This is a genomic window from Streptomyces sp. NPDC048565 (assembly GCF_040650935.1).
GTDB lineage: Bacteria > Actinomycetota > Actinomycetes > Streptomycetales > Streptomycetaceae > Streptomyces.
On the sequence record NZ_JBEZIH010000006.1, the window covers coordinates 229,305 to 286,356 of the forward strand.

Annotated in this window: 49 protein-coding genes and 1 pseudogene (2 of these 50 only partly in view); 33 read left to right on the plus strand and 17 right to left on the minus strand. The window is 70.9% G+C overall.

Features of this window, described 5'->3' with window-relative positions; all coding sequences use genetic code 11:
- The 4 genes from AB0C75_RS10405 to AB0C75_RS10420 all read left to right on the plus strand — a co-directional run.
- Positions 1–444, plus strand: the end of a protein-coding gene (locus AB0C75_RS10405) for a polynucleotide kinase-phosphatase (RefSeq protein ID WP_362889012.1). Its footprint begins 2,115 nt before the window's first position; 444 of the gene's 2,559 nt are visible here — the last part of the coding sequence; its start codon lies beyond the left edge, outside the window; it ends in the stop codon at positions 442–444.
- A gap of 65 nt (positions 445–509) precedes the next feature.
- Positions 510–1,742 carry an arginine deiminase gene (locus AB0C75_RS10410; RefSeq protein ID WP_362889014.1) on the plus strand — a complete coding sequence of 411 codons (1,233 nt, stop codon included), beginning with the start codon at positions 510–512 and terminating at the stop codon, positions 1,740–1,742.
- 96 nt (positions 1,743–1,838) lie between these two features.
- A complete protein-coding gene (gene argF, locus AB0C75_RS10415; RefSeq protein WP_362889016.1) occupies positions 1,839–2,855 on the plus strand; it encodes an ornithine carbamoyltransferase in 1,017 nt (338 codons plus the stop codon).
- 200 nt (positions 2,856–3,055) lie between these two features.
- Positions 3,056–4,519, plus strand: a complete 1,464-nt coding sequence (locus tag AB0C75_RS10420) for an amino acid permease (protein ID WP_362889018.1) — start codon at positions 3,056–3,058, stop codon at positions 4,517–4,519.
- On the opposite strand, the gene AB0C75_RS10425 is transcribed toward AB0C75_RS10420, so the two are convergent.
- Positions 4,482–4,931: an ATP-binding protein gene (locus AB0C75_RS10425; protein ID WP_362889020.1), complete on the minus strand. Its 450-nt coding sequence runs from the start codon at positions 4,929–4,931 to the stop codon at positions 4,482–4,484. The two genes, AB0C75_RS10420 and AB0C75_RS10425, sit on opposite strands and share 38 nt — an antisense overlap.
- A 285-nt stretch (positions 4,932–5,216) precedes the next feature.
- Between AB0C75_RS10425 and AB0C75_RS10430 the strand changes: the two genes are divergently transcribed.
- A complete protein-coding gene (locus AB0C75_RS10430; RefSeq protein ID WP_362889022.1) occupies positions 5,217–6,044 on the plus strand; it encodes an enoyl-CoA hydratase family protein in 828 nt (275 codons plus the stop codon).
- A 4-nt stretch (positions 6,045–6,048) separates the two neighbouring features.
- Entirely contained in the window at positions 6,049–8,427 is a 2,379-nt protein-coding gene (locus AB0C75_RS10435; protein WP_362889024.1) for a bifunctional salicylyl-CoA 5-hydroxylase/oxidoreductase, read from the plus strand.
- Here AB0C75_RS10435 and AB0C75_RS10440 read toward each other — a convergent pair.
- The 3 genes from AB0C75_RS10440 to AB0C75_RS10450 are packed head-to-tail and all read right to left on the minus strand — an operon-like array spanning position 8,408 to position 11,727.
- Positions 8,408–9,229 (minus strand): GNAT family N-acetyltransferase, encoded by an 822-nt coding sequence (locus tag AB0C75_RS10440; RefSeq protein WP_362889026.1) that lies wholly within the window; start codon positions 9,227–9,229, stop codon positions 8,408–8,410. The genes AB0C75_RS10435 and AB0C75_RS10440 overlap by 20 nt on opposite strands.
- 55 nt (positions 9,230–9,284) lie before the next feature.
- Positions 9,285–10,106: a PaaX family transcriptional regulator C-terminal domain-containing protein gene (locus AB0C75_RS10445; protein ID WP_362889028.1), complete on the minus strand. Its 822-nt coding sequence runs from the start codon at positions 10,104–10,106 to the stop codon at positions 9,285–9,287.
- A 4-nt stretch (positions 10,107–10,110) separates the two neighbouring features.
- Positions 10,111–11,727 (minus strand): AMP-binding protein, encoded by a 1,617-nt coding sequence (locus AB0C75_RS10450; protein WP_362889030.1) that lies wholly within the window; start codon positions 11,725–11,727, stop codon positions 10,111–10,113.
- A gap of 91 nt (positions 11,728–11,818) precedes the next feature.
- Between AB0C75_RS10450 and AB0C75_RS10455 the strand changes: the two genes are divergently transcribed.
- Together AB0C75_RS10455 and AB0C75_RS10460 are read left to right on the plus strand one after the other, a co-directional pair.
- The gene (locus AB0C75_RS10455) at positions 11,819–12,952 is read left to right on the plus strand and encodes an acyl-CoA dehydrogenase family protein (RefSeq protein ID WP_362889032.1); all 1,134 of its coding nucleotides are present in this window, start codon (positions 11,819–11,821) and stop codon (positions 12,950–12,952) included.
- Positions 12,949–13,350, plus strand: coding sequence for a RidA family protein (locus AB0C75_RS10460; protein WP_362889034.1), 402 nt, complete (start codon positions 12,949–12,951; stop codon positions 13,348–13,350). Before AB0C75_RS10455 ends, AB0C75_RS10460 begins: the two co-directional genes overlap by 4 nt.
- A gap of 15 nt (positions 13,351–13,365) precedes the next feature.
- Here AB0C75_RS10460 and AB0C75_RS10465 read toward each other — a convergent pair whose 3' ends face one another.
- Entirely contained in the window at positions 13,366–14,499 is a 1,134-nt protein-coding gene (locus tag AB0C75_RS10465; RefSeq protein ID WP_362889036.1) for an FAD-dependent monooxygenase, read from the minus strand.
- Positions 14,500–14,722: 223 nt separating this feature from the next.
- Between AB0C75_RS10465 and AB0C75_RS10470 the strand changes: the two genes are divergently transcribed.
- From AB0C75_RS10470 to AB0C75_RS10500, 7 genes are read left to right on the plus strand one after another with little or no spacing between them, the layout of a single operon-like run.
- Complete coding sequence (locus AB0C75_RS10470) at positions 14,723–17,626, plus strand: Na+/H+ antiporter subunit A (RefSeq protein WP_362889038.1); 2,904 nt, start codon at positions 14,723–14,725, stop codon at positions 17,624–17,626.
- Entirely contained in the window at positions 17,623–18,213 is a 591-nt protein-coding gene (locus AB0C75_RS10475) for a Na(+)/H(+) antiporter subunit C (RefSeq protein WP_362889040.1), read from the plus strand. Before AB0C75_RS10470 ends, AB0C75_RS10475 begins: the two co-directional genes overlap by 4 nt.
- Entirely contained in the window at positions 18,210–19,859 is a 1,650-nt protein-coding gene (locus AB0C75_RS10480; protein WP_362889042.1) for a Na+/H+ antiporter subunit D, read from the plus strand. The genes AB0C75_RS10475 and AB0C75_RS10480 overlap by 4 nt, the downstream gene beginning before the upstream one ends.
- Complete coding sequence (locus AB0C75_RS10485) at positions 19,856–20,485, plus strand: Na+/H+ antiporter subunit E (protein WP_362889044.1); 630 nt, start codon at positions 19,856–19,858, stop codon at positions 20,483–20,485. The genes AB0C75_RS10480 and AB0C75_RS10485 overlap by 4 nt, the downstream gene beginning before the upstream one ends.
- Positions 20,482–20,805 carry a monovalent cation/H+ antiporter complex subunit F gene (locus AB0C75_RS10490; protein ID WP_362889046.1) on the plus strand — a complete coding sequence of 108 codons (324 nt, stop codon included), beginning with the start codon at positions 20,482–20,484 and terminating at the stop codon, positions 20,803–20,805. The genes AB0C75_RS10485 and AB0C75_RS10490 overlap by 4 nt, the downstream gene beginning before the upstream one ends.
- Entirely contained in the window at positions 20,802–21,188 is a 387-nt protein-coding gene (gene mnhG, locus AB0C75_RS10495; RefSeq protein WP_362889048.1) for a monovalent cation/H(+) antiporter subunit G, read from the plus strand. The genes AB0C75_RS10490 and mnhG overlap by 4 nt, the downstream gene beginning before the upstream one ends.
- A gap of 9 nt (positions 21,189–21,197) precedes the next feature.
- Positions 21,198–21,575, plus strand: a complete 378-nt coding sequence (locus AB0C75_RS10500; RefSeq protein WP_362889050.1) for an ankyrin repeat domain-containing protein — start codon at positions 21,198–21,200, stop codon at positions 21,573–21,575.
- A gap of 69 nt (positions 21,576–21,644) precedes the next feature.
- Here the strand turns inward: AB0C75_RS10500 and AB0C75_RS10505 are convergent, their stop codons facing one another.
- On the minus strand, positions 21,645–23,111 hold the full coding sequence (locus AB0C75_RS10505) for a catalase (RefSeq protein WP_362889182.1): 1,467 nt from the start codon (positions 23,109–23,111) through the stop codon (positions 21,645–21,647).
- A 25-nt stretch (positions 23,112–23,136) separates the two neighbouring features.
- A complete protein-coding gene (locus AB0C75_RS10510; protein WP_362889052.1) occupies positions 23,137–23,583 on the minus strand; it encodes a Fur family transcriptional regulator in 447 nt (148 codons plus the stop codon).
- A 156-nt stretch (positions 23,584–23,739) separates the two neighbouring features.
- Here AB0C75_RS10510 and AB0C75_RS10515 point away from each other — a divergent pair, with 156 nt between their 5' ends.
- The 7 genes from AB0C75_RS10515 to AB0C75_RS10545 all read left to right on the plus strand — a co-directional run bounded on the left by AB0C75_RS10515 (position 23,740) and on the right by AB0C75_RS10545 (position 31,300).
- The gene (locus tag AB0C75_RS10515) at positions 23,740–25,206 is read left to right on the plus strand and encodes an AlkA N-terminal domain-containing protein (protein ID WP_362889054.1); all 1,467 of its coding nucleotides are present in this window, start codon (positions 23,740–23,742) and stop codon (positions 25,204–25,206) included.
- A gap of 21 nt (positions 25,207–25,227) precedes the next feature.
- The gene (locus AB0C75_RS10520) at positions 25,228–25,743 is read left to right on the plus strand and encodes a methylated-DNA--[protein]-cysteine S-methyltransferase (protein WP_362889056.1); all 516 of its coding nucleotides are present in this window, start codon (positions 25,228–25,230) and stop codon (positions 25,741–25,743) included.
- 156 nt (positions 25,744–25,899) lie between these two features.
- Positions 25,900–27,924 carry a CocE/NonD family hydrolase gene (locus AB0C75_RS10525; protein WP_362889058.1) on the plus strand — a complete coding sequence of 675 codons (2,025 nt, stop codon included), beginning with the start codon at positions 25,900–25,902 and terminating at the stop codon, positions 27,922–27,924.
- Positions 27,921–28,856 (plus strand): glycine betaine ABC transporter substrate-binding protein, encoded by a 936-nt coding sequence (locus AB0C75_RS10530; RefSeq protein ID WP_362889060.1) that lies wholly within the window; start codon positions 27,921–27,923, stop codon positions 28,854–28,856. The genes AB0C75_RS10525 and AB0C75_RS10530 overlap by 4 nt, the downstream gene beginning before the upstream one ends.
- 84 nt (positions 28,857–28,940) lie before the next feature.
- The gene (locus AB0C75_RS10535) at positions 28,941–29,939 is read left to right on the plus strand and encodes an ABC transporter ATP-binding protein (RefSeq protein ID WP_362889062.1); all 999 of its coding nucleotides are present in this window, start codon (positions 28,941–28,943) and stop codon (positions 29,937–29,939) included.
- Positions 29,936–30,646 carry an ABC transporter permease gene (locus AB0C75_RS10540; protein WP_362889064.1) on the plus strand — a complete coding sequence of 237 codons (711 nt, stop codon included), beginning with the start codon at positions 29,936–29,938 and terminating at the stop codon, positions 30,644–30,646. Before AB0C75_RS10535 ends, AB0C75_RS10540 begins: the two co-directional genes overlap by 4 nt.
- Entirely contained in the window at positions 30,647–31,300 is a 654-nt protein-coding gene (locus AB0C75_RS10545; protein WP_362889066.1) for an ABC transporter permease subunit, read from the plus strand.
- A gap of 98 nt (positions 31,301–31,398) precedes the next feature.
- Here AB0C75_RS10545 and AB0C75_RS10550 read toward each other — a convergent pair whose 3' ends face one another.
- Positions 31,399–32,325: a zinc-binding alcohol dehydrogenase family protein gene (locus tag AB0C75_RS10550; protein ID WP_362889068.1), complete on the minus strand. Its 927-nt coding sequence runs from the start codon at positions 32,323–32,325 to the stop codon at positions 31,399–31,401.
- 89 nt (positions 32,326–32,414) lie between these two features.
- On the opposite strand from AB0C75_RS10550, the gene AB0C75_RS10555 reads away from it, so the two are divergent.
- From AB0C75_RS10555 to AB0C75_RS10590, 8 genes are all read left to right on the plus strand, one after another.
- Entirely contained in the window at positions 32,415–32,870 is a 456-nt protein-coding gene (locus AB0C75_RS10555; RefSeq protein WP_362889070.1) for a MarR family transcriptional regulator, read from the plus strand.
- Positions 32,871–32,994: 124 nt separating this feature from the next.
- Positions 32,995–33,498 (plus strand): hypothetical protein, encoded by a 504-nt coding sequence (locus AB0C75_RS10560; protein WP_362889072.1) that lies wholly within the window; start codon positions 32,995–32,997, stop codon positions 33,496–33,498.
- Positions 33,498–34,892, plus strand: coding sequence for a hypothetical protein (locus AB0C75_RS10565; protein ID WP_362889184.1), 1,395 nt, complete (start codon positions 33,498–33,500; stop codon positions 34,890–34,892). The genes AB0C75_RS10560 and AB0C75_RS10565 overlap by 1 nt, the downstream gene beginning before the upstream one ends.
- Positions 34,889–36,310: a VWA domain-containing protein gene (locus tag AB0C75_RS10570; protein WP_362889074.1), complete on the plus strand. Its 1,422-nt coding sequence runs from the start codon at positions 34,889–34,891 to the stop codon at positions 36,308–36,310. The genes AB0C75_RS10565 and AB0C75_RS10570 overlap by 4 nt, the downstream gene beginning before the upstream one ends.
- Positions 36,311–36,381: 71 nt before the next feature.
- A complete protein-coding gene (locus tag AB0C75_RS10575) occupies positions 36,382–37,494 on the plus strand; it encodes an AAA family ATPase (RefSeq protein ID WP_362889076.1) in 1,113 nt (370 codons plus the stop codon).
- The gene (locus AB0C75_RS10580; protein WP_362889078.1) at positions 37,491–40,286 is read left to right on the plus strand and encodes a hypothetical protein; all 2,796 of its coding nucleotides are present in this window, start codon (positions 37,491–37,493) and stop codon (positions 40,284–40,286) included. Before AB0C75_RS10575 ends, AB0C75_RS10580 begins: the two co-directional genes overlap by 4 nt.
- 263 nt (positions 40,287–40,549) lie before the next feature.
- A complete protein-coding gene (gene proP / locus AB0C75_RS10585) occupies positions 40,550–42,055 on the plus strand; it encodes a glycine betaine/L-proline transporter ProP (RefSeq protein ID WP_362889080.1) in 1,506 nt (501 codons plus the stop codon).
- A gap of 173 nt (positions 42,056–42,228) precedes the next feature.
- On the plus strand, positions 42,229–43,446 hold the full coding sequence (locus AB0C75_RS10590) for an FAD-dependent monooxygenase (protein WP_362889083.1): 1,218 nt from the start codon (positions 42,229–42,231) through the stop codon (positions 43,444–43,446).
- Between the two features lie 69 nt (positions 43,447–43,515).
- On the opposite strand, the gene AB0C75_RS10595 is transcribed toward AB0C75_RS10590, so the two are convergent.
- The 6 genes from AB0C75_RS10595 to AB0C75_RS10620 all read right to left on the minus strand — a co-directional run bounded on the left by AB0C75_RS10595 (position 43,516) and on the right by AB0C75_RS10620 (position 51,135).
- Entirely contained in the window at positions 43,516–44,244 is a 729-nt protein-coding gene (locus tag AB0C75_RS10595; RefSeq protein WP_362889085.1) for an ABC transporter ATP-binding protein, read from the minus strand.
- Between the two features lie 10 nt (positions 44,245–44,254).
- Complete coding sequence (locus AB0C75_RS10600) at positions 44,255–45,052, minus strand: ATP-binding cassette domain-containing protein (RefSeq protein WP_362889087.1); 798 nt, start codon at positions 45,050–45,052, stop codon at positions 44,255–44,257.
- Positions 45,049–47,091 carry an ABC transporter permease gene (locus AB0C75_RS10605; RefSeq protein WP_362889089.1) on the minus strand — a complete coding sequence of 681 codons (2,043 nt, stop codon included), beginning with the start codon at positions 47,089–47,091 and terminating at the stop codon, positions 45,049–45,051. The genes AB0C75_RS10600 and AB0C75_RS10605 overlap by 4 nt, the downstream gene beginning before the upstream one ends.
- Position 47,092: 1 nt before the next feature.
- Positions 47,093–48,295, minus strand: a complete 1,203-nt coding sequence (locus AB0C75_RS10610) for an ABC transporter substrate-binding protein (RefSeq protein ID WP_362889091.1) — start codon at positions 48,293–48,295, stop codon at positions 47,093–47,095.
- A gap of 84 nt (positions 48,296–48,379) precedes the next feature.
- Positions 48,380–48,784 (minus strand): roadblock/LC7 domain-containing protein, encoded by a 405-nt coding sequence (locus AB0C75_RS10615; protein ID WP_362889093.1) that lies wholly within the window; start codon positions 48,782–48,784, stop codon positions 48,380–48,382.
- A complete protein-coding gene (locus tag AB0C75_RS10620) occupies positions 48,781–51,135 on the minus strand; it encodes a nitrate- and nitrite sensing domain-containing protein (RefSeq protein WP_362889095.1) in 2,355 nt (784 codons plus the stop codon). Before AB0C75_RS10620 ends, AB0C75_RS10615 begins: the two co-directional genes overlap by 4 nt.
- Before the next feature lie 596 nt (positions 51,136–51,731).
- On the opposite strand from AB0C75_RS10620, the gene AB0C75_RS10625 reads away from it, so the two are divergent.
- Entirely contained in the window at positions 51,732–52,790 is a 1,059-nt protein-coding gene (locus AB0C75_RS10625; RefSeq protein WP_362889097.1) for a VWA domain-containing protein, read from the plus strand.
- Positions 52,791–52,887: 97 nt separating this feature from the next.
- Here the strand turns inward: AB0C75_RS10625 and AB0C75_RS10630 are convergent, their stop codons facing one another.
- Complete coding sequence (locus tag AB0C75_RS10630; RefSeq protein WP_362889099.1) at positions 52,888–53,244, minus strand: beta/gamma crystallin domain-containing protein; 357 nt, start codon at positions 53,242–53,244, stop codon at positions 52,888–52,890.
- Positions 53,245–53,482: 238 nt separating this feature from the next.
- On the opposite strand from AB0C75_RS10630, the pseudogene AB0C75_RS10635 reads away from it, so the two are divergent.
- Positions 53,483–54,112 (plus strand): annotated as a pseudogene (locus AB0C75_RS10635) (DUF4157 domain-containing protein); the annotation flags it as partial.
- A 306-nt stretch (positions 54,113–54,418) separates the two neighbouring features.
- Positions 54,419–55,498, plus strand: coding sequence for a M23 family metallopeptidase (locus AB0C75_RS10640; RefSeq protein WP_362889186.1), 1,080 nt, complete (start codon positions 54,419–54,421; stop codon positions 55,496–55,498).
- A gap of 159 nt (positions 55,499–55,657) precedes the next feature.
- Here AB0C75_RS10640 and AB0C75_RS10645 read toward each other — a convergent pair whose 3' ends face one another.
- Positions 55,658–56,698: a hypothetical protein gene (locus AB0C75_RS10645; protein ID WP_362889101.1), complete on the minus strand. Its 1,041-nt coding sequence runs from the start codon at positions 56,696–56,698 to the stop codon at positions 55,658–55,660.
- 61 nt (positions 56,699–56,759) lie between these two features.
- Positions 56,760–57,052 carry the final stretch of a TRAP transporter large permease subunit gene (locus AB0C75_RS10650; RefSeq protein ID WP_362889103.1) on the minus strand. It continues 988 nt past the right edge of the window, so only the last 293 of its 1,281 coding nucleotides appear in the window; its start codon lies beyond the right edge, outside the window — the gene reads right to left on this strand; its stop codon occupies positions 56,760–56,762.

Consider the following 57,052-nt stretch of genomic DNA (forward strand, 5'->3'; position numbering starts at 1 on the left):
CTGGACCGGCTCGTCGAGCACGACCCGACGGGACTGCTCCAGGTCACCCGGCGCCTGGTCGTCGACACAGGTGACGAGGCCTCCGTGCGCTCCGGCATCGACTGGTGGCTGGAGATGACCGGCCGCGGGGGCGAGGGCATGGTCGTCAAGCCGCTCGGCGCGCTCGTCCGGGACGCGAAGGGCAGGCTGCTCCAGCCGGGCATCAAGGTGCGCGGCCGGGAGTATCTGCGGATCATCTACGGCCCCGAGTACACCCGGCCGGAGAATCTGGATCGGCTGCGCTCGCGGTTCCTCGGTCACAAGCGGTCGCTGGCCCTGCGGGAGTACGCCCTCGGTCTCGAGGCGCTCGACCGGCTGGCGGAGGGCGAGCCGCTGTGGCGGATCCATGAGGCCGTCTTCGCGGTGCTGGCCCTGGAGTCGGAGCCGGTCGACCCGCGGCTCTGAGGGCCCTCCCGAATCCGGTGGCGGTTCGCAGGGTGAACGGCGCCCCGCGCGGTGAGGATGAGGGCATGGGATTCCATGTCGATTCCGAGGCCGGGCGGCTGCGCCGCGTCATCCTGCACCGCCCCGATCTGGAGCTGAAGCGGCTCACCCCCAGCAACAAGGACGCGCTCCTGTTCGACGACGTGCTGTGGGTGCGCCGCGCCAGGGAGGAGCACGACGGTTTCGCCGATGTGCTGCGTGACCGGGGCGTGGAGGTGCATCTCTTCGGCGAGCTGCTCCGGGAGTCCCTGGACATCCCGGTGGCGAGGCGGCTCGTCCTGGACCGGGTCTTCGCGGAGAAGGAGTACGGCCCGCTCGCCACCGAGCATCTGCGCGCCGCCTTCGACGAGCTGCCCGCCGCCGAGCTGGCCGAGGCCCTGGTCGGGGGGATGACGAAACGGGAGTTCCTGGAGCGGCACAGCGAACCGACCTCGGTCCGCTTCCACGTCATGGATCTGGACGACTTCCTGCTCAGCCCCCTGCCCAACCACATCTTCACCCGCGACACCTCCGCCTGGATCTACGACGGGGTGTCCATCAACGCCATGCGCTGGCCGGCCAGACAGCGCGAGACCGTGCACTTCGAGGCGATCTACCGGCACCACCCCCTGTTCACCGGACCCGAGGCCGGCGTCTTCCACCACTGGTCGCAGGGCCAGGACGACTACCCGTCCACCATCGAGGGCGGCGACGTCCTCGTCATCGGCCGGGGCGCCGTCCTGATCGGGATGAGCGAACGCACCACCCCCCAGGCCGTGGAGATGCTGGCCAGAGGGCTCTTCGACGCCGGGTCCGCCCGGACGATCGTGGCGCTCGACATGCCCAAGCGCCGCGCGTTCATGCACCTGGACACCGTGATGACGATGGTCGACGGGGACACGTTCACCCAGTACGCCGGGCTCGGCATGCTGCGCTCCTACACGATCGAGCCGGGCACCGGCCCACGTGAGCTGAAGGTCACCGATCATCCGCCCGAGCACATGCACCGGGCCATCGCCGCCGCGCTCGGCCTGGACACGATCCGGGTGCTCACCGCCACCCAGGACGTGCACGCCGCCGAGCGTGAGCAGTGGGACGACGGCTGCAACGTGCTGGCCGTGGAGCCCGGCGTCGTCATCGCGTACGAGCGCAACGCCACCACCAACACCTATCTGCGCAAGGAGGGCATCGAGGTCGTCGAGATCCGGGGCAGCGAGCTGGGACGGGGCCGGGGCGGTCCGCGCTGCATGAGCTGCCCGGTGGTGCGCGACCCCGTGTGAGGCGCCCCACGGACCCCTGTATAGCAATACGGTGCCTCGTATACACTTCCAGGATAGTTGTCCGCACGCCCCCAGCCCGACCCAGGAGCAGTCACCATGGCCATAGACCTCACAGGCCGCCATTTCCTCAAGGAGCTGGACTTCACGGCCGAGGAGTTCCGCGGCCTGATCGCCCTGTCCGCCGAGCTCAAGGCCGCGAAGAAGGCGGGCGACGAGGTGCAGCGGCTGCGCGGCCGGAACATCGCGCTGATCTTCGAGAAGACCTCGACGCGTACCCGCTGCGCCTTCGAGGTGGCAGCGGCCGACCAGGGTGCCTCCACGACGTATCTCGATCCGTCCGGCTCGCAGATGGGACACAAGGAGTCGGTCAAGGACACCGCCCGGGTGCTCGGCCGGATGTACGACGGCATCGAGTACCGGGGTGACAGCCAGCAGGTCGTCGAGGAGCTGGCGGCGTACGGCGGTGTGCCCGTCTTCAACGGGCTCACCGACGACTGGCACCCCACCCAGATGCTCGCCGACGTCCTGACCATGACCGAGCACGGCGGTAAGCCCCCGGAGGAGCTCACCTTCGCCTATCTGGGCGACGCCCGCTTCAACATGGGCAACTCCTACCTGATCACCGGCGCCCTGCTCGGCATGGACGTCCGGATCGTCGCGCCCACCGCCTACTGGCCGGTGCGGGAGGTCGTGGACCGGGCCCGCGAGCTCGCGGAGTCCAGCGGTGCGCGCATCACCCTCACCGAGGATGTCGCCGAGGGCGTCCTGGGCGCCGACTACGTCGTCACCGACGTCTGGGTCTCCATGGGTGAGCCCAAGGAGGTCTGGGACGAGCGCATCACCGCCCTCGCGCCGTACGCGGTGACCATGGACGTCCTGCGCGCCACGGGCAACCCCGACGTGAAGTTCCTGCACTGTCTGCCCGCCTTCCACGACCTCGGTACGAAGGTGGGCAGGGAGATCCACGAGCGGCACGGTCTGTCGGAGCTGGAGGTCACCGACGAGGTCTTCGAGTCCTCGCACTCGGTCGTCTTCGACGAGGCCGAGAACCGGATGCACACGATCAAGGCGGTGCTCGTCGCGACGCTGGCAGGCGACGCGGGCGGCGTGTGACCATCCGCGCATGAGTAAGCGCGTATGAACATGCACCCGATTGGGTGAACATGCGGCCATGTGGCTATTATGGTCCCACTTGGTGGGGTTCGGGCTCGCACGCTCGAACCCCTTTTCCATGTGCCCGGTCCGGAGCGCATGCCAGGTGCGAGCCCCCACAGGCTCAGTCCCCGCACCGCCAGAGAAGAGACCTCGCCCCCATGAGTCCCGCCTCCTCCACCCCGCACAGCCCTGCCCGCAGGACCGGAGCACGCATCAAGAGCCCCGCCCTGCTGCTCGCCGAGTCGGGCGCCGACCTGGAAGGGCACGGTCTGCGGCGCACCATGGGGCTGTTCCAGCTGGTGTGCTTCGGTGTCGGGGCGATCGTCGGTACCGGGATCTTCGTCGGGCTGTCCGACAGCGTCGCCGAGGCGGGCCCCGCCGTCGTGGTCTCGTTCGTCCTCGCCGCCGTCACCTGTGTCTTCACCGCCTTCTCCTTCGCGGAGCTCGGCGGTGCCATGCCGGTCTCCGGCAGCTCCTACTCCTTTGCCTACGCCACGCTCGGGGAGCGGGTCGCCTTCCTCGTCGGCTGGTGCCTGCTGCTGGAGTACGGCGTATCGGTCTCCGCCGTGGCGGTCGGCTGGAGCCAGTACGTCAACGAGCTGCTGGACAGCCTCATCGGCTGGAACCTCCCCGATGCGCTCTCCTCCGGACCCGGCGACGGCGGCGTGATCAACCTGCCCGCGGTCGTCGTGGTCATGATGGCGGCCACCCTGCTCGTCCGCGGCATCAGGGAGAGCGCCGGTGCCACGGCGGCGATGGCGGTACTGAAGATCGGCATCCTGATCGCGTTCTGCGCGATCGCCTTCACCGCGTTCCGGGACGGACACCTCTCGCCGTTCGCCCCCCAGGGCGTGGCCGGGGTCACCGCCGGTGCGTCGGTGGCGTTCTTCTCGTACATCGGCTTCGACGCCATCACCACCGCGGGCGAAGAGGTCAAGAACCCCCGCCGGAACATTCCGATAGCGATCATGATCTGCATCGGCCTGGTCACGCTGCTCTACTGCGCGGTCGCCCTCGGCGCCATCGGCGCGCTGGGCGCTGACGCCGTGTCCGACAAGCCGGCCGCGCTCTCGCTGGTCGTGGACCAGGTCACCGGGTCGAGCGTCGGCGGCGGGATCATCGCCTTCGGCGCGGTCGTCGCCATCGCGTCCGTCGTCCTCGCGGTGATGTACGGCCAGACCCGCATCCTGCTGTCGATGTCCCGCGACGGACTCGTCCCCCGGGTCTTCGAGCGGGTGTCGCCGAAGACCCGTACGCCGGTCGCCAACACCTGGATCGTGGCCGTCGTCTTCGCGGTCCCCGCGGCGTTCTCGTCCCTCGGCGTCGTCGTGAACCTGACGACCATCGGCACGCTCGCCACCATGGCCGTGGTCAATGTCGCCGTCATCGCGCTGCGCCGCCGCAACCCGGAGCTGAGGCGCTCCTTCCGGGTGCCGTTCTACCCCGTCAGTCCGATTCTGGGCGTCGGCTTCTGTCTCTACCTGATGTACGGGACGGGCTGGACGACCTGGGTGCAGTTCGTCGTCTTCCTCGCGGTGGGCGCCCTGGTGTACGCGGGATACAGCCGCAGCCGCTCCAGGCTCGTCAGCCCCGGGCGGACGCCGGGCCCGACGGAAGGGTGAACCAGACCGCCTTGCCCTGCTCGGTGGTGCGGTGACCGCAGGCCGAGCTCAGCGCGCGGATCAGCAGCAGCCCCCGGCCGTGCTCCTGCCACGGGTCCGGCGTACTGCCGGGCAGCAGACGGGACAGGTTTCCCGGCGGCCCCGGGTCATGGTCGTGGACCTCCACCTGACAGCCGGACGCCAGAAGCTCGACCACCAGCTCGATGGGCCCCGAGCCGTCGGTGTGCTCCACGGCGTTCGCGACCAGCTCGGCGGTCAGCAGCTCGGCGGTGTCGCTGTCCGCGGGTGCGTCGAGGTCCGCCAGCGCCGTACGGATGAGGGCGCGCGCGATGGGAACCGCGGCCGTGGAGTGCGGCAGGGCGATTCGCCAGGAGGGGGACTGCGGCTGGGGTGCGGGGACGTCGGGCGGCAAGGCGGGTTTTCCGTTCGGGAGCGGGACACCGGCGGGGGACCTTCGCTCCGGGCGGGCTGCGCCCGGGGCGGCGTCCTCCGTCACCGGAGGGTATGGGGGTCTGTACCAGGACTTCCTGCGCTCAACCATACGAAGCGCGACGCCGCAGACATAGAGGCGGTCGGCCGGCGCGAAGGGGACCTTCGCCACAGGTTCGTGCTATCGCGCGCTCCTGACGATAGTCACGGATGAGTGATAACTTCGTAGGGCATCAGCATCGGCCCGACGGCTGGAGGGGACCCTTCCATGAGCCCGTTCACCGGCTCCGCCCCGCGCACGGAGCGCTGGGAGCATCTGCGTCTGACGACGGACGACGGGGTGGCGACCGTCACGCTCGCCCGCCCCGAGAAGCTCAACGCACTCACCTTCGGCGCCTACGCCGACCTGCGCGACCTCCTCGCCGAGCTCTCCCGTGAAGGCTCCGTACGGGCCCTCGTGCTCGCCGGTGAGGGGCGCGGATTCTGTTCGGGCGGTGACGTTGACGAGATCATCGGCGCGACGCTCGCGATGGACACCGCGCAGCTCCTGGACTTCAACCGGATGACAGGACAGGTCGTACGCGCTCTGCGGGAGTGCCCGTTCCCCGTGGTCGCCGCCGTCCACGGAGTGGCCGCCGGAGCGGGGGCGGTCCTCGCCCTGGCCGCCGACTTCCGCGTCGCCGACCCGTCCGCGCGCTTCGCCTTCCTCTTCACCGCCGTCGGCCTGTCCGGCGGCGACATGGGCGCCGCCTACCTGCTGCCCCGTGTCGTCGGCCTCGGCCACGCCACCCGGATCCTCATGCTCGGTGAACCCGTCCGCGCACCCGAGGCCGAGCGCATCGGACTGATCAGCGAGCTCACAGGCGAGGGGGAGGCCGGCACCCGTGCCGCCGCTCTGGCCAGAAGACTGGCCGACGGTCCCGCCCTCGCACTCGCCAGGACGAAGGCGCTGCTCACCGCCGAGCTCGACATGCCGCTCGCCGCGTCCGTGGACATGGACGCCGCCACCCAGGCTCTCCTGATGCACGGGGACGACTACGCCGAGTTCCACGCCGCCTTCACCGAGAAGCGGCCACCGAAGTGGCAGGGCAGGTAGCGCGATGTCCTCCTCCGGCACGAGGCGCGTCGCGGTCATCGGAGGCGGTCCCGGCGGGCTCTACGCCGCCGCCCTCCTGAAGCGGCTCGATCCCGGCCGCGAGATCACCGTGTGGGAGCGCAACGCCCCCGACGACACCTTCGGCTTCGGCGTGGTCCTCTCCGACGAGACGCTCGGCGGCATCGAGCACGCCGACCCCGTCGTGTACCGGGCGCTGAGCGAGGCGTTCGTGCGCTGGGACACCATCGACGTCGTGCACCGGGGCGCCACCCTGACCTCGGGCGGCCATGGCTTCGCCGCGCTGGGCCGCCGTACGCTGCTGCGGATCCTGCACGAGCGCTGCGCGTCCCTCGGCGTTCGGCTCCGCTTCGGGACCGGGGCGCCGCCCGCCGCCGAGCTCGCCGCCCACCACGACCTGGTCATCGCCGCCGACGGGGTGCACAGCGCCACCCGCGAGGCCCACGCCCGTCACTTCCGCCCCACGGTCACCGAGCACCGCAACCGCTACATCTGGCTCGCCGCCGACTTCGCGTTCGACTCCTTCCGCTTCGAGATCGCCGAGACCGAGTACGGCGTGATGCAGCTGCACGCCTACCCCTTCGCCCACCCGTCGCCCGACCACCACCCCTCGACGAGGCCCTCCGGGCCGCCGCGTGGATCAGGGGCCTCCACCGTCATCGTCGAGATGCGCGAAGAGGTCTGGCGGGCCGCCGGCCTGGACACCTGTGACACCGACCGGTCGGCGGAACTCTGCGCCAAGGTGTTCGCCGCTGCACTCGGCGGGAGGCCGCTGCGCTCCAACAAGTCCTCCTGGCTCACTTTCGCCACCGTCTCCAACGCGCACTGGTCGCACGGCCGCACGGTCCTCATCGGCGACGCCGCCCACACCGCGCACTTCTCCATCGGCTCCGGCACCAAGCTCGCCGTCGAGGACGCCCTCGCCCTGGCCGCCTGCGTCGAGGAACAGCCCGACCTGCCCACCGCCCTCGCGGCGTACGAGGCCGAGCGCCGCCCTGTCGTCCTGTCCACCCAGCGCGCCGCGGCGGCCAGCCTGCGCTGGTTCGAGGAACTCCCGCAGTACGTGGACCAGCCGCCCCTGCGGTTCGCCTTCAATCTCCTCACCCGCAGCCGCCGCGTCACCCATGACAATCTGCGGCTGCGCGACCCCGGCTTCACGGGAGCGGTCGAGGACGAGTTCGGCTGCCCGCCCGACACCCCGCCGATGTTCACCCCGCTGCGGCTGCGCGGTCTCGAACTCCGTAACCGTGTCGTCGTCTCGCCCATGGACATGTACTCCGCCGCCGACGGGACGCCGGGGGACTTCCATCTCGTCCATCTCGGCGCCAGGGCGCTCGGCGGCGCCGGTCTCGTCATGACCGAGATGGTCTGCGTGAGCCCCGACGGTCGCATCACGCCAGGCTGCGCCGGTCTGTGGACCGAAGGACAGGCCGAGGCCTGGGCCAGGATCACGCGCTTCGTCCATGATGCCGCCCCCGGCGCCGCGATCGGCGTCCAGCTGGGCCACTCCGGCCGCAAGGGCTCCACCCGGCTGATGTGGGACGGGATCGACCAGCCCCTGGAGGAGGGCAACTGGCCGGTCAGCGCCGCCTCGCCCCTCCCGTACGAGCAAGGCGTCAGCCAGATTCCGCAGGAGCTGGACCGGGCCGGGATGGACATGGTCAGGGACCGCTTCACCGAGGCCGCCCTGCGGGCCGCCCGCAGCGGATTCGACCTCCTCGAACTGCACTGCGCCCACGGCTACCTGCTCTCCGGCTTCCTCTCCCCGCTCACCAACCGGCGCACCGACGCCTACGGCGGGCCCCTGGAGAACCGGCTCCGCTTCCCCCTCGAGGTCTTCGACGCGGTCCGCGCCGTATGGCCCGACGACCGGCCCATGACCGTACGGATCTCCGCCACGGACTGGGCCCAGGGCGGTACGAGCGACGAGGACGCCGTGGCGGCCGCCCGCGCCTTCGCGGCGCACGGCGCGGACGCCATCGACGTCTCCACCGGCCAGGTCGTCCCCGAGGAGCGCCCCGAGTACGGCCGCTCCTACCAGACCCCGTACGCCGACCGGATCCGTAACGCCCTGGACGTGCCCGTCATCGCGGTGGGCGCGATCTCCTCCTGGGACGACGTCAATTCGCTGCTGCTCGCCGGCCGTGCCGACCTCTGCGCCCTGGCCCGCCCTCATCTGTACGACCCGCACTGGACCCTGCACGCGGCGGCCGAGCAGGGCTACACGGGACCGGGCGTCTCCTGGCCGCTGCCGTACCGCGCGGGCAGCCGCACCCCGCCGACGGGCCGCACCGACGGCCCCAGGCCCCGGCTCACGCTCGGCCCGCCGCCGGACTCCCCGGCCGTCACTCCGGATCCGCGGTGATCAGCAGGCGGTCGGAGACGGCCTCGTAGCCGATGCGCCGGTACACGCCGTTGCTCGTCGGATTCGCCAGGTCGGTGAAGAGCAGCACCTCCCCGGCGCCCTCCTCCCGCGCCGCGCGGCTGACTTCCGCCGTCACCGCCGCCGCATAGCCCAGGCCCCGGTGCTCGGGCGGGGTGTAGACGACCGAAACCCGCACCGTGCCCGCGATCCTGCGTGAGACGCCCGCCGTCGCCACCGGCACCCCGCCCGCCTCCCAGAGCGTGAACCCGCCGTGGGCCGTGCGCTCGTCCACGATCCGCTCCGCCCGGTCGCCCGACTGGCCGGTCTCATCGCCGAAGGCACGGATCCAGCCGACCAGCAGCGCCCGGTCGGCGGGGGTCGCGGTCCTGGGCACCCCCGCGGGAGCCGGCGAGGGCGGTGTCAGCGTGCCCAGCCGGTACAGCCGGTGCTCCTCGTCGACACGGTGGTTCGGCCAACGGGCCGCCAGGGCCAGGGCGGTGTCGCGGTCCGCGTTGACACCGGGCAGCGGCAGCGCCCCGGCCAGCGGTCCGAGCGCCGCCTGCTCCACCGTGCCGAGGATCGGCACGAAGGGCGGTGTGCGCACCAGGGTGCCGGCCACCTCGCCGTCCGCCCCGCGCCACCAGCCCAGCACCGGCGGCCGCGCGCCGTAGGCATCGGGCCCGCTCGCCCGCAGGGTGGCGGTGACGGTCAGGAGCAGGGTGTTCTCGACGGGCCGGGCGGCCAGGGACGCTCCGGCCGCGTCCAGGAAGGCGTCCACATCATCGGTGAAGGTCCAGGGCATGCCTCATCCTGCCGGGTCGCACGGCCCCGGGGCGTCACGATTTTCGCCTGAAGCTTCAGGGGCTCTCCCGGACGAACCGGGCCCCGGCGTCCCGCAGTCGGCCGTGCAGCAGCCCGAACACCTCCGCCGAGCGTCCGCCCGGCCAGTCCTTGGGCAGCAGCTCATCGGGCAGCCCCGGGTCCGCGTAAGGCAGTTGCCGCCAGGAGTCCAGCGCGCGGAGGTAGTCGCGATAGGCCTCCTCCGGATCCGGCGCCCCCTCGTCGGCCCGTGCCTCCCAGGACCGCAGCACCGGCTCCTGCTGCTCCAGGAAGTCCAGGTGGATCCGGGCGATGGCCTCCAGGTCCCACCAGCGCGCCACGGCTTCCTTCGTCGCGGCGAAGCCGAGGTGCTCCCCGCGGAACAGATCGACGTACGGGGCGAGTCCGAGCCGCTCCAGCGTGTGCCGCGTCTCCTCGTACAGCCCGACGGGAGCGATCCACACCCCGGGCGCCGCCGTCCCGAAGCCGAGCCGGCCGAGCCGGGAGCGCAGCAGGTGGCGCTTGTGGCGCTCGGCTTCCGGCACCGAGAAGACGGCGAGCACCCAGCCGTCGCCCGGCAGGGGCACAGGCCGCCGGTAGATCCGGCGGTCGCCGTCGTCCAGCAGTTGACGGGCGTCGGCCGACAGGGCGTATCCGGCGGCCCCGTCCGCAGTGCGGGCCGGGGTGAGCAGCCCGCGGCGCTTGAGGCGGGAGACGGACGAGCGCACCGACGGGGCGTCGACACCGACCACGTGCAGCAGCCGGATCAGCTCGGCCACGGCCAGCGGTGCGTTGCCGGGGCGACGACCGTACGCGCCGTAGAGGCTGACGATCAGGGAACGGGGAGTGTACTCGGCCACGTGATCACTCTAGAGCGGTGCCGCGCAGCAGAAAACGCTGGAGCTTTCCCGTCGCCGTCCTCGGGAGCGCGGGCAGGAATTCGAAGGCGCGCGGGCACTTGTGCGGCGCCAGCTCGGCCTTCATGTGCGTGCGCAGGGCGTCGGCCAAAAGACCGGCGCCCTCGCGTGGCACGACGTACGCCGCCACGATCTGCCCGCGCAGCTCGTCGGCCCGGCCGACCACCGCGGCCTCCATCACGTCGGGGTGGCGCAGAAGGGCCTCCTCGACCTCGGGGCCCGCGATGTTGTACCCGGCGGAGATGATCATGTCGTCGGCGCGGGCGACGTAGCGGAAGTACCCGTCGGGCTCGCGGATGTACGTGTCGCCGGTGATGTTCCAGCCGTGGCGTACGTACACCCGCTGGCGTTCGTCGGAGAGGTACCGGCAGCCGACCGGGCCGCGCACGGCCAGCAGGCCCGGCTCGCAGTCGGGCAGCTCATGGCCGTCCTCGTCCACCACGCGCGCCTGCCAGCCGGGCACCGGGACTCCGGTGGTGCCGGGCCGGATGGCCTCGTCGGCTGCGGAGACGAAGATGTGCAGGAGCTCGGTGGCCCCGATGCCGTTGATGATGCGCAGCCCCGTCCGCTCGTACCAGGACTGCCAGGTCGCGGCCGGGAGATTCTCGCCGGCGGAGACACAGCGGCGCAGCGCGGACAGGTCGTGGCCGTCGAGCGCGTCGAGCATCACGCGGTACGCGGTCGGCGCGGTGAAAAGCACCGAGACGCGGTGGGTCGCGAGCGCGGGCAGCAGCTGCTTGGGGCCTGCCTGTTCCAGCAGCAGTGCGCTGGCGCCGGCCCGCAGGGGGAAGACGACGAGGCCGCCGAGCCCGAAGGTGAAGCCGAGCGGCGGACTGCCCGTGAACACGTCGTCCGGGCCCGGCCGCAGGACGTGGCGGGCGAAGGTGTCGGCGACGGCCAGCACATCGCGGTGGGCGTGCATACAGCCCTTGGGCCGTCCGGTGGTGCCCGAGGTGAAGGCGATGAGCGCGATGTCGTCGGCGGCGGTGTCCACCGCGGGGCAGGGCCCCGGCCGCGCCGCGGCGAGCGCCGTCAGGTCGTCGGGGGAGTCGCTTCCGTACGTCGTGATGCGCAGACCCGGCACATCGGCCCCGGCCAGGTCGTCGACCGATCTCGCGTCGCACAGGGCGTGGCGGACGCGGGCGAGGGAGCAGATCGTCGCGAGCTCGGACGCGCGCTGCCGGTCCAGCACCGTCACGGCGATCGCGCCCGCCTTCATCACGGCGAGCCAGCAGGCCGCGAGCCAGGGCGTGGTGGGGCCGCGCAGCAGTACACGGTTGCCAGGGACGACACCCAGGTCGTGGTGGAGGACCTGGGCGATGCGGTCCACCCGGTCCCGCAGCTCGCCGTAGCTCCAGACATCGCCGTCGGCGCTGCGGAAGGCGGGGCGGTCGGGGCCGAAGCGGTCGGCGGTGCGGTCGAGCAGCTCGTATCCGCAGTTCAGCCGGTCGGGGTAGGCCAGTTCGGGGAGGTCGAAGACCAGCTCGGGCCAGTCGTCGGCGGGCGGGAGATGGTCCCGCGCGAAGGTGTCGGTGTGCGCGCTCTCGGTGCCGGTCGGCTTCATGAAGCATCGCCCCCCTAGGGGCTTTCGAGCGTATCGTTCGAGTGACGGTAGTCAACAGTCCGCGATAAGTCGTGACAAGAGAGGCGCCGGTATGACGGCATTCTCCCTCGATCCCGGTCGAACCGCCTGGTGCGACGAGCTGTACACACTCGCCCGCGACGAGCTGCGTCCCCTCGCCGACAAGGGCGAGCCCGGCCACGTCAACCGTCCGCTCGTCGAGGCCCTCGGAAGGCTGGGGCTCCTCGACCGGCTCCTCGGCTCGGGCGCGCTCGATCTCTGCCTGCTGCGCGAATCGCTGGCGCGCGGCTGCACCGAGGCGGAGACCGCGCTCGCGCTCCAGGGCCTCGGATCGGGCCCGGTCCGCACGGCGGGTACCGAGGCCCAGCGCGCGCGATGGCTCCCCGAGGTGCGCGCGGGCCGCGCCGTCGCCGCCTTCGCGCTCAGCGAGCCGGGAGCCGGGTCCGACGCCGCGGCGCTCGCACTCGCCGCACGACCCGCGCCCGACGGGAACGGCTGGCGGCTCAGCGGCGAGAAGTGCTGGATCTCCAACGCCCCCGAGGCCGACTTCTACACCGTGTTCGCGCGCACGGGCGAGGGTGCGGGAGCCCGTGGCGTCACCGCGTTCCTCGTACCCGCCGGCCGTCCCGGGCTCACCGGCGAGCCCCTGGAGATGCTCTCCCCGCACCCCATCGGGGCGCTGGACTTCGACGATGTACCGGTGACGGCCGATGACGTGCTCGGCGAGCCGGGCCGGGGGTTCCGGGTCGCCATGGACACCCTGAACCTCTTCCGGCCCAGCGTCGGGGCGTTCGCCGTGGGCATGGCGCGCGCCGCGCTCGACGCGACCCTGGAACACACGGCGCACCGCACCGCCTTCGGGGCCCCGCTCAAGGACCTCCAGGCCGTCTCGCACCAGGTGGCCGAGATGGCCACCCGCACCGAGGCCGCCCGGCTCCTGGTGTACGCGGCGGCGGCCGCCCATGACGCGGGTGAGCCCGGCGTGCCCCGGCGCGCGGCGATGGCCAAGCTGTACGCCACCGAGACCGCGCAGTACGTCGTGGACGCGGCCGTCCAGCTGCACGGTGCCCGTGCGCTGCGCCGGGGCCATCTGCTCGAACACCTGTACAGAGAGGTCCGCGCGCCCCGGATCTACGAGGGCGCCACCGAGGTGCAGCGCACCATCATCGCCAAGGAGCTGTACGCGACACAGGAGCCGCCCGCATGAATCCGATCACCCGGGTCAACCCCGCCCCACTCGCCCCGCCCACGGGCTTCTCGCACGCCGTCACGGCCACCGGCGGCCGACTGGTCTTCCTGGCCGGCCAGACGGCGCTGGACGGCGAGGGGAAGGTCGTCGGCGCCACCCTGCCGGAGCAGTTCGAGACGGCCCTGGGGAATCTGCTCACCGCCCTGCGCGCTGCGGGCGGCGCCCCGCCGGCCCTCGCCAGGGTCACCGTCTACGCCACCGATGTGGCCGACTACCGCGCCCATGCCGCCGAACTGGGCGGTATCTGGCGGAGGCTGGCGGGACGTGAGTATCCGGCCATGGCCGTCATCGGGGCGGTCAGGCTCTGGGACGAACAGGCGTTGGTCGAGATCGACGGCATCGCCGTGCTGGACTGAGCCCGTCCCCGGACGTCAGTACGGCTCGACCAGCGCTCGGGCGGCGCCCGGTGCCCCGGCCTTCAGGAGCTCGTCCTCCTCCGGCGTCGTCGCGGTGCCCGTCTCGTCCTTGAGGATCGCGCGCGAGAGGTTCTGCACGAACATCGCACGGGCACGGCGGCGCTCCTCCCATGCTGCGACGCCCGCGGCGACGTCCTCCTCCGCGTCCAGCGACCGGGCCAGGACCAGCGCGTCCTCCACCGCCATCGCCGCGCCCTGCGCGAGGTTCGGGGTGCTCGCGTGCGCGGCGTCACCGGCGATGACGACCCGGCCGACATGCCAGGGCGCGTCCACGGTGACCTGCGAGATACGCGAGTACACGACTCCGTCCGCCGTGTTCACCGAGGCCAGCGCCTCGGCGACGGGTCCGCCGAACCCGGCGAGCCGCTGGCGTAGCTGCTCGTGCGCCCGTGCGGGGTCGGGTCGGAAGTCCGGCTCCTCGGCCGTCACGGCGGCCAGATACATCAGCTCGTCCGTGATCGGGGTGAGAAGCGCCTTCGTCGAGGTCCGGCCCGCGCTCACCACGACGCCCCGGACCTCGGGCAGCCGGTCCACGGTGACCCGCCAGTTGGCGAAGCCCGTGTACTCGGGGGTGAAGCGGTCGCCGTACAGCCTGGTCCGCAGCGGGGAGCCGATGCCGTCGAAGCCGACGACCAGGTCCCAGCGGGCACAGGAGCCGTCGGACAGGGTCACCTCGACACCGGCACCGTCGTCGACCAGCTCGTCGATCGTCGTACCGAAGCGGATCGGAACGCCGGCGGCCACGGTGGCGGCGCCCAGCACCCGTGCCAGGGCGGGGCGCGGAATGCCGTTGCTCGCGGGGGCGCCGTCCATACGGGGCTGCGGGATCTTGGCGAGCGTGACACCGGCCGGGTCACAGACGGTCAGCACCTCCCACTCGAAGCCGGCCGCCACACAGGCGTCGAGCACACCGATCTCACGCATGACATGCAGGGCGTTGGACGGCTGGATGATGCCGACGCCGAGTGCGTCCAGCTCGTCACGGAGTTCGACGACCTCGACCGTGTGCCCGCTCCCGGCGAGTGCGACGGCCAAGGTGAGTCCGCCGATGCCGCCGCCGTGGACCAGTACGCGCAAGGGTTCTGACATCTCGGACAACTCCAGGAGAGGTGTGTGATGCCCATGAGTGGCAAGGCGCCATTCAATGGCCGGTCAAATGAGTGGAGAGCGTGGGCACATGAATATTAGTCGCACCGCAGGCGGTCGACGTGGGCCGTAACCAGCGGGCCGGGGGCCGCGCGGCGCGCCGTACGGGTGAACACGGGTGGGGGATATATCTGTATTCAGTGCCCTTTGTCCCGGACTGCCTGTCGTGATCGCGCTCATCCTCTGCCACTTCGTGCTGGCGGCGTGCTCGGTGCCGCTCGTACGTCGGCTCGGCAGGTACGCCTTCGTCGTGCTCGCGCTGCCCCCCGCGGCCACCACGGTGTGGGCCGTCACCGAGTGGGGCGCGACATCGGACGGCCGGGCGGTCACCTGGTCCTGGGAGTGGATCGGCACGTACGACGTGTCGGTGGCCCTGCGCCTGGACGCGCTCGCCGAGCTGATGGTGCTGCTCGCGGCCGGGGTGGGCATGCTCGTCCTGCTGTACTGCGCTTCCTACTTCACCGACTCCTCGCCCCAACTTGCCTCCTTCGCCGGGAATCTGCTGGCCTTCGCCGGCGCCATGCTCGCCCTCGTCCTCGCCGACGACCTGATCTCCCTCTATGTGTTCTGGGAACTGACCACCGTCTTCTCCTACCTGTTGATCGGTCACGCCAGCGAACGCAAGAAGAACCGCCGCTCCGCACTCCAGGCACTGACGGTCACCACCCTCGGCGGCCTCGCGATGCTGGTCGGCTTCCTGATCCTCGGTCAGGCGGCGGGCACCTACCGGATCTCCACGATCGTCGCCGACCCGCCCGAGCCGACCGCCGCCGTGTCGGTGGCCGTCGCCCTCGTGCTGTGCGGGGCCCTGTCCAAGTCGGCGATCTGGCCGTTCAGCCTCTGGCTGCCGAACGCCATGGCGGCGCCCACCCCGGTCAGTGCCTACCTGCACGCCGCGGCCATGGTCAAGGCCGGTGTCTACCTGGTGGCGCGGCTCGCCCCCGCCTTCGCCGACGTCCCCGTCTGGCGCCCCGTCGTCCTCGTGCTGGGCGGAGCGACGATGCTCCTCGGGGGCTGGCGCGCCCTGCGTCTGAACGACCTGAAGCTCGTACTCGCCTACGGCACCGTCAGCCAGCTCGGCTTCCTCACGGTGCTCGCCGGCGCGGGCAACCGCAACGCCGCGCTCGCCGCCGTAGCCATGGTTCTGGGCCATGCGCTGTTCAAGGCCGCACTGTTCCTCGTCATCGGCATCGTGGACCACGCCGCCGGCACCCGTGACCTGCGAAGACTATCCGGCCTCGCCCGCACCACGCCCTACCTCTGCGCAGTCGCGGTGCTCGCCGCCGCCTCCATGGCGGCCCTGCCTCCCCTCCTCGGTTTCGCCGCCAAGGAGGCCGCCTTCGACGCGCTGCTGCACGGCGACGCCGCCGACCGCTGGGCGCTGGCCGCCGCGGTCATCGGCTCCGTGCTGACCGTCGCCTACACCCTGCGCTTCGTATGGGGCGCCTTCGCCCGCAAGCCGGGTGTCGCCGTCACCCCCGTCCACCGCGTCGGTGCCGCCATCCTGGCGCCGCCCGCGGTGCTCGCCGTCGCCGGACTCGTACTCGGTCCCGGCGTCGGATGGACGGACCGCCTGTTCGCCGCGTACGCCGACGGCTTCCCCGCCCCCGCGCACCCCTTCCACCTGGCCCTCTGGCACGGCTTCGGGACGGTTCTGCTGCTGTCCGCCGTCACCTGGGCCGGCGGCGTCGTGCTCTTCGTGGGCCGTACGACGGTCACCCGCGTCTCCCGGCGCGTGGCCTGGCCGACCGCGGACAGTGTCTTCGGGCACCTCCTGCTCGGCCTGGAACGTGTCGCGCTCCAGGTCACCGGCTTCGTCCAGCGAGGCTCCCTCCCCGGCTACCTGGCCATCACCATGGTGGTGATGCTGTTCGGCCAGCTGGCGGTCCTGGTCACGGACCGCCCATGGGAGGGAGCCGTCGCACCCCGGGTGTGGGACGCCCCGCTCCAAGGCGCGGTGGCTGTGCTGACCTGTGTGGCCGCGCTCACCTGCCTGACCGTCAGCCGCCGGATGAAAGCCGTCGTCCTGGCGGGACTGACCGGCTACGGGACCGCGGTGCTCTTCGTCGTGCAGGGCGCGCCCGACCTGGCGCTCACCCAGTTCTGCGTCGAGACCGTGTCGATGATCGTGTTCGTCCTGATCCTGCGCCGGATGCCGGTGCGTTTCGAGGAGTCGATCGGCACCTGGCGGCGGGCGCTGCGGATCCCGCTGGCGCTGGGCGCGGCGGCGACGGTCGGCGTGGCCGTCTGGGTGGCCGGCGGCTCCCGCGTCGCCGAGCCCGCGGGCCCGGCGATGGTCGAGGAGGTCGCCCGTCACGGTCTCAAGGACGTGGTGGCCACCATCCTGGTCGATCTGCGTGCCTGGGACACGATGGGGGAGTCCGCCGTACTCGCGGCGGCGGCGATCGGGGTCACCAGTCTCATCTACCTGCACCGGCGCGGTGAGACGGCCCCGAGCAAGGATGAACTGCAGGGCGAGACCGCCTGGGCACTGTCGGGCCGACGGCTCGCCGGCCTGCCGCTGAGCGGCGACGACACCGCCCCCGAACGCAGCTGGCTGGCAGCCGGATCCACCCTCGCGCCCGAGCACCGGTCCATCGTCTTCGAGGTGGTGGCCCGGCTGCTCTTCCACCCCATCCTCGTGCTCTCCCTGTATCTGCTGTTCTGCGCGGAGAACATGCCGGGCGGCGGCTTCGTCGGCGGACTCGTGGCCGGCCTCGGCCTCATCACCCGCTATCTGGCGGGCGGCAGATTCGAGCTCGCCGAGGCCGCGCCGCTGCAGCCGGGACTCTTCACAGGCCTTGGACTGTTCGTGTCCACCGGAGTCGCCCTGGGCGGCCTCGCCGACGGGACGGTACTGCACGCCTGGACCTATCACGGGCATCTGCCCGTGCTGGGCGACTACCACCTGGGCACATCGGTCCTCTTCGACTTCGGTGTCTATCTGCTGGTCCTCGGCGTGGTCCTGGACATCGTGCGGGCGCTGGGCGCCAAGGTCGACCGCCAGATCGAACGCGCGGCGGGCGCACTGACCCCCGCGCCGGACACCGGGAAGGGGGAGCAGCGATGATCATGAGCGCCTCGCTCCTCGCCACATCCGTCGTGCTCTGCGCGGTCGGCGGCATCCTGATGCTCACCCGGCCGCTCACCCGCATCCTGCTCGGCGCGGTGATCGCGAGCAACGGCATCAATCTGCTGGTCCTCTCGTCGACCGGGTCGGCGGGCGCGGCACCCCTGCTCTACGGGGTGCCGCTGCGACGCGTCACCGACCCGCTGCCCCAGGCCATCGCCCTCACCGCCATCGTCATCACGCTCGCCACCACCGCGTTCCTGCTGGCCATGGCCTACCGCAGCTACCAGCTCACCGGCACGGACGAGGTACACGACGACCTGGAGGACCGGCGTATCTTCCTGCGCGCCGAAGTGCTGGGGGAGCGGGCCGAACTCCGGGAGGAGTACAGGTCGGGGCCGAGCCCCACACGGCAGGAGCGTGCGCACTACCGCGAGGAACACCGCCGGCTGCGGGCCAGGCTGCGGGCCGACCGTGCCCACCAGGCCCGGGGCAGGGACGCCGGCGGAGACCTGTGGAACGACGTGCTGGGAGCCGATCCGGAGGACTACATGCACGACAAGGACGACCGAGGAGCCACCGGATGAACGCCCTCGTCCCGCTGCCGGTGCTGCTGCCGCTCTGCGCCACCGGGGTGAGCCTCGCCTTCGGCACGCGGCTCGCACGCTTCCAGCGCTTCATCAGCGTCGCCGTCCTCACCGCCGTACTCGGACTCTCGGTGTCGCTGATGATCGCCGCCGACCGCCAGGGGCCCCTGTCCGTCCACCTCGGAGACTTCGCCCCGCCGCTCGGCATCACCCTGGTCGCCGACCGGCTGTCCGGGCTGATGCTGACCATCTCCTCGGCGGTCACCCTCGCCGTCCTGGTCTACTCGCTCGGCCAGGGCATGGCGGACCGCGACCAGAAGACACCCGTCGCCGTCTTCCACCCCGCCTATCTCATCCTGGTCGGAGGGGTCTCCCTCACCTTCATCGCGGGCGACCTCGTCAACCTCTACGTCGGCTTCGAGATCATGCTGGTCGCCAGCTTCGTCCTGCTCACGCTCGGTGGAACCGGCCCCCGGATCCGGGCCGGCTCCACCTACGTGATCATTTCGCTGTTCTCCTCGATGCTGTTCCTCACGGGGATCGCCATGACCTACGCCGCCACCGGCACTGCCAACCTCGCGCAGCTGGCGGTCCGGCTGCCCGAACTGCCCCTCGGCGTGCAGACGCTGGTCCAGGCCATGCTGCTCACCGTCTTCGCCATCAAGGCCGCCGTCTTCCCGCTCGCCGCCTGGCTCCCCGACTCCTACCCGACGGCGCCCGCGCCCGTCACCGCGGTCTTCGCGGGCCTGCTGACGAAGGTCGGCGTCTACTGCATGCTGCGGACGGAGACCCTGCTCTTCCCCGGCAACCGGCTCGGCGACCTGCTCATGGTCGTCGCCCTCGCTTCGATGATCGTGGGCATCCTCGGGGCGGTCGCCCAGACCGACCTGAAGCGGCTGTTCTCCTTCACCCTCATCAGCCACATCGGTTACATGGTCTTCGGCATCGGCCTCGCCACCCGCGCGTCGTACGGCGGTGCGATCTTCTACGTCGCCCACCACATCACCGTCCAGACCACTCTCTTCCTGGTGGCGGGACTCATCGAACGCCGGGGCGGCACCAACGAGCTGACCCGGCTCGGCGGACTGGCCAGATCGGCTCCGCTGCTCGCGGTCCTCTTCTTCGTACCCGCGATGAACTTCGCCGGGATCCCGCCGTTCTCCGGTTTCATCGGCAAGCTCGGACTCATGAGGGCCGGCGTCTCCGACGGCGGGGTCTGGGCCTGGATCCTCGTCGCGGGCGCGACCGTGACGAGCCTGCTCACGCTGTACGTGATGGCCAAGATCTGGAATCTGGCCTTCTGGCGCACCGAGCCACCCGGCCAGGCCGCCTACGGAACGGTCCTGGAGGCGGCCGACGACAGCGAGGACGAGGACACCGACGCAGGACCCGACCGTATCCCCGGCACGGGCGACGAAGGGGTGGGGCCCGTACCGGCCGGCCAGACCCTGGCCGCCACCCTGCAGGGCCGGGTCGTCACCACCACGGTCCGCCCGCCCACGGCCATGACGGCGGCCACCGCGGGCGCCGTCGCACTCGGCCTCGCCTTCACCGTCCTGGCCGGCCCACTGGCGGCGTTCACCGACCGATCGGCAGCCGAACTCATCGCGCGCAGCCCCTATGTGGAGGAGGTGCTCGGCCGGTGAGGCGCCTGATCACCCTGTCGTACCACAACCCCGAACTGCCCCCCTTCAGCATCCAGTTCGCCGGCCGCGGGCGCCGGGTGCTCGACCTTCCGCTGATCGCCTGGCTCACCCTGATCTGGGTCCTGCTGTGGTCCACCCTGACCTGGGCCAATGTCGTGACCGGCGCGGTCGTCGCGGTGGTCGTCTGCCTGGCGTTTCCGCTGCCGCAGGTCGACCTGGGGCTGCGGCTGCACCCCTGGGGCGTCCTCCGGCTCGCCGGATATCTGCTCTACGACATGTACACCTCCGGCGTGAAGGTGACCCGGCAGATCTTCGCCGGCCGCCCGCACAGGCCCGCCGTCATCGGCGTACCGCTGCGGTGCCGCAGCGACCTGATGCTCGCGGCGACCGCCGTCTCCGTGTCCAACCTGCCGGGCGGCTCCGTCGTCGAGGTGCGCAGGGCAACCGCCACGCTCTTCCTGCACGTGCTGGACGCGGACCGACCGGCGGAGCTGGAGGCGGCCAGGCACTCCGTCTGGAAGCTGGAGGAGCTGACGGTCCGGGCGTTCGGCACCAGGGACGAGATCGACCGGGTGTCCGAGCCGCCGCCGGCCTCCGGACCAGGCATCGAGGAGGAGCGGACATGAGTGTCCCCGAGACGGTCGACCGTGTGCTCATGACCGCCGCCGTCGTGCTCGTCGTCGTGGCGGTCGCGCTGCTGCTCTTCAGGATCAGCCGCGGGCCGTCCATGCTGGACCGGGCCATCTGCCTCGATGTCTTCGCGGCGGTGGTCATCGCGGGCCTGGGCGTCAAGTCGGCCTTCGCCCGGGACTCGTTCTACTTCCCGATCATGCTGGTGCTGGCCTTCCTCGGCTTCACCGGATCGGTGGGCATCGCGCGCTTCATCGCCGTACGGGACAGACCGCTGTCGCGCCGGAGGGCCGCTGGGAAGGAGGGGGAGCGATGAACGTCCTGCTTCAGGTCGCGGACACGGCCGGGGCGGCATGTGTGTTCCTCGGCGCGGCGATCTGCCTCCTCGGGGTCGTCGGCATGCTCAAGCTGCCCGACGTCCTCTCGCGCAGCCACGCCGCCACCAAGCCGCAGTCCCTCGGGCTGCTGGTGGTGCTGGCCGGGGTCGCGCTGAGGCTGCACAGCGTGATGGACCTGGCGACGCTGGCCCTCATCGGCTTCTTCCAGCTGCTGACGGGCCCGGTGGCATCCCACCTCGTGGCGAGGTCGGCGTACCGGACGGGGCAGGTCGAGCGCGGTGATCTCCTGTTCGACGACCTGGACGCGCAGCTCACCGAGCCGGGGCAGGAGGAGGGCCAGGGCCGGCGTGACAGCCCTTAAAGTGGGGGCATGGAACCGCTATCCGAGGAACAGACCGGCCGTCTCGTCGCGATCGTGATGGACCTGGCCAGGGAGGGCCGCTCGGGGGAGCTCCTGGAGTTCCTCGACCACGGGCTGCCGGTCGACGTCCAGGACCAGGACGGCAACACGGCCCTCATGCTCGCCGCGTACCACGGGCGGGCGGAGACGGTGCGGGCCCTCGTGGAACGCGGCGCCGATGTCGATCTGCGGAACGCCCGGGACCAGTCGCCGGTGGCGGGCGCCCTGTTCAAGGGCGAGGACGCGATCGTCACGGCGCTGGTCGCCGCGGGTGCCGACCTGGACGCCGGCACCCCCAGCGCGCGGGCCACGGCTGAGATGTTCGGGCGGACGGCCCTGCTGAAGTAGCCGTCACCGCGCAGGGGCCCCGGGCGACGAGATGTCGCCCGGGGCCCCTCGTGTCACAGTCGCTCGGACCTACTTGGCGGCCTTCAGCGCCTCGATGGCCTTGCGGACACCCTCGCCGTAGGCCGGGTCGGCCTGCGTGCAGTGGTGGATGTGACGCTCGATGGTGGCCTGGGAGGCACCGTCGATGGCCCGGGCGGTGTTGCCGAACAGGGCGTCCTGCTCCTCCGGGGTCATCTGCCGGAACAGGTTGCCCGGCTGCTCGAAGTAGTTGTCGTCGTCCTCGCGGTAGTCGAACCGGTCGGCCGCGGCACCGTCGAGCGCCAGACCGGGCTCGGCGAACTGCGGCTGCTCCGCCCAGCGGCCGTAGCTGTTCGGGGTGTAACCGGGGGTGGCGCCCTGGTTGCCGTCCACGCGCAGCTGGCCGTCGCGGTGGTAGGTGTTGACGTTCTTGGCACCGCGGGGCTGGTTCACCGGGATCTGGTGGTGGTTGACCCCGACGCGGTAGCGCGCGGCGTCACCGTAGGAGAACAGCCGGCCCTGGAGCATGCGGTCGGGCGACGCGGCCACGCCCGGAACGAAGTTGGCCGGGGTGAAGGCGGCCTGCTCCACGTCGGCGAAGTAGTTCTCCGGGTTGCGGTTGAGCTCGAACTCGCCGACCTCGATGAGCGGGTAGTCCTTCTTGGACCAGACCTTGGTGAGGTCGAACGGGTGGTAGCGGTACGACGCGGCGTCCGCCTCCGGCATGACCTGGATGAAGAAGGTCCACTTCGGGTTGTCGCCGCGCTCGATGGCGTCGAACAGGTCCGCCTGCGAGGACTCGCGGTCGTCGGCGACGATCGCGGCGGCCTCCTCGTCGGTCAGGTTCTTGATGCCCTGCTGCGTGCGGAAGTGGAACTTCACCCAGAAGCGCTCGTTGCTCTCGTTGATGAACGAGTACGTGTGGGATCCGAAGCCGTGCATGTGGCGGTAGCCGTCGGGGATGCCGCGGTCCGACATCACGATGGTGACCTGGTGCAGGGCCTCGGGGAGGTTGGTCCAGAAGTCCCAGTTGTTCTCCGCCGACCGCAGGTTGGTGCGCGGGTCACGCTTCACGGCGCGGTTGAGGTCGGGGAAGTGGTGGGGGTCGCGGTGGAAGAAGACCGGCGTGTTGTTGCCGACGACGTCCCAGTTGCCCTCCTCCGTGTAGAAGCGGAGGGCGAAACCGCGGATGTCACGCTCCGCGTCGGCCGCGCCGCGCTCACCGGCGACGGTCGAGAAACGGGCGAAGAGCTCCGTCTCCTTGCCGACCTCGGAGAAGAGGGCGGCCTTGGAGTAGCGGGTGATGTCCTGCGTCACCTTGAAGGTGCCGAAGGCACCGGACCCCTTGGCGTGCATACGACGCTCGGGGATGACCTCACGGCTGAAGTGGGCCAGTTTCTCCAGGAACCAGACGTCCTGGAGCAGCATCGGGCCACGCGGGCCGGCGGTGACAGCGTTCTCGTTGTCCGCGACCGGTGCGCCGGCGGCAGTGGTCAGCGGCTTCGTGTTCTCAGAAATTGTCCTGCTCCTCCGTGTGGAAACTTCAGTGCACCGACTTCGGGTCCTGCCGGCCACGATCGGTGCGACATCCGGGGCAGAGGCCCCAGTACGTCACCTCTACGTGGTCGATGGCGAACCCGTGATCCTGGGGCGCCTCAAGAGGCGGAGAGCCGTGCGGGACATCGACGTCGGCGATCGTGCCGCACGAGCGGCAGACCATGTGCTGATGGTTGTCCCGGGACTGTCCTTCGTACCGTGCCGGGGAATTCGGCAGGTCGATCCGTCGCGCCAGCCCGGCGTCGACGAGGGTCTTGAGTACGTCGTAGACGGCTTGGGTCGAGACCGTGCCGATGCGTGTGCGTACCAGGCTGAGGACGGTACTGACATCGGAGTGTGGGGCCTCGTGGACCGCCGAGAGCACGGCGACCCTGGGACGGGTCACCCGCAATGACGCTCCGCGCAGGAGGGTCCTGGCCTCGGTTTCGATCACCTACGCAGTGAACCACTTTTCTGGAATGATTCCAATCAGTGTGGCCGGCATTCTGCGACGGGCTCGTCGTTCCGGCAGGTCGCAGCGCGCCGCGCGACCCGACGCGATGTCCGATTTCCGCCAGCACGGGGACGCGCGATGCCGCACTCTTGAAGCATGAGCAGCGACGACAGCAGGTACGAGGCGGTGACCAGCCGCGACGCCCGGTTCGACGGCGAGTTCTTCTTCGCCGTGTCCACGACCGGGATCTACTGCCGCCCGAGCTGCCCCGCCACCACGCCCAAGCGCCGCAACGTCACGTTCTTCCCCACCGCGGCCGCCGCCCAGAGCGGCGGGTTCCGCGCCTGCCGGCGCTGCCGCCCCGACGCGGTGCCCGGCTCGGCCGACTGGAACGCGCGTGCCGACCTGGTGGGCCGGGCGATGCGGCTGATCGGCGACGGGGTCGTCGACCGTGAGGGCGTCGCAGGGCTTGCCGCGCGCCTCGGCTACAGCGCCCGCCAGGTGCAGCGCCAGCTGAACGCCGAGGTCGGCGCGGGGCCCATCGCGCTCGCCCGCGCCCAACGGGCCCACACCGCACGGGTCCTGCTGCAGACGACGACGCTGCAGGCCGCCGAGATCGCGTTCGCCGCCGGCTTCGCCAGCGTGCGGCAGTTCAACGACACGGTCCGGGAGGTCTACGCGCTCACCCCCGGTGAGCTGCGCACCAGCAGGCCCGGCCGGTCCTCACGCTTCGGTTCCGTCGGCATCGCGGACGGGGGCGGGGGAGTGCCGCTGCGGCTCGCCCACCGGGGGCCGTACGCGGCGGCCGGGATCTTCGACCACCTCGCCGCCCGCGCCCTCACCGGCATCGAGGAGATGGCCGGCGAGCGGGGCGGACGCACCTACCGGCGCACCCTGCGCCTGCCGCACGGCACCGGCATCGCCGAGGTCCGCGAGCGGACCGGCGACGGCTGGCTGGAGTGCCGGCTGCACCTGGGCGATCTGCGCGATCTGACGACCGCCACCCAGCGGATGCGCCGGCTCTTCGACCTGGACGCCGACCCCTACGCGGTCGCCGAACGCCTGGGCGCGGATCCCGCACTGGCCCCGCTCGTCGCCCGTACGCCGGGGCTGCGGGCCCCCGGCGCCGCCGACGTGCACGAACTGGCCGTACGCGCGGTCATCGGGCGACAGGTTTCCCGTTCCACGGGGCGCCGGCTCGGCAGCGCGCTGGTGACCGCCTACGGAGTCCCACTCCAGGTGCCCAGCGGAGGTCTCACCCGTACGTTCCCCGACCCCGGCGACCTCGCGGAAGCGGGCCTCGCGGAGCTGGGGACGACCGACTCGCGGCGCGCCACCCTGCGTGCCGTCGCCACGGCCCTGGCGGACGGCCGGATCGGGCTCGGCCCCGGCGCCGACCGCGACCTGGCCGAGAAGGAGCTCCTGAGCCTGCCCGGCGTCGACCCCTGGACAGCCGGCTACATCCGCATGCGGGCGCTCGGCGACCCCGATGTACTGCTCGCCGACGACCCGGCCGTACGGACGGCCGTGCGGCACGCGGGCGACGCGGGGGCCTGGCGCCCCTGGCGCACGTACGCCATGCACCATCTCTGGAACGCCGGTGCGATGTCCGAATCCCGCTAGCACGAACATGGAAGGTCACTCATGACGACGACGATGCTCCACACGACGATCGACAGCCCGCTCGGCGAGCTGCTGCTGGTGGGCGAGGAGTCCCCCACCGCCCGGGGCGGCACCGCCCTCGCCTCACTCTCCGTTCCCGGCCAGAAGGGCGGCGCGACGGTCCAGGACGGCTGGGCCGAGAGCGCGGAGGCCTTCACCGTGATCGCCGCCGAGCTGCGCGCGTACTTCGAGGGGAGCCTGACCGGCTTCGGCATCGAGTACGCCGAAGGCCGCGGCACCGACTTCCAGCGGCGCGTATGGAAGGCACTGGACGCCATCCCGTACGGGACGACGACCGGCTACGGCGAGATCGCCGCACGGATCGGTGCCTCGCGCGCGGCCGTGCGTGCGGTCGGCACCGCGATCGGTGCGAACCCGCTGCTGGTCGTGCGCCCCTGCCACCGTGTGATCGGCGCGAGCGGCGCCCTGACCGGATACGCGGGCGGCCTCGACCGCAAGAGGCGGCTCCTGGACCTGGAGAGCCATCACCTGGCCTGATATCGACCCCCGGCACTTCAGCAGGGGCCGAAACATCGGACACCTACCCTTGATGTATCAGCGCACTCCTGTGCCTTTGTTCACCTTTGGGTAATCCCGAAATACCCAGACATACAGCTCTAGTTCGCCCAGGGAACTCGTCTATCGTCCCGGACCATGAGCACCACCAGTACCTCGCACATCACCACACGCCACCCCGTACGTGTCCAGCGCCACGTGTGGATTCCACTCGACGACGGCACCAGGCTCGCTGCCCGGGTGTGGCTGCCCGCCGACGCAGAGGGACCGATACCGGCCATTCTGGAGTACATCCCGTACCGCAAGAACGACGGCACCGCTCCCCGCGACGTGACGCTCCACGCCCAGTTCGCGGCAGCCGGATACGCGTCCGTACGCGTCGACTGCCGCGGCAGCGGAGACTCCGGCGGCATCATGCTCGACGAGTACCACCCCACCGAGCTCTCCGACGCCCTCGAAGTCCTCGACTGGATCGAGGAGCAGGACTGGTCCGACGGCCAGGTGGCGATCATCGGCAAGTCCTGGGGCGGTTTCAACGGGCTCCAGATCGCGGCCCTCCAGCCGCCCCAGCTGCGCTGCATCGTCACCGTCTGTTCCACGGACGACCGGTACGCCGACGACGTCCACTACGCGGGCGGCTCGCTGCTCGCCTCCGAGATGCTGCCCTGGGCCGCGACCATGCTCGCGTACAACGCCCGCCCCTCGGACCCCGCGGTGCTCGGAGATTCCTGGCGCCAGGAATGGCTGGACCGGCTGGAGGGGACCGTCCCCTACGCCGAGGAGTGGCTCAGCCACCAGCGCCGCGACGCCTACTGGCAGCACGGGTCGGTCTGTGAGGACTACTCCGCGATCAAGGTTCCCGTCTACGCGGTCGGCGGCTGGCTCGACCCCTACCGCGGTGCGGTCCTGCGGCTCATGGAGAACCTCGACGTACCGGCCAAGGCCATGCTCGGCCCCTGGGCACACACCTACCCCCACCAGGCCGAACCCGGCCCGGCAATGGACTTCCAGGGTGAGTGCGTGCGTTGGTTCGACCACTGGATGGCGGGTGTCGACGACGGCATCATGGACGAGCCGGCGCTGCGCGCCTGGATCCCCGACCCCGCCCCGGTCGGCTCCGACCTCGTCGAGCGCCCCGGCCGCTGGGTCAGCGAGCCCTCCTGGCCCGCACCCGGCGTCGAGGCGCGCGCACTGCCGCTGAACACCCTCGGTGGCGCTCCGGGAAGCGCGGTGCTCCGCTCGCCCCTGGCCATCGGCGCCGGTGGCGGCGACTTCCTCAAGTTCGGTGACGTGCCCGGCCAGTACGCGGACCAGGCAGCCGACGACGGCCGGTCGCACACCTTCACAGGCCCCGTCCTGGCCGAGCGCCTGGAGATCCTCGGCACCCCGGATGTCACCCTCCGGGTCACCAGCGACCGGCCGCAGGCCCAGCTCGCGGTCCGGCTCTGCGAGGTCGCCCCCGACGGCAGCTCGAAGCTGGTCACCGCGGGCTTCCTCAACCTCACCCACCGGGACGGCCACGCCGATCCACGGCCCCTGGAACCGGGCCGTGCGTACGAGGTGTCGGTGCCGCTGTTCGCCATCGGCCACGCGTTCGCCGCGGGCAGCAGGATCCGTGTCTCCGTGTCGGCCTCGCTGTGGCCCTGGCTCTGGCCGTCACCCGAGCTGGTGGCGCTGGAACTGGACACCGGCCACGGCGCCCTGACTCTGCCCGTACGCGCCCCCCGCCCCGCGGAGGAGGCGGCGCTGCGCCCGTACGCGCCGGCGCGGGCGGTCCCCCCGCACAGCATCGAGACCGAGTCCATCCCCGGCGACCGCAAGGTCAGTCATGACTTCGAGACCGGCGAACAGGTCATCGTGACCACCCCGGCGGACGGCACCATGACGGACCGCGCCGACGGCCTGACGCGTTCCGGCAAGGACCTCAACCGCTTCCGCCTGGTCGAGGGCGATCCGCTCTCGGCGGCGGTGGAGTGCGAGCGCGAGGAGTTCATCAGCCGGGGCGACTGGGTGACGCGCGTGCACACCCGGTCCCGGATGACCGCCGACGCCTCGGACTTCTGTGTCGTCAACCAGCTGTCGGCGTTCGAGGGCGCCGCGGAAGCGGAGCGCGAGATCTTCACCAGGACCTGGTCCTTCACCGTCCCCCGGGACCAGGTATGAGAGGCACCTCGCCGGTCCGGCGCACCCGCCTGGGCCGTCCCGCGCGGGCAGTCGCGGCCGGACTGCTGGCCCTGGTCTCCCTCGTCGCCCTCTCGGGCTGCGGCACCGCCGTCGCCGGCGGCAGGCCGACCGTGGTCATCGGGGCGAAGCAGTTCACCGAGCAGTGGATCATCGGCGAGCTGTACAAACAGGCGTTGACCAAGGCCGGATACGACGTCGAGCTGAAGTCGAACATCGGCAGCACCACCATCATCGACGGCGCGCTGACCTCCGGCCAGATCGATGTGTACCCCGAGTACACCGGAGTGATCCTCCAGGTGCTGGCCCGGAGCGACTCGATGCCGACCAGCGCCGCGCAGACCTTCCGTGAGGCCAAGGCGTACCAGGAGACCCGCGGGCTGACGATGCTCGACCCGACCCCCTTCCAGAACCGCAACGCGGTCGCGGTCAAGCCGGCGTTCGCGAAGAAGTACGGGCTGAGGACCATCAGCGATCTGAAGAAGGCGGGCCATGTCGTCTTCGCCGAGTACCCGGACAACATGGAAGGCGCACTCGGCTACCGGGACATGGTGAAGTCGCACGGGATCACCAACAGCGAGGTGAAGTCCCTGAACATCGGGCTGCAGTACAAGGCCCTGGACAACGGCCAGGTCAACGCGGCCGATGTCTTCACCACGGACCCTCAGCTCGCGCGTGGCGACTACACGATCCTCGAGGACGTGAAGGGTTACTACGGTTTCCAGAACGTGGCTCCCGTCGTCCGCGAGGGCGTGCAGGAGGAACAGGGCCCGGGCTTCGCCAAGCTGCTGAACGAGGTGGACGCCCTGCTCACCGACGCGGCGGTACGCGAGATGAACCGGGCCGTCGACACCGTGCGGCTGTCCCCGTCCGAGGTCGCGACGGAGTTCCTGCGGGTCAACGACCTCATCTGACCCGTTCGACCGAGAGACGTGCCCGGGTGCCCCCGCCCCGGTCCGTGACCGTCCGACCTGCCGCCTCCAGGAGAAGACCCGTAAATGAGCCAGGAAAACCAGAGAATTCCCGCCGGTGCACAGGAGATCGTCTTCGACCATGTGGTCAAGACGTACCCGGGCGCCACATCCCCCGCCGTCGACGATCTGTCCCTGACCGTCCCCGCGGGTGAGATCTGTGTGCTGCTCGGCCCGTCCGGCAGCGGCAAGACCACCGCACTGATGATGGTGAACCGGCTCGCCGAGCCGACCGGCGGCGACATCCGCATCGGTGACCGGTCCATCCGCGACCTCGACCCGATCCAGCTGCGCCGCTCCATCGGCTACGTCATCCAGCAGGCCGGGCTCTTCCCCCACCTGACGATCGCCGCCAACATCGCCACCGTCCCGAAGGTCCTGGGCTGGGACAAGAAGCGGGTGAACGACCGCGTGGCCGAGATGCTCGACCTCGTCGGGCTGCCCCTCGCCGAATTCGGCTCCCGTTACCCCGCGCAGCTCTCCGGCGGTCAGCGGCAGCGCGTCGGCATTGCCCGCGCGCTGGCCGCGGATCCACCGGTGATGCTGATGGACGAGCCGTTCGGCGCGCTCGACCCCATCACCCGCGAGCATGTGCAGGACGAGTTCCTGGCGCTGCACGAACGCATCCGCAAGACCGTGATCTTCGTGAGCCATGACATCGACGAGGCCGTGAAGATGGGCGACCGCGTCGCGATCTTCCGTGAGGGCGGCAAGCTCGCCCAGTACGACACTCCGCAGACCCTGCTGAAGGAGCCGTGCGACGACTTCGTCGCACGTTTCGTCGGAGCGGACCGGGGCCTGCGACGCCTCTCCCTGATGCGCCTGGCCGACCTGGAACCGAGCGCGGGGACCGCCGTCTCCGACGCCGTTGGCGAGCTGCCCGGGCTTCCGGCCGACGCCTCGCTCAGGTCCGCGCTCTCCCTCATGGTCGCCGAGGGAACCGACGCGGTCCGGGTCACCGGCGAGGACCACACGGTGCTCGGGACCGTCACGCTGGACGCGATACGCAAGGCGGGCGCGGCATGAGCGGCGGCCCCGTCATCCCCGACTACGGGGACCCCAGCTCGTGCGTGGCGAACGACGCCACGTTCTGTGTGGACTGGTTCGCCGATCACTGGACCAACCTCTTCTGGCCGGCGCTCCTCCAGCACATCGAGCTCACCTTGATGGCCGTGGCCATCGGCTTCGTCATCTCCTTCCTGATGGCCGTACTCGCCCACTTCCAGAACTGGTTCGCCACCCCGGCCTCCGCCGTGTCGTCCTTCCTCTACACGGTGCCGCCGCTGGCGCTCTTCCAGCTCCTCGTACCCGTCAGCGGATTCTCCGTACTCACCGTGGAGATCGCGCTCGTCGCGTACTGCCTCTACCTGCTCTTCACCACCCTTCTCACCGGGCTGCGCGAAGTGCCCGAGGACGCCGTACTCGCGGCGCGCGGCATGGGACTGACCAGGTGGCAGATCCTCTGCAAGGTCGAACTTCCCATGTCCCTGCCGGCACTCGTCTCCGGGCTCCGGGTGACGACCGTCATGACCATCGGGACCGTGGCCATCGCCGCGTACGTCATCGACGCCGGTCTCGGCTCGCTGATCCTCAAGGCGCTCCAGTCCCCCTTCAACACCCAGTTCATCGGTGCGGGCGCACTCGCCGTGATCCTGGCACTGGGCGCCGACGGCCTGCTGGTGCTCGCCGGACGCCTGCTCACCCCATGGGCCCGCAGCCGGAGGGCAGCGTAAATGGACACCTTCATCGGCTCGTTCACCTTCATGCACGAGCGACTCCCCCTGATGCTGGAGAAGACCGGCCAGCACGTGTGGATGTGCGCGGTGGTGATCGCCGTAGCGCTCGTGGTCGCCGTACCCGCAGGGCTGTGGCTCGGGCACCTGCACCGCGGGGAGTTCCTCACCACCAGCATCTCCAACATCGGGCGCGCCCTGCCCAACCTCGCCGTGATCGCGATCGGTCTGGGCATCTTCGGCCTCAACTTCACGAACATCGCCGTGGCCCTGCTGATCACCGCCATTCCGCCGATCCTCAGCCAGGCCTACCTGGCCGTGGACCAGGTCGATCCGGACATGGTGCGCGCGGCACGGGGAATGGGCCTCACCCCCGTTCAGGTACTCATCAAGGTGGAGCTGCCGCTCGCACTCCCGCTGCTCTTCTCGGGCATCCGCATCGCGGTGGTGTACGTCATCTCCGCCGCGACCCTGGCCACCGTCGCCGGTGGCGGCGGGCTCGGTGACATCGTCCTCGGCCAGGCCAACTACGGCCTGGAGGGTGTGATCGCCGCCGCGCTCTGGGTCGCGGCCCTTGCCCTGCTGGCCGACGCCCTGATCGGTCTGGTCCAGCGGCTGCTGGTGCCCAGGGGACTCAGGCCGTCGCGGTCCTGAACCAGGGATCCCCCGGATATCGGGGACGTGCACGGGCCGCTCCGGGAACTCGGGGCGGCCCGCCCGTGTGCCCGGCACCACGGGTCCGGGCACAGGCGCTACGGGACGAAGACGAGGCGCTCGCCGGTCGGCTCGGTCCACGCCTGCGCGATCTCGGCCAGCGGTACGGCCCGGGCGTGGACGTCGAGGGCGCCCTCGGTGACCGCAGCGGCCAGCTCCGGCAGCTCCGCGATGATGTCGCGGGGTGAGACCGAGCCGATGCCGCTGCCGAGGATCTGCAGCCGAGCCGCGCGCAGCGCGACGGAGGGGACCGGGGCGCTCGCGCCGGCCATGGAACCGATCTGGATCCAGGTCAGCGGGGCGGAGCGGTCGGCCCGGGCGGTCAGCATCGGGAGCATGGCGCCGGCGGCAGGCTCGCCCCACACGAAGTCGAGGACGACATCGACGTCGGCCGCAGCCCCGGCTTCGTCGAAGGTGATCGTCCGGTCCGCACCGAGGGCCTCCAGGGCCTTGAAGCGGGTGGTGTCACGGCCTGCGGCGATGACCTGCGCGGCGCCGAACCGCTTCGCGATCTGGATCGCCATCCGGCCGGCGTTGCCGGTGGCACCGAGGATGAGGACGCGCTGACCTTCCTGGAAGGCGGTGCGGCGGCGCAGCGCGACCCAGGAGGCCATGCCCGGGTTCATCGCCGCGGCGATGCGGACCGGGTCGGCGTCGTCCGGCAGGAGCACGCTGCGGCGTACGTCGATCACCGTGCGCTCGGCGAACGTGCCGAACCGCGTGTCGTCCAGGGCCGCGTAGCGAAGGCGGCCCGACGCGTCGCGCACGACGCCGTCGGCGCCGGGCACGAGCGGGAAGTCGCCGGTGCTGGAGTAGTGCGTGCCGTTCGCCTTCGACCGGGTGAGGTGGTGCAGGCCCGCGGCAAGGACCTCCACCACCATGTCGTGCTCGCCCGTGGCGACGGGATCAGGGTGCTCGCCGTAGACCGGCGGAGCGTCGAACGAGGTGATGACCGCAGCGTGCATGAGGGACTCCCGGCAGCTTCGTTTGTTTGTATTACCAACTGAATTCAGAATGGTTGGTAACACAAACAATGTCAAGTAGGGTGGAGTGCATGACCAGCGACGACTCCACGGACGCCCTGATCGACGGACTCGTCCGCAGCGCGTTCCAGATCATGGGGGTGCTCACCCGCATCGGCGCCGAGCACGACCTGTCCCTCACCCAGCTGCGTGTGCTCGGTATCGTGCGCGACAGGCGCCCCCGCATGAGCGACCTGGCGGCCTTCCTGGGGCTGGACAAGTCGACCCTCTCCGGTCTCATCGACCGCGCCGAGCGCCGGGGACTGCTGGCGCGTGCGGCGAACCCGGACGACAGGCGCGTCGTCGACGTCCTCATCACCGACGCGGGCCGCGAACTCACCGCACGGCTGAACCAGGAGATCCGGGAAACCCTGGCGCCGGCGACAGGCCGGCTCGATCCGGCGCAGCGTCAGCAGCTCGCCCAGCTCCTCGAACCCGTCCTCACCCCGGCCCTGCCGCTCGCCCCACGGCCCGCCGCCCAGCCCTGAGGACGGCCGCTCCGATCCCATCCGTATCTCTCCGAGCCGCGTTGTCAGTGGGCGCAAGTAGGTTCAGTTGTGTTCCGCCGATCCGGCGGGAACAACCCCTCAGCTGTGCATTGGAGATGGCGCGTTGTCCGATTGGGAGAGGTCGAGCACGGCCCGGGTGGTCACACCCGCGAGGCCGCGCAAGCTCGCCAAGGTCCCGTTCGTCGAGCTGGCCGACGGGCGTCTGCAGGGTGTGGTGTCCAGCGGCTCCGACATCGGTCGGGTCTACGTCTCGTCCGTGGCCACGGCGACCTTCGCGTTCGCCTGCAGCACCAACAACAACCGGCCCTGCGGCGGTGCGCGCGGCTCGTTCTGCAACCACATCGGCGCCCTGGTCAACGAGGCGGTCCTGCAGTACGGCGCCGAGCGCGTCGTCCGGTATCTGAAGGCGGAGGTCCCGGAGGGTGAGGTGGACGGGGCCATGCTGGCTTCGGCCATGCGGAGCACCCGCCCGCAGCCGGACGGGTCGAAGGCAGCCGCATCCGTCTTCAGCCGGTTCCTGCGACACCTCGCCTATCTCGAACACGGCCCGGTCACCGCGCCGTTGCCCGAGATGCAGTTCTTCCCGCCCACCCGGGCGGTGGCATGATGCGCGCCGGCCTGCTCACCGAGCCGGTCGACGGGCTGGACGAAGCCCTGGACGCTGTCGGCGCCTTCGACCGGGCGCTCATCGCCGGGCTGCTCCGGCCCCAGCACGTGGAGGCCGGGGGACCGACCGTGCTCGCGAGGGCCGTCGCGGGGACACCGCTGGCCGCCAGGGTCGCCGAGGCGGCGGAGAAGGCCGCTGCCGGAGCGGCGGGGGAGGAGCACTTCGTGGCCCTGGCCGGGGCGCGGACCGCGCTGCTCGGCTCGGTGCACGACGCGCTGCTGACCCGCGTCGACGAGGCGGCCGGCCGCCTTCGCGGTACGGAGGCCGCACCGGCGGCCCGGGACCAGCAGCCGGCCGCGAATCTGCTGACGGCCGCCCGCGCCTGGCTCTCCGATCTGGCCCGCTGCGGATGGCAGGGCATCGACCACGAGGTGGTGTCCGGGGCGGCCGAAGTCGTGTCCGCGATGCTTCCCGACCCGTCCCTGCGCCGCCTCGCGACACTTCTCGACGGCTTCGCCGCCGAACTCGCCGCGTCCTGCCCCGGCGTGTCGGCGGAGCGCTTCCCGGTGCGCCGCTGGGGTGACCTCTGGTCGCGCGGGATGCTGCTGACGGTGCCCGGCGCGGCCGGGACGCCCGCCGTCGGGACCGCCGACGGACGGCTGCTGCCCCTCGGCATCGACGTACAGGAGCATGCGACCGCCGCGCAGGCGCAGGTCCACGCCGTGTTCGAGCCCGCCGACGGCTCGGGGGCACGTCTCGTGCGCGCCAGTGTGTCGGTGCCGAAGCCCGACACGGTCGTCGGAGCGGGGGTCTGGCAGCTGATGCGCCCTCATATGTCGCTCCTCGCCGCCGCCGGCGAGGGCCGCTCGATGGACCTCACCGGGATGCCGGTCACCGCCGAAGGGGACCTCCTCTGGAGCGATGAGCACGCCCGCCCGGGTGAGCCGGCCGACGCGTTCGCCACCGCCCGCGTGGCACTGCCCACCGCGACCGCTCAGGTCACCGCGCCCCTGGACCGGCATCCGGCGCACATCGCCGTGCCCGTCTTCATCGAGGGCTACACCGCTCGGACGGATGAGGAGGGCCGGCTGACCTTCACCGTCTCCGGGACCGAACTGGCCGTGGACACCGACCGCGTACCGGCGGCCGGGCCGCTCACACCCGAGGCCGTCGCCAGGTCAGGCGCGTGCATCGCGCTGATCCGCTGGGACGCCGGGACGTTCCGCGTGCAGCCGCTCGCCGTCGAGACCACCGTGCGCAAGAAGGTGACCCCGGTGCACGCGGGGGCGTGGGCCGGAGGGACGACGGACAAGGCCGGGGCCAGGGCCGAGAAGGCCGCCACCGACGCCGCGAAGGTGCTCAGCGAGCGCGCGGGAAGGCTGCTGCGGAAATGACCGGACAGCAGAATCCCGGGACGACCGGGGAGCCCTCCCACGACAACCGCCGCCAGGTCATGTACTGGCGCCTGCTCGCCCGGCTCTTCGACGACGAGGAGCATGCGGCCCTGGAGTCCGCGAGCCTCGCCGTGGTCGAGGACATCGGTCTGCCGGCCAAGCTGCTCGACCCGAACGCGTCGGTCGACTCGGTGGTGCAGCGCCATCCCGCGCTGGCCGACGAGTTCGACGGCCTGATGACGCCGCAGGACGGCGCAGGCGAAGAAGAAGGGGACGACGACCGCGACCTGGCCGCCGAGGTGCGGCGCGCCGCGCTGGTGTCGAAGGTCCTGCTGAACGTCTTCCACTCGCCGCCAGGCACCGTCCCCGCGGGCCAGCTGTCCCGGTGGCAGTCCGACGCGGGCTGGCTGGAGCGCGCGCTCGGCTGCGGGCCGGGCGAGCTGCGCGGCGGGCGCGCGGGAGGCACGGGCGTCAGCCCGACCGGTACGGGCGGCGGGGGCGGCACTCCCGATCTCAGCCGGCTCATCCCGGAGATCGGCCCCGAGCTGGGCTCGATCGAGGCCGGACTCGTGCGGCGGATGCGACTGCGTGAAGTGCTCGGGGACCCGAAGCTGGCCGCGCAGCTGACGCCGAGCATGTCGCTCATCGAGCAGTTGCTGCGGGACAAGGACAACCTGTCCGGTGTGGCCCTGGCCAACGCCAAGGCTCTGATCCGCCGCTTCGTCGACGAGGTCGCCGAGGTTCTGCGTACCCAGGTCGAGAAGTCGAGCGTCGGCGCCCTGGACCGTTCGGTCCCGCCCAAGCGGGTGTTCCGCAACCTGGACCTCGACCGCACGATCTGGAAGAACCTCACCAACTGGAGCCCCGAGGAGGAACGGCTCTACGTCGACCGTCTCTTCTACCGTCACACCGCGCGCAGAACGACGCCGCAGCGGCTCATCGTGGTCGTGGACCAGTCGGGCTCGATGGTGGACTCGATGGTCAACTGCACCATCCTGGCCTCGATCTTCGCCGGCCTGCCCAAGGTGGACGTCCACCTCATCGCGTACGACACCCAGGCACTCGATCTCACCCCCTGGGTGCACGATCCCTTCGAGACCCTGCTGCGCACCAACCTCGGAGGCGGCACCGACGGCACGGCCGCGATGGCACTGGCCCAGCCGAAGATCGCCGAGCCCCGCAACACCGTCGTCGTGTGGATCTCCGACTTCTACGAATGGCAGACCGAGCCGCTGTTCGAGAGCATGGCCGCCATTCACCGCTCCGGCGCCAAGTTCATACCGGTCGGCTCCGTGACCAGCTCAGGCCGTGCCAGCGTCAACCCGTGGTTTCGCGAACGCTTCAAGGACCAGGGCACACCGGTCCTCTCCGGCCACATCCGCAAGCTCGTCCACGAGCTCAAGACCTTCCTCACCTGAGGCCGGCGGCCCCACGGCCCGGTGCAGTCGAATCCGAATTCTCAGATCCGCATTCCTAGAGAGGCACACCCATGTCCGACCTGTTGCGCGCTCCCGCCGAGATCAAGTACGCCGAGGAGCTGGACTGGCTGGAGTCGGTCGACGACGGTCCCAAGCCGTTCTCCTGGCGGCTGTCCCCGAAGATGGTCCGGCTCTTCATCCTGGGATCCGAGCGCGCCGACGGCCTCGACCGGGAGATCTCCCAGAAGTGGTACGGCGACCGCAGCTTCGTCGAGCGCTCCATCGTCACGCTGGCCTCCGACCGGGGGCTGCTGCTCATCGGTGACCCGGGCACGGGCAAGAGCTGGCTGGCCGAGCTGCTGTCCGCCGCGATCTCCCGCAACTCCACGCTCGTGGTGCAGGGCACGGCAGGCACCACCGAGGACCACATCAAGTACTCGTGGAACGTGTCCATGGTCATCTCCAAGGGCCAGTCGCGGGAGTCGATGATCCCCTCACCGATCATGACCGCGATGGAGACCGGTGCGATCGGCCGCTTCGAGGAGCTCACCCGCTCCACCAGCGACGTCCAGGACGCGCTGATCTCGATCCTGTCGGAGAAGTACATCTCGGTACCGGAGATGGACAGCGACAACATCGTCTTCGCCAAGCCGGGTTTCTCCGTCATCGCCACGGCCAACAGCCGTGACCGAGGGGTCAACGACCTGTCCTCGGCCCTCAAGCGCCGATTCAACTTCGTCCGCATCCCGGTGGTGACGAACAAGAAGAGCGAGGCGGAGATCGTGCGCTTCAGGACCGAGGAGCTGCTGCGCCGCCATCAGATCGAGCTGGACGTCCCGCCGACCCTGCTCGATGTGCTGCTGCAGAGCTTCGCCGACCTCCGGGCATCGGCCGCCGCGGCGGGCAGCGACGACGAGAAGCTGGAGTCCGCGCTGTCGAGCGCCGAGCAGATCGGCGTACTGGAGGACGCGATCCTGCACAGCAACTTCTTCGGTGAACGCGCGCTGACCGCCCGCACCCTCGCCTCCTCGCTCGTCGGATCGCTGGCGCGGCGCGAACCCGAGGACCTGGCCATCCTCAACAAGTATCTGCACGGCGTCGTCGAGCCGCGCAGCAAGGAGGAGGGGGGCTCCTGGCCGGAGTTCCTGGAGGGCGGCCGCGACGCGATCGCCACCCTGTCATGAGCGCCCTGGCCGAGGGGACGCCCTTCGGGGCGTTGCGAGGACAACTGCAGGACGCGGCGACGGAGTTCGCGGACGGACCGGACGCGCTGCAAGGCATCCTCCTGGGCATCGTCGACGACGTCGACCGCGCGGTGCGCGAGCCGCTGGAGATCTTCCCCGTCTGCCACCACTCGCCCGCGTCGGCGGTCGCGATGGCGCGGCGGCTGCGGGAGAAGCAGCCGAAGGTCGTGTATCTGGAGCTGTGCGAGGACATGGCGCCGCTGTTGACCGAGCTGCACAACTGCCGGCTCCCGGTGGCGGTCCAGGCGTTCGCGAGCGAGGTCGAGGGCTTCCCGCCTGAGTGGGCACCGCTGTCGGTCGTCGCTCCGATCACCGAGGCATCGGCCGAATACCAGGCCATCGCCTACGCACTGGACACTCCGGGCGTCGAGCTCGTCCTCGTCGACCGTTCCTCGGACCATGTGTTCCAGTGGCAGGCCGGCGCGACGGAGCCCGGCGCGCCGCCCGCAGACGAGGAGGCGGCGCTGCACGGCGACGCCGTCGGGGTGGAGATCGGCGACCTGCGGCCCCGCTTCGCCGAGCTGGAGGAGCACCTCCTGCACCACGGTCGCGTGCGGCACTGGTCGGAGTGGTGGCACCAGTACGTCGAACTCCCGCTCGGCGACAGCGACCACGACACCTACCGCCAGGTGATGCTCCTGATCGGCAGCCTCTTCCGCCGTCTGGCCCCGGGGAACACTCACCGGGTCCGCGTCGACGAGGACCGCGAGCGCTACATGTGGACCCGGATGCGCGAGCACCTCGCCACGACCGGCACGGACCCCGAGGACTGCCTCTACGTCTGCGGCGCCTTCCACGCGTCCAGCCACGTCGAGGAGTTCGGCGTACACGGAAGCGACGCCTTCGAGATCACCCCGCCGAGCGGGAGCACCTGGCAGCACGGGCTGATCCCGTCCAGCCACACGGCGATCGAGGCGCAGTTCGGGCTCGCCGCCGGGTCCGTGTCGATCGCCGCCACCCAGTGGACGCAGAACATCCAGCGGACCAAGGTGCGGCCGTACCGGCTGGCGGGCCAGGCGGGCACCGGGAAGGCGGCGAAGCCGAGGACGACGGCCGGGGCCGCCGCCCCCGTGGCGACGGCACAGTCCGACAAGCTCTCCGGATTCCTGCGGAACCCGCCCGTCCTCGACCGGCTCGACGAGGCCGAACTCGTGGGCTGGTCGGTGGAGATCGTGCGCTCCGCCCGCCGCAACGGCTATCTCGCCTCCACCGCCGACGCCATCGCCGTGTTCGAGACATCGATCCTGCTGGCGGGCATGCGGGACCGGGCCAGGCCCACCCCGTACGACTTCCAGGACGCGGCGGTCACCTGTATCGAGAAGGAGACCGTGCCGGGCAGGCGCGATGTCCGCCGCCTGGTCGAGATCCTGATGGGCGGCGACCGGGTCGGCCGGGTCGGTTACGACGCGCTGCCACCGCTGGCCCGCGACGTGCACGACCGCCTCGCCCCGCTGGACCTCAAGCTTCAGCAGCGCGGTGTGCGGCGTGCCCTGCTGGACATGACCTCGCAGCCGGAGCTGAGGCAGTGCTCCGACGTGCTCTGGATACTGCGCCACCTCATGCCGCACGGCGCCGCCCGGCCGATCATGGGAGAGCGCGAGCTCGGCAAGCAGTCGGTCCAGGAATCCTGGGACCTGGCACTGGGCACCCATCAGCGGGCACTCATCGAGCTGGGTTACGAGGGCGTCAGCATCGAGCAGGTCCTGGAGCAGCGGCTGCGCCGCGCCGCGTACGCCCCGAACGCCACCGCGGCACAGGTCCTCGCCGCCGTCGAGGACGCCGTGCTGCTGCTGAGCGGCGGACGCCTCGCCGACGAGCTGGGCACCCGCGCACTGGAGGTGCTGGCCACCGAGCGCAGCGTCGACGGAGCGCCGGAGGTCCTGCGCCGGGTGCGCCGGCTCCTGGCGTACTACAGGATCAGCCGGCCGGAGCTGCCGGCCTGGATCGAGTCCTTCGCCAGGACGGGATACGCGCACTACTGCACGCTCCTGCCGACGGCGTTCACCGACGAGGACGCGACCGTCCGTCAGGTCGCCGCGATGCTGGGCTTCCTCTTCAGCATGGAGAGCCTGGTCGTCTCGCTGGGCTGCGACCGGGCCCAGCTGGATCTGGCCTTCGCCCAGTCGCACCCGCAGGAGCCCTCCCGGGTGGCGCTGCTGTGGGCGGCCCAGGTGCATCTCGGGCAGCTCTCCCGCGCCGAGCTGAGGGAGCGGTGCGACGCACTGCTGGACAACCCGCTGGTGGTGCCCGCCTATCCGCGCTACCTCAGCGGATTCCTGCACGCCCTGGAGCCGGTGCCGCAGTTGGCCGACTTCGTCGTGGAGGCTGTCTCGAACGCCTTCGCCCGGCTGCCCGACCCGGTGCTGCTGCCCTGGCTGCCGAGGCTGATCAGCACCCTGCGGTCCGAGGGTGCCGACCTCGCTCCGCTGCTGATCCGCGAGGCCGGACGCGTCTTCCCCGGCCGCCTCGCCGCGCTGGACGCCTGGGTCCCGCCGTGGAAGTCCGCCCCGGGGGAGCCGCCCGCGCCGCCCGCACAAGGGGGGAGCGGCGGTGGCACGGCACACCGCGCCGTGCTGCTCGCCGCCCACCCGGAGACCTGCGACAGCGTGGCCGCGCTGCTGGGCTGCGAGGAACCGTGGGAGACGGAAGCCCCCGTGCCGACGGGCGCGATACTCGCGGGCCGTCACCCGGGGACGGCGGCGGCGGTGGAGGAGCTGCTGGCCGGGGTCTGACGGCGGCCGGGGGGCGGCAGCGGTCCAGGAATCCGCCACCCGGCCTCGCCCGTACGGGGCGTCCGACTCACTCCTACGGCACAGTCACACCGCATTTCGTGGTGCGGGCGGGAAAGGTGGGCCTTTCGGAAGAAGACCGAGGCTGACGCCCGCGGTAGGGCGGGGGGTCCGGAGCTACAGCGGAGGGCGAAACTCTCATGGTCGGACGGAGACCACACCCGCGCGTTCTCCGGCAACAGGGGGACCGGTCGGCGACGGACCGGATGGTGCGCACGCTGCTGCGACGCCGCAAGAAGGCCCTGGCCGCCGAGGACGTGATGGTCACCGATCGGCCGAAGGTGCGCCGCGCCGTGACCGCGGCGGCCCTCGGCAACACCATGGAATGGTTCGACTTCGGTGTCTACGCCTACCTCGCGGGGACCCTGGGAAAGGTCTTCTTCCCGTCGAGCTCGCCGGGCGCACAGGTGGTGTCGACCTTCGCGACCTTCGCCGCTGCCTTCCTCGTGCGTCCGCTCGGCGGGCTGGTGTTCGGTCCCCTCGGCGACCGTGTGGGGCGCCAGAAGGTGCTGGCGATCACCATGATCATGATGGCGGCGAGCACCTTCGCCGTCGGTTTCCTCCCCACGTACGCCGCGGCCGGATTCGCAGCTCCGATCCTCCTCCTGGTCTGCCGTCTGGTGCAGGGCTTCTCCACGGGGGGTGAGTACGCGGGTGCGACGACGTACATCGCGGAGTACGCACCGGACAAGCGAAGAGGGTTCCTCGGCAGTTGGCTGGACTTCGGGACCTTCGTCGGCTATTCGCTGGGCTCCGGCCTGGTGACCGTGCTGACCGCGACACTCGGTACGGACGGGCTGACGGACTGGGGGTGGCGGATCCCGTTCTTCGTCGCGGGCCCGATGGGCCTGATCGGTCTGTACATGCGGCTGAAGCTGGAGGAGACCCCCGCCTTCCAGGCGGAGGAGGAGGCGCAGGCCGAGGCCCTGTCCGAGGGCGATCCCGTCGAGCAGGCGCGTCAGTCGGGCAAGGGACGGCTCAAGGAGATCTTCACGAAACACTGGGAGGCAGTGCTCATCTGCATGGGCCTGGTGCTTCTCTACAACGTCACGAACTACATGGTGACCTCCTACCTGCCGACGTACATGTCCGAGACGCTCGGCGAGCCGGAGACGAGTTCCCAGCTCCTGGTCCTCGGCACGATGATGCTCGTGGTGCTGACCATCACGCTGGTCGGCAGGTCATCGGACCGCTGGGGCAGGCGCCCGGTGTTCATGGCCGGCAGCGTGGCGCTCATCGTGTTCGCGATCCCGGCCTTCCTGCTCATCCGGCAGGGCGGCATCCTGCTGCCTGCGATCGGCTGCGGGATGCTCGGGCTGCTGCTGGTCTGCTTCGCGGGCACGTCGGCCTCGACGCTCCCCGCGCTGTTCCCGACCCGCCTCCGCTACGGCGCCCTGTCGATCGCCTTCAACATCTCCGTGTCGCTGTTCGGCGGGACCACACCGCTGTTCGCCTCCGCCCTCGTCGAGATGACCGACAACGACATGATCCCGGCGTACTACCTGATGGTCGCCGGTGTCATCGGGCTCGTCGCGACCTTCTTCCTCCACGAGACGGCGGGCAAGCCGTTGCGCGGTTCCGGGCCCATGGTGGAGACCCCGGCTCAGGCGCGCACCCTCGTGGCCCGCAGCAGGACACGGGCGGGGCGGCAGGCGCGCGACGTATGGATCCGGATGCGGCATCCGGGGCGCGGGGGCGGGCACAAGGACTGAGGCCGACGGCGCTCACCGGCCCGGCACTCCTCGATAGGGTGCGGTCTGTGTCCCGAGCACAGGTGGCGAAGGGGCAACGACCGCCCGGCAAGGGCGTGTTCAGGCCGGACGCGCCATTGCGGCGGCAGTACCCGCAACGGCGCCCGCAACACCGAGTGAGTGGAGTGCCAGTCATGCGTGGAGGCAGCATCGCCGTGGTCGGCGGCAGCATAGCGGGGTGCGCCGCAGCCCTGGCCGCGTCGCGCGGCGGAGCCGGGAAGATCACCGTGTTCGAGCGTGCCGACGCCCGCCTCCGGGACAGGGGAGTGGGAATCGCACTGCACAGCGACCGGTACGACGAGCTGAGGGACGCCGGATACGTCGCTCCCGAGATGCCCTGGGCGCCGCTGACGAGGCGGGTGTGGAGTGCGCGCGACGGCGACGCGGACCACGGCCGGGCCATCGGCGAGCAGCCGTTCCCCTTCCGCGCCTACAGCTGGGGCTCGCTGTGGAGTGAGTTGCGCCGCCGCGTGCCCGAGGAGGTCTCCTACCGGTCGGGCGCGGTGGTCACCGGTGTGGAGCCTGCGGCCGACGGCGTGACCCTGCGGCTCGCGGACGGGTATCAGGAGCACTTCGACGTGGTGATCGGGGCGGACGGATACCGTTCCGTCGTCCGCGAGGCCATGATCCCCGGCGCCGACGCGACGTACGCCGGTTACATCGGCTGGCGCGGTACGTCGTCGGACGTCGAGGGCCTCCCCTCCGACGGCCGTGACGCGCACAACATCGTCTTCCCCGGCGGCCACTGCATGCTCTACCGGATCCCGGACGGCGTCGGCGGGCACCTGCTCAACTGGGTGCTCTACACCGCGCCCCCGCAGGCCGACGGCCTCCACCCGGACCTGACGCGCCCGACCTCTCTGCCGCCGGGCCGGCTCAACTCGGAGCTCACCGCGTACCTGCGCGCCCTGGTCGCCGACCACTTCCCGCCGTACTGGGCGGCCCGGGTGCTCCGTACACCGGCCGAGACCACCTTCATCCAGCCCATCTACGACCTGGAGGTGCCGCGGTACACCTCGGGCCGGATGGTGCTCGTCGGTGACGCCGCGAGCGTCGCCCGGCCGCACATCGGCGGCGGCAGTGTGAAGGCGCTCCAGGACGCCAACGCCCTGGAGGCCGCGTGGCGGGCCGGGAACAGCTGGGCCGAGGTCCTGGAGAGCTACGACGCCGGCCGCGGCCCCGTCGGCGCGGCCATGGTCGCGCTCGCCCGCCGGATGGGCAGCGCCCAGGTCGAGAACACCCCCGACTGGTCGGCGATGGGACAGCCGGAGTTCGATGTGTGGTGGCAGGACCAGAACAGCGGCTCCGACCGGCGCAGCGGCTTCGGCGGGCACAGCATCAAGGCCGGGTAGGCGCGGGCGGGGACGCCCCGGTGCCCCCGCGTCCGGAGCAGGCCGGGGCAGGCCGGGGCAGGCCGGGGGTCAGCGAGTGGGCGGCGCGAGTTCGAGTGCGGCGTGCAGTGCGGAGCTGTCGGCGCGGGCGTCGTCGCCGTCCATGCGGAGCGTCGTCCGCCCCGAGGTGAGCACCGTGAGCGTACGGGCGCACTCGGCTGCCTGGGCCGCACCGGGGGAGACCAGGAGTACGGCGATGCCCTCGTCCGCCAGCGTGGTCACCAGCTCGTGGACCTGCCGGACGAGCACGGGTGCGAGGCCTTCGGTCGGCTCGTCGAGCAGCAGCACCCGCGGTGAGCCGAGCAGCGCGCGGGCAAGGGCCAGCATCTGCTGTTCGCCGCCGGACAGATCCGTGCCCCGGTTGCCCCGGCGTTCCCCCAGCCGGGGCAACAGCTCCAGGACGCGCGCGGGGGTCCATACGCTGGGACGCGTGGTGTCGCCCCGACGCGGCGGGCGATAGGACAGCCGCAGATGTTCGGCGACCGTGAGACCGGCGAACACGCGCCGTCCCTGCGGCACGAGACCGATCCCGGCGCGGGCGATCCGGTGCGCGGGCTCGCCTGTCACGTCCCGGCCGTCCAGGCGCACGGTTCCCGCGCTCGGCCGCATCAGTCCGGCGACGGTGTGGACGAGGGTGGTCTTGCCCGCGCCGTTGTGGCCGACGACGGCGTGGACCGTGCCGGCCGGCACCGACAGGTCGAGGTCGTGCAGGACGGTGCCACCGTGGTAGCCCGCGGTCAGGCCGGTGAGTTCGAGCATCGGGGGTCGGTCATCCTCTCGCTTCGCCGGCGAGGCCGTTGCCGGTGTGGTGGTAGGCGTCGCGGACCTCGGGGTGCGCGAGAGTCTCCCGGGTCGGGCCTGTGACGAGGACCCGCCCCGCGGCCAGCACGGTCACCGTCGTGGCGAGTTGGGCCACCACTTCGACGTGGTGCTCGACCAGGATGATCGAGATACTCTCCGGCAGGGAGCCGATGATGCCGAGGAGCCGGCCGATGCCGTCGTCGGTCAGCCCGGCCGCCGGCTCGTCCAGCAACAGCAGACGCGGATCGCCCGCCAGCGCGGCGGCGAGGTCGAGCATGCGGCGCTGCCCGTGGGAGAGCGCGGCGGCCGGCCGTGCGGCGCTGTCCGCGAGGCCGACGGTCTCCAGGTGGTGACCCGCGGACTCGGCCTGCTGCCGGTAGCGGGACGGTCTGCGCCACGCTCCGCGGCGCTTCGGGTGGTGTGGCCAGCCGGCCAGGACGACGTTGTCCAGTACCGACAACTCGCCTATCACGGAGGGCTGTTGGAAGCTGCGAGCGATCCCGAGACGGCTGCGCCTGGCGGGGGCTGTGCGGGTGATGTCCGTGCCCTCCAGGGTGATCGTGCCGTGGTCGGGCCTGTTGGTGCCCGCGATGAGGTCGAGCAGGGTGGTCTTGCCGGCGCCGTTGGGGCCGATGACGGCGTGCCGGGCGCCTGTCAGCAGCCGCAGGCTGATGTCGTCGACGGCGGTGAGACTGCCGTAACTGCGGGTCAGGCGGGACAGTTCCAGTACCGGGGGTACCGAGGCGGTGTTCGATGCGGGTGTCATGGCGAGAGCTTCCCGGTGGGGGTCGGGACGGGGGCGGCGGGCGGCGGCACATCGGGCGGGGAACCCCCGGGCCCGCGCCCCGTACGGTCGGACCCGCCGCGCAGGCCGGCCAGACCTCGGGGCAGCAGGTACACGGCGGCGACGAACAGGACGCCCAGCAGCAGCGGGCCGTGACCGGGCCACGAACCGGCGACCCAGTCGCGGGTGGTGACGATGAGCCCGGCTCCCATCAGGGCGCCGATCACGGATGTCGTGCCGCCGATGACGGCCGCCAGGAGCGCGAAGGCGGCGATCTCGAAGCCGACGTCGGCGGGCGACAGGTACTGCTGGACGGTGACCATCAGCGAGCCGCCCACGCCGGCCAGCGCGCCCGCGCAGATGTGCGCCGTCAGCAGGTACCGGCCCACGGGGTGTCCCGAGGCGCGCATACGGGCCTCGGCACCCCGGGTGCCGGTCAGCAGCTTCCCGGCGGGGGAGCGCAGCACGAGCAGGGTGACGGTGACCGCGACGGCGGCGACGACGAGGGCGTAGGTGTAGAGGTCGCTCTCCTCGGTCATCCCCTCTCCGCCCCACAGTGCCTGCGTGGCCGGGAAGCCGACAAGGCCGTCGGCGCCGCCGGTGACGGACTTGAGCTGATTGATGACCGCGCCGGTCAGCTCACCGACGGCGAGCGTGATCATCAGCACGGTGGTGCCCCGTGCCCGGATCACGGCGGGCCCGACGACCCCGGAGAAGACGGCGGCGGCGAGCGCCGAGACGATGACCTGGACCGGGCCCGCCGTCCACCCGGCGTCCGCGAGGTTCGCGGTGGCGTACGCGCCCACGGCGAACGGCGCGGTCTGCCCGAGCGTGGGAAGCCCGGCGTAGCCGGTGAGGATGGTGACACTGACCGCGAGCAGCCCCAGGGCCAGAGCGGAGCCGGCCAGCGAGATGCTGTACGAATCGAGCAGTCCCGGCAGGGCGATCAGCACCACCAGCAGGACGAGCAACGGAGCGGCCTGCCGCCAGGCGGTCGCGCCCGGCAGCCGACCGAGCCCGGCGAGGGCGCTCCGGCCCACGACGGGCTTCGGTGCGGGACCCCCGGCCGCCCCGCTTCGGCCGGGCCGCAGCCGTGCGGCGAGCCGGCGGCGGAGCCGGTCCACCGGGTCGGGGGACAGGCCGTGCGAGTCGTGCGCGGACGCCGGTTCCGCGAAGCGCGAGCGAAGTACGAGCACCGCCGCCATCGCGGCGAAGAGCAGATACGGCGCGAGATCCGGCGCCAGCGAGACGCCGAGCGTCTGGACCTCGCCCACCGCGACCGCCGCCGCGAGCGTGGCCCACAGCGAGCGTAGTCCGCCGAGCACGACCACCACGAGGGACAGCATCAGCACCGTCTCGGACGTACCGGCCCCGGGCCCGATGATCGGAGCCCCCAGTACCCCCGCCGCCCCCGCGAGCGCCCCGGCGGCAGCGAGAACCCCGGTGTGCACCGCGCGGGGGTTGTGTCCTGTGGTCGCGAGCATCTGCGGATCGTCGGCGGCGGCCCGCACCGCCGCGCCCATCCGGGTCCGGGTCAGCACCCAGGTGCCGAAGGCCGCCAGCAGTACGGCCATCACGATGAACCCGAGACGGTACGCGGGGTAGCGGTGGCCCAGCAGCGTCACCGATTGGTCGAGCGCCTCGGGGACACGCACGGGGAGCTCGTCCGCTCCGAAGAGCTGGATGAGCAGATCGCCGCCGATCAGCGCAAGGCCGAACGTCAGCAGCGCCTGTGCGAGATGCCCACGGCGGGCGAGCGGGGCCGTCGCCGCGGAGAGGCCCGCCCCGGCGAGGCACGCCGCGGCGGTCCCGGCGGCGAGCCCGACGGCGAGGCCGCCCCAGGTACCGTCACTCAGCTCGGCGCCCGTGTAGGCGCCGATCGCGTACAGCGTGCCGTGCGACAGGTTCAGTACGCCGGCGGTGCCGAAGGCGAGACTCAGACCGGAGGCGACCACGAACAGCAGCAGCCCGTAGGCCACCCCGTCCACCGCCGGTACGAGGTGGGCATCGAGGAGATTCACGTCAGCTGCCGAGCGTCGCCAGGTCCTGGACCATGACGTTGGCCAGCTGGGCGCCGTCCGGCCTGACCTGGCGCAGGTACCAGGACTGCACCGGCGAGTGCGCCTTGTCGCCGAACTCCCAGGCGCCGCGCGGACTGTCGATCTGGCCGAGGCCGGCGATGGCGTCGTTGATGGTCTGCGGTGTCACGTCCCCGGCCTTCGCCGCGTCGGCGATGGCCTTGTCCAGGACGGCGGCCGCGTCGTACGACGACATCGCGTAGGTGGTGGGCTGTGTGTCGTGCTCGGCGGTCCAGTCGGCGGCGAACGTACGGTTGGCCTCGTTGTCGAGGTCGGCCGCGTAGTTCAGGACGGAGTAGATGCCCTCGGCCGCGGCGCCCTGGGCCTGGAGCACGCTGCCCTCGGTGACGAAGGCCGTGTAGAGCGGCAGATCGGCGATGTCGGACTGGGCGTACTGCTTGGCGAAGTCGATGGCGGCCTTGCCGGCGTAGAAGCAGTACACCGCCTTGGCGTCCGTCTTGGCGATCTCGGCGAAGTAGGGCATGAAGTTGGTGGTCTTCGGGAACGGCGTCCAGGTGGTCTTGCCGCCGGGGTTGGCGAGCTTCCCCTTGACGCGCTTGAACTCCTCGGTGAAGCCGCGCAGTTCGTCGTACCCGCCCTGGTAGTCGGGGCCGATCGCATAGACCGGGCCGTCGACCTTCTCCTTGACGTACGGCGCGATGGCCTTGCCCGGTTCGTCGGACAGGAAGCTCGTCGTCCACACGTGATCGAGGTCCTTGACGGACGGCCGGGCGTTCGACCCCAGGAAGGGGATCTTGGCCTGGTCGACCAGCGGGAGCACCGCGTTGACCGAGCCGCCGCTGACGAAGCCCGTCAGTACGTCGATCTTGTCCTTCTTGACCAGCTTGGTGGTCGCGGGGACGGCGGTCGGCGGGCCGTCGCCCTCGTCGGCCACGATGAGCTGGACCTTACGTCCACCCAGCTTGTTGTCGTGGGTGTCCAGATACAGCTCGAAGCCGGCGCGCAGCTCGGTGCCGACCGGCTCGTAGGTCCCGGACAGGGAGGCGACCAGGCCCACCTTCACGGTGGCGTCATCGGATCCGCTGTCGCTGCTGCAACCGGTGGCGGCGGCAAGGCCGATGGCCAGGGCGGCGGCACAGGCCGGCCGGAACCTGCGGCGGCGGGCGCTGGGCGTGTCGAAGAACATGAGGGCTCTCATCAGTGGTGTCGAGCATGGCGGACAGGACTGGCTGTGGAGCGGGGGTACGGGCCGTACGGAGACGGCGCCGCCTCAGCGCGCCGGCGGGAGGCTCGCCTCGCGTACCTGGGGCGTCAGTGCGTCACCGACCTGGTTGATCAGTTCGGACATCATGTAGCTGACCTCACCGATGTCCGCGTCCCTGGTCGTCGTCACCAGCAGAGAGGCGCCGCTGGAGACGGCCATCGAGAACATGTAGCCGCCCTCCATCGCGGTGAGGCTGTGCTCGACGGGGTCGGTGTTCGTCAACTGGGCAGCCGCGGAAAGCAGGTTGACGACGCCGGACGCGATGGCGGCCAGCCGTTCGGCGTCGTCACGCTCCACACCGGTGTAAGCGAGGGCGAGTCCGTCCACGGACACGGCTATCGCCTGGGTGACTTCCGGGATGCGTCCGGCGAAGTCGCTCAGGATCCAGTTCAGGTCGGCGGAAGAGGTCATGTCTTCGTCCGTTCGGTGTCGTCGTCCGTGGCGGAGCGCCCACGGTGGTTCGTGCTCCTGTTGATCCCCTGCGCGTAGGCCGCCAGGACGTCGGAGACCTGCCGGGAGTCCCGGCGACGGGGCGCTGGCCTCGGTGTGGCGGTGCCGGAGCGCTGTTCGGCGCCGTCCCGTTTGCCCAAGGGGGGCTGCGGTGCCCTGCGTTGGCGCAGCGGCAGCCCCGAGGAGCTGACGCCGGCGATGCGCGAAGCCGGCTCGTCGTGGCGCGGCGTGTCTTTGCCGGCATCCGTGCCCGCGCCGACGGATGTGCTGTTGCGGTCGGGCCGTCCGCCCACGCCGGCCGGCTGCCTGCGGACCGCCGGTCCCGGTGGCGTGATCGGACGAGGGGCCTCATACCTGACATCGTTGCCAGGGCCCCTTCCGTGATCCGCGCCGAGCAGGCCCTGTTGACGGTCCGGGGTCTCCTGCGGGGCGAGGGCCAGGACCTTCGCGGGCAGCGTCACCTCGGCGATGGTGCCGGGGCCCGACGAGTCACGCAGTTCGACGACGATGTCGTGTCGCGCCGCCAGACGTGCCACCACATGCAGGCCCATGGAGCGCACGTCTCCGATGCCCGTCTGCGGTTCCTGCAGCGCGGCGTTGTGGACGGCTCGGCGTTCCGCCGGGATGCCCACCCCTTCGTCGACCACCTGCACGACGGCTCGGTCCCACAACCGCCATACGGCGACCCCGACCTGCTTGTCGGGAGGCGAGTACCGGGTCGCGTTGTCGAGCAGCTCCGCCAGGATGTGCGCCACGTCGTGCACGGCGCGGGCGGTGATGCCGATCCCCGACTCGATGACCCCGAGGGACACACGGTCGAACCGCTCGATCTGCTGTGCGGCGGCCACGATGACGGTGGAGCAGGCGGCATCAGCCGCCCGCACCCGGGCGTTTCCGTAACCACCCAGCACCAGCAGGTTGTTGGTGTTGCGTTCCATGCGGACGGCGAGGTGGTCCAGGGCGAAGAGGGTCTTCATCCGCACCGGGTCGGCCTCGTCGCGCTGCACGGTGTCCAGCTCGGACACCATGACGGCGGTCAACCTGGCGCCCCTGCGGGCGACGCCGACCAGCGTCTCGGCGAACTGCTCGTGCGTGTGCGCCTGTTGGGCGGCGAGGCGGACGGCCTCGTGGTGGACGGCGTTGAACGCCTCACCGACCTCGCCGATCTCGTCCTCGCCCGTCGTGCGGACCGGGTCACCCGACCGCAGGGCCACCTGCTCGGGCGTCGCACCGCTCAGTGCGCCCGGCCGGGACAGCTCGCTCATCACGGCGGGCAGACCGGTGTGGGCGACCTCGTGCGCGGCATTACGCAGATCGTGCAGCCGCCGGATCATGACACGGCCCAGGCGGATCGCGACGAGGACGGCCACGATCAGGGTCAGCACCACCAGGGCGACTTCGCCGCCCGCCGTCCACATGAGCCTGGTGCGCGTGTCGGTGACCAGCGAGAAGACGGACTCGTCGATGCGCTTCTCCACCGAACGCAGCAGCGTCTGCCGGTCGTCGGACGCCTTCTGCCACTCCTGCGGAGTGACCGCGATCTTCGTACCCGTGCCCGTACGCCCGATCTCGTCCTCGAGCCGTCGGGCCTCCAGCGCCTTCGAACCGGAGAGCGTGCGCTCCAGCCAGGTTCGCCACTGGCCGGGGCCGAGGTCGAACATGATGCCGGTGGACTCCGTGTAGCCGAGGCGTCCGGCGTCGAACGTCCGCTGCGAAGCGGTGGTGAAGCCGCCGGCGGCCTGCGCCCTCATCACGGTGACCTGCTGCTGTGCCGTGTGCTCCGCCGCCTCGGACAGGGCCGCGGCAGCGCGGACCCGGTCCGCGATGTCGGCGTCGACGCCGTCTGCCTGCGCGATGCCGTCGCGGTAGCCGTTGAGGTCGGCGATCACGATCCGGTAGCCGAAGGCGAGCGCCGAGATGGTGCTGCTGCCCGAGCGCACCTGAGCGCGGAGAGCGGGCAGCTCGTCGAGGAAGCGGTCGACGCGGTCCAGGGAGTCCTGCGCGCTGCCGGGCACCCCGGAGAGGCCCTCGGCCTTGTCCCGGAACACGGCGACGCTCCTGTCGGTCGCGTCGGAACTCTGCCTGAACGCATCCGAATCGGCCTGCCGTGAGACAAAGGCGGTGGCTGCCGCGCGTTCACGCTGGAACTGGTCGGCCAGATCGCCCGCGTCGGTGGCGACGGCGACCATCGCGGTGAGCCGCTGGGCCTGGAGCGCCTGCTTGGTCGCAGGCGCGAGGGCCAGAACCGAGAAGATGACGGCCACGGCCAGGGGGACGGTCACCAGGAGGGCGAGGCGGCGATTGATTTTCACTGCGCGGCTCCGTGGCCGGAACCGGTGCTGAGTATCGGTAGCACGCAGATACCTGTTAACGGGTTGTGGGGTGTCGGAGGACGACGGCGTTCGTCGTCCGGCCGTCGAGAACGGGCAGGCAAAGTAAGCGGTGCATGTATCGGGGGGTGGGGGAACCGCACTGCTGGGGCGGGTCGGGCCCCACGGTGCGGCATGATCCTATGCGGTTGCTACACCTTCGGGCGGGTACAACAACGAAAAAATTTGGCCACTAATAGCACAGAGCTGATCCCGCTCAGTCACGTTTTCTCGGAGTTGCGCGGCGCTGACCGAGCGCGTCGGGGGCGGTGCGTCCCCGTGGGGCTCCTCTGACCAGCGGCCCGGCACATGGGGAGGGGTATCCGTTCGGTGGGCCGAACTGCTCACGGAGCGTGGTGGTGTGCTCATGTGGACCCCGGATCCGGCCGCTCAAATCCCCTCGCGGAGGCCCGGGTTCCGGTGGGCTGATGCCCCGAACAGCGGCAGGTGGGGGTGGAGCCCGGAGTCGAGGCCGTTGTCAGTGCCCCCTCGTAGAGTCGGTCGCATCACTCGGGGAGCCTCGGCGAAGGAGCACAAGCGTGTCCGCCAACAAGATCCAGCACAAGGTGAATCACGTCGCGTTGGTAGTGGACTGTTCGGGCTCCATGTACCAGCACCAGGGTCAGCTCATCCGCGTCGTGGACGAGTTCGTGGCGGGCCTGAAGGCCGAGTCGGACAACCTGGGCCATGAGACCCGCATCAGCCTCTACTCCTTCGACCACCAGGTGGAGAACCTGGTCTGGGACATGGATGTGAAGCATCTGCCGTCCATGCGGGGCCTGTACAAGGTCAACAACGGCGCCACCGCTCTCATCGAGGCCTCGTTGAAGTCGCTGGACGACCTGGGCCACATCTGGGAGGAGTACGGGGAGCACAGCTTCCTCCAGATCGTCGTGACGGACGGCGAGGAGAACGCCTCCGGTGGCGACAGGCGGCACGACGGCGACATGAGCATCCTCGGCCCCTGGCTCGACAGGATCACGGCCAAGATGGGCGCGCTGCCGGGCCATTGGACGTCCGCGATCCTCGTCCCCAACTCCCTGGCGAAGCGGACCGCTCAGAACTACGGCTTCCCGGCGGGGAACATAGCCATCTGGGACGCGGACTCCCAGAAGGGTGTCGAGGACGCGATCGGCACCGTGCGCGCCGCCGCCACCAGCTTCCTGCGGGGGCGGGAGCAGGGTGTGCGGGGGACGAGGAATCTGTTCGCCGTGGGCCAGGACATATCGGTGGACGAGGTCCGGGCGAACCTCGAGCCCGTGCGGGCCGACAAGTACCGGCTCCTGAAGGTCGACAAAGAGGCCGAGATCCGTGCCTTCGTCGATTCACATCCGGGTGTGACCTACCAACGCGGCTCGTGCTACTACCAGTTGGGTTCCCGGGTCCAGGTGCAGCCCGACAAGGAAGTCATCGTCGTGGAGAAGGACACCGACCGCGCCTACTCGGGCGACGCGGCGCGCAGCCTGCTGTTCGGCACGGGTGTCCACGGGACCGTCTCGGTGAAGGCGGGGAACAACCCGGCCCTGGAGGTGTATGTGCAGAGCCGATCGGTGAACAGGAAGCTGAAGGCGAACACCCGTCTGCTGATCATGCTCTGAGCCCTGGACCGGGAGGGCGAGGCTTCGGGGGTGACGCCGTCGAGCCCCTTCCCGCCGGCGGTGGCGTGGGAAGAGGCTCGACGGCCGGGCGCGAGGGTTACCGGATCTCGACCGCGTTGATCTTCGGCGGGTTGTTGGGGTAGGTGACCACTCGGTTGCGGGGGATCGACACCACGGCGCCGTTGGCGTCGTAGAGCTTCACGTCGTTGTTCCCCGTGGAGATCTTGTCGATCCACCACCCCTTGAAGTCGACCTTCCCGGCGTTCGCGTAGCAGTCCTCGCTCTTGATCCCGGTGCTGTGGTGCGACTGGATCCTCAGGAAGGCGCCCTGGTCGGCACAGCTGACCTCGTTGATGGCGAAAGCGGTTCCGGTCGGCATGACGATCGTGAAGGTGGCGGCCGCGGCAAGCGTCGTGACCACGGCGCGGGCGGTCTTCTTCGTCTTCGAGAGCACGTCTTCTCCTCAGGTTCATATCGAGAGGCTGATGTCGAGCGGTTGCCTCGCTTTGTGATTATGGTGCTTTGGGGCATTACGCATGCATATGCCACGCCCTGTTGATCAAGAGATTCACGCCGTGGCCTCTCGGGGCAAGGGGCGCTGCCCCCGCGCCCCTTCCCGCGGGAGTGCTGGATCGGGTAGATCTTGAAAGACTGCAAGACCGTCGCCCCGAGCCATCGAAGGAGCTTGTCCTGTGCGTGCTCACGACCCCGGCAAGCACGACCCCGGCAAGTCCGCCGCAGCCGAACAGCGTCGGGGTGCGGCCGGGCGGTCGCCCGCCCCCGCCCTCGCCCCGCTCTCGGCCAGGGCCGGTGGCGACGCCGCGGCCATGGCCCCTGAGGCGCTCCTCGCCCTGCAACGCAGCGTGGGCAACAGTGCGGTGACGCGCATGCTTCAGCAGGCCCGGCACGAGCACTCCGCGGGGTGCGGCCACGGCGACGAGACGGCTGCCGCCCTGCCCGCGGTCCAGCGCTCCGGTGTCGACAAGGTGCTCAACAGCTCGGGGAGCCCCCTGGGCGGTCCACTCAAGGACGAGATGGAGGCCCGGCTCGGGGCTGACTTCTCCGACGTGCGCCTGCACACAGGGCCGGAAGCCCAGCGCTCCAGCGCCGAACTCGGCGCCCGGGCGTTCACCTCCGGCAGCCATGTCGTCATCGGTGAAGGCGGGGGCGACAAGCACACCCTCGCCCATGAGCTCACCCATGTCATCCAGCAGCGCACCGGCCCCGTCGCGGGCACCGACAACGGGGACGGTCTGCGTGTCAGCGACCCCTCCGACCGCTTCGAGCGCGAGGCCGAGGCCAACGCGAGCCGGGTCCTGTCCGGGCCCGCACCGGAGGCGCTCACCGCCGAGGACGGCTGAACGGTCCAGCCGTAGAAGTAGGTCGCCGGACGCCGCTGCCGGGCTCGAAGAGGTGGCTCGGCACACGGCTGCCGCCCGTGGGGCGCCCCGGTGGGCAGCGACTGTGCCCCATCGGGCAGTCCGGTCTGTCCCTGCGGCCGGTGACGCCCCGTCATGGCATTGCTAGCGTCGGGGCGTGATCCGACGCATACCGCCGATACCCTGCCCAGCCGTGGCGCCTTCGTGGAGCCGGCCCGGCACGTGACAGAGGAACCGGTCGAAACAGACCTGGCCGAAACGGACCCGGCCGAAACGGACCCGGCCGCCAGTCGCCCCCGCCGTAGCCGCGGCCGAGGACGTCTCACCCTGATCGTGCTGCCCAGCCTGGTGGTCGTCCCCGGAGTGTTCGGCTTCCTCGCCCTCACCGGCGGCTTCGACACGGCCATGGAGCAGGGCCCCGCCCCGAGCCAGTCGGCTGTCAGCAATGTGGACGCCTCCTACGTCCCCTGGCTGCGTAAGGCGACCGCGGACTGCACGGGTGTCACCCCCGCACTCCTGGCCGCACACATCGACCAGCTCTCCGGGTGGCAGGAGGACACCGCCAGCCTCTCCGAGCAGGGCGTCGCCCGTTTCACGGATGCCGACTGGAAGACCTGGGGCGGGGACGAGGACGGCAACGGCAGTTCCTCGCCGCACGACACGGTGGACGCGATCATGGCGCTGGGGCGGCAGGACTGCTCCCTCGCGAAGAAGGTGACCGCGCTGCGCACCAAGGGCACGGTCAACGGTGAGGTTCCGGACCTCACGCTCGCCGCGTACGCCGCCGGGACGGACGAGGTCAAGAAGGCAGGCAAGATTCCCGAGGCGGCCCGGAAGTTCGTCGCCGGCGTCAAGAAGCGGTTGCCGCAGTACGACGCGCTTGTCCGGGAGACCCCCGAGGACAGCGACAAGGCCCCCGGCGCGCTGCTGGCGCACCCCGTCACCACGCGCACCGTCACCTCGGAGTTCGGCTCCCGTACGCACCCGCTGACCGGGGTCACCAAGCTCCACACGGGCGTCGACTTCGGAGCGCCGCAGGGAGCCCAGGTGTCCGCGGCACGGGACGGGCGGGTCGAGTTCGCGGGCATGACCGAGGCCTACGGCAACCGTGTGGTGATCGACCACGGCACGCTCGACGGAAAGCGGCTCGAGACCACCTACAGCCATCTGTCCGCCCTCCAGGTGACGGTCGGCCAGAGTGTGACCGCCGGCTCTCCCGTCGGGCTCGTCGGCTCGACAGGCCTGTCCACCGGCCCGCATCTCCACTTCGAGGTGCTCTACGACGACCAGTACAAGGACCCGATCGCCTGGCTCGGCAGCGGTGACTGAGCCTGCGCCCCAGGGCGGGAGCCCGCCGTACACGATCCCCTCGACCTCGATCTGCCGCTCGGGGAGATCGAGGCCCAGGCCGACCGTCTGCTCCACGACGGGACGGACGCCTACCAGCCGGTGGCGTGAGGGGGCGTCCGCCCGCCAGGGCAGGGGGCCCTACTCCGCCCGGGCCAGCGCGATCGCGCCCTGGAGCCGCTCACCGGCCTCGTAGATCATGTACGGCACGCCGTTCTCCGTGCCGAAACTCGGTGACGCCGTACGGCCGTTGTCCGGAGCGCCGTCCAGCGAGTCGTGGAAGACGCCCAGATGGTCGCGCCGGGAGAAGTCCCTGCCGACCTCGGTGATCATCAGGTCCCCGCCGCTCTCCTTGTCCTTGTTGTAGACGACGTACGCGCTGTCGCCCCGGGTCAGCAGATGCGGGCCGCCCACATTCACCGCGCCGACGTCCGTGTGCCGGATCAGCGGCTCCTGGGCGAAGGTCCAGTCGCGCCCGTCGGCCGACCAGCCCCATGCGATGTCGCGGTGATCGGTGGTGTTGTTCAGCATGAACAGCATCACGTAACGGGCGCCGAGCGCGGGCAGGTCGTGGCGGAACACCCGGGCATAGGACGTCTCCGTCGAACCGGCGGGCATCATCGAGGTGGACAGCACGACCTTGTCGTACGTGAAGTTGATGCCGTCCTTGGAGCGCGCCAGCCGGGTGGTGGTGTTCTCGCCGTGGAAGTACAGCCACATCTCCTTCTCGTCCTCGTTCCACAGCACATGAGGCGACGAGACATGACTGACCTTGTAGTGCGGCTGCCAGTCGTTGGTGACGATCGGGTTGTCCGGGTACTCCGTGAACGGCCCCTCCAGCGAGTCGCCGTAGGCCAGGCAGACGCCGCCCGGCGCGTCATGCGGCGCGTAGTAGAGGTGGAACCGTCCGAGGGCGCCGGACAGCCTGCCCACCGTGCCCCGCACACACGGGAAGATGATCTCGCCGGTCGGGTTGTACGCGAGGTCCGAGGGCTTGAGGAGCGTCCTGACGTAGCTGTAGTCGGGGAAGCCGCCGGGCGCGGCCGAGGCCTGGGCCGCCGTGCCGACGCCGACCGCGAGGGCGGTGCCGGTGGCCGCCGCGCCGCGCAGGAAGACGCGGCGGGAGAGGGAGGCGGGGAGTGCGGGGCTCTGCTGCGGGGTGTTGTCGTGCGGCTCGTTCATGTCTGTACTCCGTCCCGGGAGTTGGATGTTCAGAGCTGGTCGGTCAGAGCTGGCTTGCTGGTCAGAGGTACGTGGCGGCCGTGATGCAGAACCCGCCGAGTGCGACGGCCCACACATAGGGAAGGGTGCGCAGCATGACCTGCTGCGGGCCGACGCCCGCGTACTGCGCGCTCCACACGGTCTGGGTGCTGGTGGGGTCGGCGACCCCGAAGACCTGGTTGTAGGAGGCGGCGAGACCGAGCACCGCGACCGCGGGGTAGATGCCGGCCGCGATGAGGACTCCGGCTATGCCCGCGCCGAGGCCGTAGACGTTCAGCGGGCCGCGGTAGAGGCACAGCGGCACCAGCACGGTGA

Bases quoted from the DNA above. Each gene is read 5' to 3' on its own strand.
- AB0C75_RS10525 (WP_362889058.1), top strand. From the start codon at position 25,900: ATGAGCACCACCAGTACCTCGCACATCACCACACGCCACCCCGTACGT.
- AB0C75_RS10580 (WP_362889078.1), top strand. From the start codon at position 37,491: ATGAGCGCCCTGGCCGAGGGGACGCCCTTCGGGGCGTTGCGAGGACAA.
- AB0C75_RS10570 (WP_362889074.1), top strand. From the start codon at position 34,889: ATGACCGGACAGCAGAATCCCGGGACGACCGGGGAGCCCTCCCACGAC.
- AB0C75_RS10610 (WP_362889091.1), bottom strand. From the start codon at position 48,295: ATGTTCTTCGACACGCCCAGCGCCCGCCGCCGCAGGTTCCGGCCGGCC.
- AB0C75_RS10555 (WP_362889070.1), top strand. From the start codon at position 32,415: ATGACCAGCGACGACTCCACGGACGCCCTGATCGACGGACTCGTCCGC.
- AB0C75_RS10460 (WP_362889034.1), top strand. From the start codon at position 12,949: ATGAATCCGATCACCCGGGTCAACCCCGCCCCACTCGCCCCGCCCACG.
- AB0C75_RS10545 (WP_362889066.1), top strand. From the start codon at position 30,647: ATGGACACCTTCATCGGCTCGTTCACCTTCATGCACGAGCGACTCCCC.
- AB0C75_RS10500 (WP_362889050.1), top strand. From the start codon at position 21,198: ATGGAACCGCTATCCGAGGAACAGACCGGCCGTCTCGTCGCGATCGTG.
- AB0C75_RS10480 (WP_362889042.1), top strand. From the start codon at position 18,210: ATGAACGCCCTCGTCCCGCTGCCGGTGCTGCTGCCGCTCTGCGCCACC.
- AB0C75_RS10645 (WP_362889101.1), bottom strand. From the start codon at position 56,698: ATGAACGAGCCGCACGACAACACCCCGCAGCAGAGCCCCGCACTCCCC.
- AB0C75_RS10435 (WP_362889024.1), top strand. From the start codon at position 6,049: ATGTCCTCCTCCGGCACGAGGCGCGTCGCGGTCATCGGAGGCGGTCCC.
- AB0C75_RS10475 (WP_362889040.1), top strand. From the start codon at position 17,623: ATGATCATGAGCGCCTCGCTCCTCGCCACATCCGTCGTGCTCTGCGCG.
- AB0C75_RS10450 (WP_362889030.1), bottom strand. From the start codon at position 11,727: ATGAAGCCGACCGGCACCGAGAGCGCGCACACCGACACCTTCGCGCGG.
- AB0C75_RS10520 (WP_362889056.1), top strand. From the start codon at position 25,228: ATGACGACGACGATGCTCCACACGACGATCGACAGCCCGCTCGGCGAG.
- AB0C75_RS10550 (WP_362889068.1), bottom strand. From the start codon at position 32,325: ATGCACGCTGCGGTCATCACCTCGTTCGACGCTCCGCCGGTCTACGGC.
- AB0C75_RS10465 (WP_362889036.1), bottom strand. From the start codon at position 14,499: ATGTCAGAACCCTTGCGCGTACTGGTCCACGGCGGCGGCATCGGCGGA.
- AB0C75_RS10530 (WP_362889060.1), top strand. From the start codon at position 27,921: ATGAGAGGCACCTCGCCGGTCCGGCGCACCCGCCTGGGCCGTCCCGCG.
- AB0C75_RS10540 (WP_362889064.1), top strand. From the start codon at position 29,936: ATGAGCGGCGGCCCCGTCATCCCCGACTACGGGGACCCCAGCTCGTGC.
- AB0C75_RS10455 (WP_362889032.1), top strand. From the start codon at position 11,819: ATGACGGCATTCTCCCTCGATCCCGGTCGAACCGCCTGGTGCGACGAG.
- AB0C75_RS10575 (WP_362889076.1), top strand. From the start codon at position 36,382: ATGTCCGACCTGTTGCGCGCTCCCGCCGAGATCAAGTACGCCGAGGAG.
- AB0C75_RS10615 (WP_362889093.1), bottom strand. From the start codon at position 48,784: ATGACCTCTTCCGCCGACCTGAACTGGATCCTGAGCGACTTCGCCGGA.
- AB0C75_RS10440 (WP_362889026.1), bottom strand. From the start codon at position 9,229: ATGCCCTGGACCTTCACCGATGATGTGGACGCCTTCCTGGACGCGGCC.
- argF (WP_362889016.1), top strand. From the start codon at position 1,839: ATGGCCATAGACCTCACAGGCCGCCATTTCCTCAAGGAGCTGGACTTC.
- AB0C75_RS10515 (WP_362889054.1), top strand. From the start codon at position 23,740: ATGAGCAGCGACGACAGCAGGTACGAGGCGGTGACCAGCCGCGACGCC.
- AB0C75_RS10430 (WP_362889022.1), top strand. From the start codon at position 5,217: ATGAGCCCGTTCACCGGCTCCGCCCCGCGCACGGAGCGCTGGGAGCAT.
- AB0C75_RS10535 (WP_362889062.1), top strand. From the start codon at position 28,941: ATGAGCCAGGAAAACCAGAGAATTCCCGCCGGTGCACAGGAGATCGTC.
- mnhG (WP_362889048.1), top strand. From the start codon at position 20,802: ATGAACGTCCTGCTTCAGGTCGCGGACACGGCCGGGGCGGCATGTGTG.
- AB0C75_RS10490 (WP_362889046.1), top strand. From the start codon at position 20,482: ATGAGTGTCCCCGAGACGGTCGACCGTGTGCTCATGACCGCCGCCGTC.
- AB0C75_RS10590 (WP_362889083.1), top strand. From the start codon at position 42,229: ATGCGTGGAGGCAGCATCGCCGTGGTCGGCGGCAGCATAGCGGGGTGC.
- AB0C75_RS10600 (WP_362889087.1), bottom strand. From the start codon at position 45,052: ATGACACCCGCATCGAACACCGCCTCGGTACCCCCGGTACTGGAACTG.
- AB0C75_RS10595 (WP_362889085.1), bottom strand. From the start codon at position 44,244: ATGCTCGAACTCACCGGCCTGACCGCGGGCTACCACGGTGGCACCGTC.
- AB0C75_RS10565 (WP_362889184.1), top strand. From the start codon at position 33,498: ATGCGCGCCGGCCTGCTCACCGAGCCGGTCGACGGGCTGGACGAAGCC.
- AB0C75_RS10410 (WP_362889014.1), top strand. From the start codon at position 510: ATGGGATTCCATGTCGATTCCGAGGCCGGGCGGCTGCGCCGCGTCATC.
- proP (WP_362889080.1), top strand. From the start codon at position 40,550: ATGGTGCGCACGCTGCTGCGACGCCGCAAGAAGGCCCTGGCCGCCGAG.
- AB0C75_RS10420 (WP_362889018.1), top strand. From the start codon at position 3,056: ATGAGTCCCGCCTCCTCCACCCCGCACAGCCCTGCCCGCAGGACCGGA.